The following is a 57,671-nucleotide window of genomic DNA, read 5'->3' on the forward strand; positions in this document are numbered from 1 at the left end:
AGGGTGGATTCCTTGCGCAGGCCGCCGACTTCGACGCCGAACTGTTCGGCATATCGCCGCGCGAAGCCCTCGCCCGGACCCCCGCTTTGACGCGACACCGCGCGGGGAGCGCCTGCGGCCCGCGGTTCAGGACGCGGTGATGTCCTGCTTGATGACGCGCTCGATGTTCCGCTCCGCCAGCGCGGTGATGGTCACGAAGGGGTTGACCCCGATGCTGCCGGGGATGAGCGAACCGTCCGTCACATAGAGGTTCTTGTAGCCCGAGACACGGCCGTAGTTGTCGGTCGCCTTGCCCAGGACGCAGCCGCCGAGCGGGTGGTAGCAGAAGTCGTCGGCGAAGTTCTTGGCCTTGCCGCCGAAGAGGTCGTACCGGTAGACGGTCGTGCACGCCTTGTTGATGCGGTCGAACAGCGACTTGGCGGCGTTGACCGCGGGGGTGTTCTGGTCGCGTGTCCAGCGGAGGTTCATCGCGTCGCGGGCGGCGTCGTAGACGAAGGTGCCGCGCTCGGGGTTCTTGGTGATGGCCAGGTAGAGGCTGACCCAGGTCTCCAGGCCGGCGGGCATGGGGGCGATCTCCGCGAAGACGGGGGCGTCGCGGTTGTCCCAGTCGTCGATGCCCATGGCGGGGATCGACGACTGGTGGGCGCCGGTGGGGTTCCACATGTGGTTGGCCCGTGCGGTCATGATGTTGCCGTTGGGGCCCCAGCCGGCGCCGACCGCGGGGGCGAGGTCGGGGAGGGCGCCGGTCTCCCGTGCGCGGAGCAGCAGTTCCGTGGTGCCGAGGCTGCCGGCGCCGAGGAAGAGGTGGCGGCAGCCGATCTCCTTGGTGGCCAGCAGACGGCCGTTCACGTCTTTCTGCTCCACCGTCAGGACATACCCGCCGCCCTTCTGCTGGCGGATGCTCTTGACCTGGTGCATCGTCTCGATGGTGACCTTGCCGGTGCCGAGGGCGGCCGCCAGGTAGGTCTTGTCGAGGCTCTGCTTCCCGTGGTTGTTGCCGTAGATGACCTCGGTGGCCAGCGCGGACTTCGGCACCTCACCGGCGGCCTCGCGCCGCATGTAGTCCCAGTCGTAGACGTTGGGGACGAAGACGGTGCCCAGACCGGCCTTGCCGGCCTGTTCCCGGGAGACGCGGGCGAACTTGTACCACTCGCTGTCCTCGAACCAGCCGTGGTCTATGTGGTTGACCCGGAGCGCGGTGTTGGCGCGCGGGAAGTAGCGGTCATACATCTCCGCCGCGTCGACCTGCGGCAGGACCTCCTCGAAGTACGAGCGCTTCGGCGTCACGGCCATGCCGCCGTTGACGAGGGAGCCGCCGCCGACGCCGCGTCCCACATAGACGGACATCTGGTCGAAGTTCACACGGTCCAGCACGCCCGCGTAGGGGTCGATGTCCTTGTTGATCACATCGAGCCAGAGGAAGCTGCCGAGCGGGGCCTCGGTGCGGTTCTTGAACCAGCTGGAGCGCTTGTCGGGGCTGAGCATCCCACTGAAGACGTTGCCGTCCGGGCCGGGCTGGTTCCACAGTTGGCCCATTTCCAGCATCAGCGTGGGGATTCCCGCCTCGCCGAGGCGCAGTGCGGAGACGGCCGCGCCGTAGCCGGTGCCGACCACGACGGCGGGGACGAACGTCCCGCCGTCGCCGCCGGTGCCGGCGGCGGCCGCACGGGGGGCGGCGGTGATCGTGCTCTGGCCGGCGAGCGCCGCGGCGCCCAGGGCCGCCAGGCCGAGCATGCGGCGGCGCGACAGATGCTGGTGTGCTGACACGCTGTGTATCTCCTGAACTTTCGGGGAGAGGAAGGCGGATCCGAGGGCCGGCGGAACGGCACGGCCGGCGAAGTGTCTCGCCACGATTCGGTCCGGAACGGACGCTATGGACACCGCGTCAGGACTGTCAACGCGATCCGGACCGGGCCGGGCTAACCCTGTGGTCACCGGGCCCGGGGGTTCGGTCGCCGGCGGTTCCGGGGGCTTCGGTTCGGTACGGTCACGGCACGGGCGGGAGCGGCCCGTGCCGTACGGCTCAGACGCCCTCCGGTCCGGGCAGCAGCGGTGCCAGCACGGCCAGTTCGGACCGTCCGGCGACGTGGAGCTTGCGGTAGGCGCTGGTGAGGTGTTTCTCCACGGCTCGGGAGCTCACTTCGAGCCGTTCGGCGATCTCCTTGTTGGGCGTGCCGTGGGCGGCGAGCCCGGCGACCCTGCGTTCGGCCCGGGTGAGTGCCGCCACCGGGTTCCGGGAACCGGCCGGGGCGGCGAGTTCCCGGTACGCCCGGTCGGCGATCCACGGCACGCCGCAGGAGAGGGCCCGGTCGCGGGCCCGGCGCAGCCGGACCTCGCCCTCGGCGAACCGGCCGGCGGCCAGCAGCCGCCGGCCGAGGAGCAGGTCGGTCCGCGCCGTTTCCATGGTGTTCACGGACCGCTCCAGGATGTCGGCGGACTCGCGGAGCAGTTCGATGCCCCGCTCCCCCGCCGTGATCGCGCCCCGGACCCGCTGGGCGCGGCCGATGGCGGTGGGGGTGCCCCAGGCCACGGACCGTTCGTACTCCTCGTCGGCGAGGTCGTGGGCCGGCTGGAGCCGGCCCAGCCGGTGCTGGAGCCCGGCCGCCCAGGCGCGCCAGGGGGCGAGGGCGGGGTTGCGCCAGTCGGCGCGTTCCGCCGAGCGGCCCCAGTCGAGGACGTACTCCAGGGCCGTTGCCGGGTCTCCCTTGGCCGCCGCGACGGCGCCTCTGAGGAGTTGGAGGGGGGAGGGCCGGAAATCGTGGTCGGCGGTCGCGTACCGGTGGGCGAGCAGGCGCCGGGTCAGTCCGGCGTCCCGGCTGTGGAGGGCGACCGTGACGACGGCGGTCAGGGAGGGCAGCGTGGCCCATTCGGTCACGCCGAGGGTGAGTGCCTCCTCGGCGTGGGCCCTGGCGTCCTGCAGCCGTCCCCGGGCCAGCAGGGTGTGGGCGAGCTCGACGGCGATCATCGCCTGGGGGACGGGAGTCGCGTCCCGGCGGGCGCGTTCCCGCGCGGTCGTCAGCCAGGGGCCGATGACCTCCAGCGATTCCGCGGCCGTCAGTACGGCGCACAGGAGGGTCAGCCCGGTGTGGACGTGGTCGGGGGCCGCGGGTTCGTGCTGGAGGATGCGGTTGGCCTGGACGGCGGCCTCCGTGGCGGTCATCCGCTGGGTCACGGTGGCGCCGTGCAGGAGCACGGCGGCCAGTTCGCGTTCGGCGGCGGTGCGCATCGGGGGCGTACTGCCGAGGGCCCGTAACCGCTCGGCGCAGCGGGCTATTTCGCCGGGACCGGCCACGGCGACATGGCGCAGCCGGGCCTCCAGCCGCAGGGCGGCCTGGCGTTCGACACCGGTGAGGCCGTCCGGGTCGCCCAGTTCGGCCGCCACCTTGGCGACGGTGTCGATGACCGGCGGGGGGCAGCCGCCGAGCAGGGAGGGCGTGGTACGGGCGGCGGCGAGCGCGCGCCCCGTGGGTGTGGGGAGCAGGAGGAGCGCCTGGGAGAGGAGGCGCAGGGCGGCGTGCGGGTCGACGTCGCGCTCCGATGCGGCCAGGTCGAGCAGCAGGGCCGCCCGGTCGGCGCCGGAAGACGAACTGCCGAGCAGGGCGCGGCGCAGGTAGCAGGCGGCTTGTGCGGGGGCTCCGCGCCGCCGTGCGGCGGTCGCGGCGGACCGCAGCACCTCGACGGTCCAGCCGTTGGTGCCCGAGGTGACGGCGAGGAGCTGGGCGGCGGCGCGTTCGGCCGGGTGGCCGTCGCTGTACAGCAGGTGGGCGGCGCGCAGGTGGATGTCCTCGTGTTCCGCGAGTGTCATCGACTCCTCGGCGGCTTCCCGTACGGACGGGTGGACGAAGCGCGGCGCGGGACCGTCGGTCAGCAGGCCGAGGCGGCGCAGGCAGCGGGCGGCCTCCTCGCTGCCCGCGGTGTCCAGTTCCGCGAGGCGGCCGGTCAGTTCGAGTCCGGTCTCCTCGTCGAGGACCGCCAGTGCCCGTGCGAGGCGGCGTACCGGTTCGGGCTGGGAGCGCAGGGCGACGGCGAGGCGCTCGCGCAGTGCCACGTACCGGGGTTCCGGCCCGTCGGGGGCGTGCCCGGCCTTCGGCCCGTCGGGGGTGAGGTCGGCCAGGGCCGCGGTGAGGAACAGGGGATTGCCGCCCGACGCCTTGTGGCGGGCGGCGATCTGCGCGGGGCGGCCCGGACGGCCCAGGCGGTCGGCGACGAGGGCGGCGACGGCCTCCACCGACAGCGGGGCCAGCCAGAGGCAGGAGGCGGCGTGTTCGATCAGTGCCTGTACGGGTGGCGCGTCCGCGCCCGGCTCGCCCTCCCGCACACTGACGACCACGGTGACGCGCAGGCCCGGCAGCCGTCTGGCGAGCCCGCCGAGCCAGCGCAGGGAGGCGGGGTCGGCCCACTGGAGGTCGTCCACGAGGATCAGTAGGGGCTTGTCCGCGCTGTACTCGACGACGTGGGAGAGGAAGTCGGCGGACCGGTCCGGGCCGAGGTCGAGGGACCGGCAGCCGGGAAGCGGGTCGAGGAGCCGGCTCACGACGCCCAGGGGGAAGTCCTGTTCCTGTGCAGCGCAGCCGACGGTCAGGGCGCGCAGCCCGCGAGATCCGGCGAGCGCGGGCAGCCGCCGCAGCAGGGCGGTCTTTCCGCTGCCGATGCCGCCGGCCACGGCCAGCAGACGGCCGTCGCCCCGGTGGGCGGACTCCATCGCAGCGGTGATCAGGTCGAGTTCGTGTTGCCGGCCGCGAAGGGGTGTCATGGTCTCGCTTTCGGTCGGTGTCCCAGCGCGGCGGCCAGTTCGGGCCGGCCCTGGATGCCCAGCTTGCGGTAGGTCTTGGTCAGGTGCAGTTCGACGGCGCGCGGGGTGACGGACAGCTCGGCCGCGATGGCCCGGTTGGGCAGGCCGTCGGCGGCCAGTACGGCCACCCGCCGTTCGGCGGCGGTCAGTTCCCGCCGGGGCGCCGACGCGGTGGCGGGCGGCCGGTCGTCGCGGGCCCGGGGGTGGGCGGTGCGGCGGCCGGACGGAGTGGTGGCGCGCGGGGCGGGGCCGGGGGGCCGTTCGCCATCCGCCGGGGCGCCGGGGGCGCCCCATGTGTGTACGAGGTGCTGTTCCTCGGCGAGCAGGGCGGCGGCCACGGGGTCGGCGGGCGAGGCGCAGGCCGAGGCGGCGGCCCGGCGCCAGGGCAGGAAGGCGGGGTTGGTCACCTGCCGGGCGAGCAGCCTGCGGCCGCACTCCAGCAGGTCGGCCAGGGCCTGTTCCCGGCGGTCGCGCGCCAGGTGGGTGCGGCCGCGGGTGTAGCACAGGAGGGCGCCGGTCAGTCCGGCTCCGGTGCGGTGCGGGCCGATCAGGGTGAGCAGCCGTTCGGCCTCGTCCGGCTCGCCCCGTTCCAGCCGCAGCAGGGCCGCGAGTGCGGTCAGCCCCGGGGTGGGGAACGGGGAGCCGCGGTGGCCGGGCACGGTCTCCCGGGCCCGGTCCAGCACGTCCGCGGCGGCGTCGGGCCGTCCCCTGCCCAGTTCGGCGAGACCGCTGACGAGCAGGGCCAGGCCGGCCACCGGCCGCACGTCCGCGTACCGGGCCTCCACCACCACGGTGTCGAGGGCGGTACGGGCCTCGTCGTGGTCGCCGCTGAGCACCAGCGCGTGGCAGGCCACCACCCGGAGGAGGAGCGGCGCGCCATGGCGGGCGTCCGGGGCGAGGGCGGTGCGGGCCAGTCGGCGGGCGCGGTCGATGTCCTGGCCGCGCAGGGCGGTGCGCCAGGCCGCGGCGGCGGCTTCCGCCGGTCCCGCGGGCTGTTGGGGCAGCGGCGGGACCGGGGCGCGGTCCAGCTCGTGGGCGGCTTCCGGTTCGCTCTGTTCGGCGAGCCAGTACAGGGCGCGCAGGGTGCTCGCGTCGCCGCCGTCCGGTGCGGCGCACCCGGCGGCCCAGGCGATCAGCGGCTGTGCGGCGGCCATGTCGCCGTGGGCCACCAGGAGTTCGGCGGTGCGGACGGAGGCGGGTCCGGCCGCGGTGCCGACGGACGCGAGCATGGCCTGCTGCAGGTGCCGGTCGGCCGCTTCGAGGTCGGAGGGCAGGACGGCGGCCGCGAGTTCGGTCAGCAGGTCGGCGCGCAGGTCGGGCGGCACCGGTTCGAGCAGGGCGCGCCGGAGCAGCCGGGCGGCGTCGGCCGGCCGGCCGACGGCGCGGTGGCGGGCGGCCTCGCCGCGCAGGAGTCCGGCGGCCCAGTCGGCGCCGCCGGGCCACGCGTTCAGCAGCATGCGGGCCACCGCGCTGTCGGGGGCGGCGGTCCGGTACGCCCACGCGGCGGCGCGGCTGTGGAGTTCCTCGCGGTTCCGGACGCTCAGGTCGGCCAGGACGGCTCCGGCCGCCGCCGGGTGCCGGAAGGCGGGCCGGTCGCCGGGGACCAGCAGGCCGGTCCCGGAGAGCAGGGCGAGTGCGTGGGGGGCGCGTGCCCCGGCGAGCGCGGTGATCATGGAGTGGGTGCAGTCGGGCCCGGCGGCCGCGACGACGCGCAGGACGTCGCGGAGTTCCTCGGGCAGTTCGGCGAGAAGGTACCGGGTGCGCTGCCGGACGGACTCCGCGGCGCAGTCGGCGAGCCGGTGCAGGTGATCGGCGGTCGGCTGCCAGTCGTGGCGTGCGAACCGGCTGACGACCGAGCGCAGCAGCGCGGGGTTTCCGTCGACGGCGCGTATCGCCGCCTCCCGGAACGCGGGGTCGGCCGGGGTGTGCCAGGCCCGGTCGAGGACCCGGCCGACGGCCGGGTCCGGCAGTGGGCCGAGGGGAAGAACGTACTGGTCGACGGTCCGGTCGCCGTCCAGCGGGCAGGGGGCGATGCGGTCGTCGGGGCCTGCGGGCGAGGCGTCGCTGCGGGCGGTGAGCAGCATCAGGGAGGTGTCCGCGAGGCGGCGGGCGAGGCTCTGCAGCCAGCGCAGCGACTCCGGGTCGGCCCACTGGACGTCGTCGACGACGAGGAGCAGCGGCTCGGTGCGGGCGGCGGCGAGGAACTCGGCGCAGAGGGCGGCCCGTTCGTCGTCCCGTGCGCCCGGCCGGGGCGGCGGTGCCGTGGCGTGGCCGCCGCGCGTCAGGGCGCCGCGCAGTTGCCGGGCGAGGCCGTAGGGCACGTCGGCGTCTTCCATGCCTGCCTGGGCGGTGACGGCCCGGACGCCGGTCCGTCCGGCCAGGACGACCGCGCGGTCCAGCAGTGCGCTGCGGCCGATGCCGGGCGGGCCGTGCACCTCGGCGAGCGCGGGCCGGCCCTGGCCGAGGCACAGCAGCGCGGCGGAGAGCAGGGCCTCTTCCTCCTCGCGTCCGGCGAGCGGCGAGGGTTCGCCTGAGCCGCCGCCGGGCGGCCGGCCGGAGGGCGGGGTCGTGTCCGTCGTCCTGGTCATCTGCCCGCCGCCAGCAGGTCGGCGGGGCGGAGGCCGCCGGGCAGTTCGGCGCGGCCGCGTACGTCGAGTTTGCGGTAGACGTTGGTCAGGTGCATCTCCACGGTGCGGGTGGTGATGAACAACGTCTCGGCGATCTTCTTGTTGCTCGCTCCGTCCTGGGCCAGGGCGGCCACGCGGCGCTCGCTGTGGGTGAGGGAGTCGAGCGGGTTGGCGGCGAGCTGCGGCATCCGTCCGCCCGCGCTGACCAGCAGTCGGCGGGCCGTGGCGGCGAGCAGGTGGTACCCGCTGTGCGTGGCTCTTTCGATGACGAGGCGCAGATGGCGGCGGGCGCCGTCGGCGTCGCCGTGGCGCAGCAGTTCGTGGCCGAGCTGGAATTCGGCCTTGGCGAGTTCCATACGGGCCGGGGAGGAGGACAGGGCGTCCACCGCGTCGCCGAGCAGCCGCAGCCGGGCGCGGCCCTCGGCGACGCAGGCGGCGGCGAGCAGGCCCTGGCCGATGGCCCGGGGGGTGCCCCAGCGCCGTACGGCCGGCTGGATCCGCTCGACGACCGCGGCGGCCTCGGCGGGCCGGCCGAGGCGGACGAGGGTGGTGACGGCGGGCAGCCACCAGGGGGCCATGACCGGGTTGGCCACGCCGGCTTCCTCCAGGCTGCGTCCGCACCGCTGCCACGCCGCCAGGGCGCCTTCCAGGTCGCCTTGTTCACGCAGGGCCCGGCCCCGGACGTAGAGGTAGTGGTGCCAATCGAAGATGCGGCGTTCGAGCACGGCGTCGGTGCGCACGACCTCGTCCAGTACCTGGCAGGCCTCGGCGGTGAAGCCCGCGGAGAGCAGGGAACCGCTCAGGGCGAGCCGGGGTGTGGGTGCGGGGTCGTCCGGCCAGGCCCGCTCGGCGAGCGCGACCGCGGCCCGCCCGTGGTGCAGGGCACCGCCGATGTCGCCGGTGTCGTGGAGGGTGAGGGACCGGACGGACAGCGCCCATACCCGTGCCCATGCGCCGTGGCGGTCGGGGTCGCCGGCCGAGAAGCGCTCCAGGCTGGCCAGTGCCTCGTCGGCGGCGTCCGCGTGGGCGAGGACGGTGGAGCAGCCGACGATCCACCAGCCGGCGCCGGTGGTCTCCTCGACCCGCAGGGCCCTGCGGGCGAGTGCGGCCGCTCCCTCGGCCGACCTGCCGTCCAGGCACGCCATGGTGCTCATGGCGGCCAGCAACTGGCGCTCGGCGGGGCTGTCGCCGCGCGGCGGTGTCCAGGTGCGGGCCCGTTCGCGGACCCAGGACATGGCCGCCTTGTCGTTGACGGCGGTGACCAGGAGCGCCGAGGCGATGGTGGTGCGCAGTTCGCGGTCGGCGGGCCCGGGGTCGGCGCCCAGGTCGGTGTCGAGGCCGTCCAGGACGAGCCCGAGGGTGCGCGCGGCGTCGGCCGCCTGGTGGGTTCCGACGGCCGAGAGGCCGTAGTCCATGGCGATGGCGGCCTTCTCCCGGGCGTCCGTGGCGGCGGCCAGCGCCTCGTGCAGGTGGGCCAGCCCGACGGCCGGGTCCGTCGGGGCGTAGGCCCTCGCCAACTCCCGGTGGATGTCCTTGCGTTCGGCCGCCGTCCGCCGTGCCGTCAGGGCGCGCCGCAGGCAGCCGAGGATGTCCCCGGTGGCGGCGTCGCCGCGCTCCGCGATGGCGTCGCGCAGCACGGCGAGCATCCAGGGTTCGTCGATGCGTTCCAGGAAGAGGAGTTGGCCGACGATGTCGCCGACCGGCCGGCCGGCGTCGTTGAGCAGCCGGGCGGCCCGGGCCCGCAGCTCCTGCAGGCCGTCGGCCGGCATGCCGGTGAGGACGGCCTCGCGGAGGGGGTCGCGCATGGCGGGCCCGCGTCCTCCGGGGACGACGACCTCGAACCGGCGCAGCACGCCCAGGGCGGCCTCCGCGCGCCGGCCGGAGACGCCCGCCAGCACGCTCAGCAGGTCGGGTTCGGCCTGGCCGAGGACGGCCAGGGCGGTGGCCACCTGCCGTACGGAGCGGGGCTGGAGGGCCAGGAAGTCCGGTATCAGCGAGGCGAGTACGCCGCCGTGGACCGTGTGCAGCAGGTGCCGGCTGTCGCGGTCGGGGCGGATCCCGGCCGTGCGCAGTCCGGCGAGCAGCCGCCCGAGCAGCAGTGGGTTGCCGCCGCAGATCTCCGCGCAGCGCCGGGCGAAGTCCGGGTCGACGGGCCCGCCCAGCGCCCGGTCGATCAGCCGTCCGGTGCCGGACTCGCTCATGGGCCCCAGCTCCAGCAGGGTGCACCGGTCCTGGGCCAGCAGTTCGGCCAGGACGGCGTCGCCGGAGCCGTCGCTCTCCGTGCGCTGGGCGAGAAGTACGAAGAGGGGGTGGGCGGTGACTCTGCGCAGGACGAAGTCCAGGCGGCGCAGGAGCTTTTCGTCGTACCCCTGGGCATCGTCGAGGACGAGGGCCAGCGGGCCGTCGGCCAGCAGGCGGAGGATGCGGCCGTGCAGCCGGCGGCACTCCGTGTACGGGTCGGGCGGTGCGGACGACGGTCCTTCGGGTTCCGTCGGTACGGGACCGCCGGGAAGGGCCGGCAGGTCGGGGCCCCGGCCGGGTCCGGTCCCGCCGCCGAGGGTGCGTACGGTGAAGCCGTCGGCCCGCAGGCGGGTGACGGCGGCGGCCAGCAGGCTGCTCCGGCCGATTCCGGCGGGGCCCTGGACCAGTACGGCCCGCGCGGTTCCCTCCCGGGCCGTGGCGGCCTGCCGCAGCACACTGTTCAGTTCGGCGGAGCGGCCGACAAGGTCCTGGGACGACTCATGACGTGTCTCGGTGCTGGCCGCCACAGCGTTCCTTTCGCGAGGCCGGCCGCGGCCCCGTTGACGATCGGCGCGCCGGCGGCCGGCCCCCGGGGGGAATCGGCCTGCATGATCCAGTCGACATGACACTAAGGAGAGGAACTGGACAATTCCACAGGGCTTTGAGTCAGAGCGGGGAGAGTTGGCCGGATCGGCGTCGTCGGGAGCGGGAGACGTCGTGCTCCGGCCCCCGTATCTCCTCAGTTCACGAAGCCTTCCTTTCGGACTTGACGAAGTCCTCCACGGCCTCGGGCGGCCAGGTGCCGACCTTGAGCACGCCCATGGAGTAGGCGCGGGAGACGAGCGCGGCGCGGTTGGGCACCTTCAACTTCCGCAGCAGACAGGTCACGTGGTATTCGACGCCGTGCGGGCTCAGATAGAGGCGTGAGGCCAGGGGGACGGTGGAAATGCCGGCGGCGATGCCCTCCAGGATGCGTGCGTCCATGACGGACAGCATCTTCTTCCGGTTGGTGACCACACGCGTCCCCTCGGCGTCCCCGACCGTGGGCATCATGACGAGGATCGCGTTGGTACCGGGCAGTCCGCCGCGCACCGCGACCGCGGTGAGGGGGACGGTGAAAGCGGACCCCTCGCCGGGGCGCACGGCGATGACGGGAGTGACGAAGCGCTGATGCCTGCCTTCGAGCAGGTTGGAGAACTGGCGCAACAGCGGCTGCTGGACGCTCGGGTGCACCACATCGCGGATGCTGCGGCCGCACAGCTCCTCCGAGGAGCCGTTGAACTGCCGGAAGAATTCCTGGTTCGCCTTCTGGATGGTCAGGGCCGCGTCGAGCCCCGCCACGCACATGCCCGCCTGGTCGGGCTGCTGGCGAACGGCCGCGCGGCCGTCCCGGTCCGACGCGTCGCCGTCTTCCTCGAACCGGGCCGAATCAATGAGCGTGGGCATTGCGTTCAACAAGGGAAGATCCCCTTCATGAAACTTCATGTGCCGGTGTGATTAATCGAAGGCTAGTTAGCCACCGGTGCAAGGGGCAACAACCGCCATTGCGAAGTCGCTTAAACCTGCGGCCCGACCGGAAAAGGTTCGGTCGCGATCCGTCACTTCGGTGCCCTTGTACGGCCGAAATCGCGCCAATAGCCGTCCTTTCACGCCACGACCGGGCCCGCCTCTCACTCTCCGTACATGTTCAATCACGGTCCGACTGCATGCGGGGGTTTCGGTTGCCGCGGCGGGCGGCGCGGCAACGGGCGCCGGGCCGTGACGGCGTGGCGAATGAGAACACCTGGCTGCCGCGTTTGAAGAACGTCTGGCTGCCGCGTTGAATTCACCGCCGGAATACACGGACGAGTACCCGCTACTCCTGATTGCCACGATCTCGACAAAAACGCGTCACGCGTCTTCCGGGACGCCCGGGAACTCGGACCGGGCCGACCGTCACCGGGGGACACGGCACCCGCCGCGCGGGCCGCCGGGGGGCGAGGGACCGGGCCGCGGGCGGCGGAGTCTAAGGATTTCCCGGCGACCGGCGTGAGATCAAAGGTGAGTACGGCCAGCCGACCCGCACGGGGGCGTGCTCGACGAGCCCCCGCCACCGCCGAAAGGGAACCCATGGACTCCGCCCGACGGCCGATCCTCTTCGTCAGTCTTCCGGAGAGCGGCCTGCTCAACCCGCTGCTCGTACTGGCGGGCGAGCTCTCCCGCCAGGGAGTGGAGGACCTCTGGTTCGCCACCGACGAGCCGCGGCGCGACGATGTGAAACGGATCGCGGAGCGCTCTCCGGTGGAGTTCGCCTCCCTGGGCGATGTCGTCTCCGAGCTGTCCGCGGTCACTTGGAGCGACGAGGTCTACCGCGAGGTCACCCAGAGCTCGCGCTTCAAGGCCCACCGCGCGGTCGTCAGGCAGTCCTTCAAGCCCGGTCTGCAGGACATGAAGTACCGCCGGCTCGCGGCCGTCGTCGACGAGGTGCGGCCGGCGCTGATGGTCATCGACTGCATCAGCGGCTTCGCGATCGACCTGGCCGTCGCCCGGGGGATCCCGTACGTGCTGAGCGTGCCGTTCCTGCCGAGCAATGTGCTGACGGCCTTCACCCCCTTCGGCAAGAGCTACACCCCGAGGGGCTTCCCCGTCCCGCACACCGGGCTGCCGGGCAGGATGAGCCTCGCCCAGCGCGTCAGCAACGAGCTGTTCAAGGTACGGGCCGTCACGATGTTCTGCACGCCCAGGATGAGCAGGGTCCTCATGACGGACCACCGGCGGCGCAAGTCGCTCGGCCTCCCGACGCTCACCCTCATGGCGAGGATCGAGCAGGCCGAGCTGGTCCTGTGCAACTCGATCGCGGAGCTGGACTACCCCTTCGACATCCCCGAGAAGATGCGGCTGGTCGGCGCGATGGTGCCGCCGCTGCCCGAGGCCCCGGACGACGTGGACCTCTCGGGGTGGCTGGACGCCCAGTCGTCCGTCGTCTACATAGGGCTCGGCACCATCACCCGGCTGACCCGGGCGGAGGTCGCCTCCGTCGTGGAGGTCGCCCGCCGGCTCGAAGGCCGGCACCAGGTGCTGTGGAAGCTGTCCGAGGAACAGCAGCGGCTGCTGCCGCCCGAGGAGTCGCTGCCGGCCAACCTGCGCATCGAGAGGTGGGTTCCCTCGCAGCTCGACGTCCTGGCCCATCCGAACGTGAAGGTGTTCTTCACGCACGGCGGCGGCAACGGCTTCAACGAAGGTGTGTACTTCGGCAAGCCGCTCGTGGTGCGGCCGTTGTGGGTGGACTGCTTCGACCAGGCCGCCCGCGGCCGGGACTTCGGCATCAGCCTGACCCTGGACCGGCCGCAGACCATCCACCCCGGCGACGTCGTCGACAAGATCGAGCGGGTGCTGGGCACCCCCTCCTTCCGCGGGAACGCGGAGCGGCTCGGGGTCCTGCAGCGCGCGGCGGGCGGCCGGGAGGCCGCGGCCGCCCGGATTCTCGGGCTCCCGGCCCTGACCTGAGCGCACACGAACACCCGCCGCACACCGCCACACACCGCCAACACACAAGGAGGAAGGAACCGACGATGTCGTTCACGTACCCGGTATCGAGGCCCGCCCTGGACGGCAGAGAGCTCGAATACGTCACCGCCACCGTCGAGGACGGCTGGATATCGTCCCAGGGGCCGATGGTCCAGCGCTTCGAGCGCGCCTTCGCGGACTACAACGCGGTCGCGCACGGTGTCGCCTGCTCCTCCGGGACGGCCGCCCTCACCCTGGCCCTGCGGGCCCTGGGCATCGGCCCGGGGGACGAGGTGATCGTCCCCGAGTTCACGATGATCGCCTGCGCGTGGGCGGTCACCTACACCGGCGCGACGCCCGTGTTCGTCGACTGCGGGGACGACCTGAACATCGACGTCACCCGCATCGAGGAGAAGATCACCGCGCGGACGAAGGCGATCATGCCCGTCCACATCTACGGCCGGCGCTGCGACATGGACGCGATCATGGGCATCGCGTACCAGTACAACCTGCGCGTGGTGGAGGACTGCGCCGAGGCCCACGGCGTCCGCCCGGTCGCGGACATCGCCTGTTACTCGCTCTTCGCCAACAAGATCATCACCTCGGGCGAAGGGGGTGTCTGCCTCACCGACGACCCCAGGCTGGCCGGGCAGCTGGAGCATCTGCGCGCCATGGCCTTCACCAAGGAACACAACTTCCTGCACAAGAAGGTCGCTTACAACTACCGGATGACCGCGATGCAGGCCGCCGTCGCCCTGGGCCAGGTCGAGCGGCTGGACGAGATCCTCGCGGCGCGCCGCACGATCGAGAAGCGCTACGACGAGGGCCTCGCCGACGTCCCCGGCATCACGCTGATGCCGCCCCGGGACGTGCTGTGGATGTACGACCTGCGGGCCGAACGCCGTGAGGAGCTGCGGGCGTTCCTGGCCGACCGGTCCATCGAGACCCGGCTCTTCTTCAAGCCGATGAGCCGGCAGCCCATGTACCTCCACCCCGACTGGCCCTCGCTCAAGGCGAACGACTTCGCCGAGGACGGGCTGTACCTGCCCACCCACACCGGGCTGACCGCCGCCGACCAGGACTTCGTGATCGGCGCGATCCGCACGTTCTACGGCGTCGGCCGGCCGGCCCGTCCGCGAGGGGATGTCCGCACATGACGCGATCCGCACCGCAGGTGGTCGAGTTCCCGCTGCGCGGTCCCGGCGTGCCCTTCCCGCCACCCGGTTACGCCGACTACCGCGGGCAGGAGGGGCTGGTCCCCTCGCGGCTGCCCAACGGCGAACGGGTCTGGCTGGTCACCCGGCACGAGGACGTACGCGCCGTACTGACCAACCCGAAGATCAGCTCCAACCCCGAGCACAAGGGCTTCCCGAACGTGGGCGAGAGCCTGGGGGTGCCCAAGCAGGCGCAGATCCCGGGCTGGTTCGTGGGGCTGGACTCCCCGGAGCACGACCGGTTCCGCAAGGCGCTCATCCCGGAGTTCACCGTCCGGCGGATCCGGGAGATGCGGCCGGCGATCGAACTCACGGTGGAGGCGCGCCTGGACGCCATGCTGGCCGCCGGCGATTCCGCCGACCTCGTCGCCGACTTCGCGCTGCCCATCCCGTCCCTGGTGATCTCGTCGCTGCTCGGCGTGCCGCCGACCGACCGCGAGTTCTTCGAGTCCAGGACGCGCACCCTGGTCGCCCTCCGCGCCTCGACCGACCAGCAGCGGCAGGCCGCCTCCAAGGACCTGCTGCGCTACATCGGCCGGCTGGTCGAGATCAAGGGGAAGTGGCCCGGCGACGACCTCGTCAGCCGGCTGCTGGCCACCGGTTCGATCGCCCCGCACGAGCTGTCGGGCGTGCTGATGCTGCTGCTCATCGCCGGCCACGAGACGACGGCCAACAACATCGCGCTCGGCGTGCTCACACTTCTGACGAACCCTCAGTGGATCGGTGACGACCGGGCCGTGGAGGAGACACTGCGCTTCCACTCGGTCGCCGACCTGGTGTCCCTGCGGGTGGCGGTCGAGGACGTGGAGATCTCCGGGCAGCTCGTCAGGGCGGGCGAGGGCATCGTGCCCCTGGTGGCCGCGGCCAACCACGACGAGACCAGCTTCGAGTGCCCCCACATGTTCGACCCCTCCAGGTCCGCCCGGCACCACGTGGCCTTCGGCTACGGCGTGCACCAGTGCCTGGGGCAGAACCTGGTGCGGGTCGAGATGGAGATCGCCTACCGGAAGCTCTTCGAGCGCATCCCCACCCTCGAACTCGCCGTGCCCGCCGAGGGGCTGGCCTACAAGCACGACGGCGTGGTGCACGGTCTGCACGAACTGCCGGTCCGCTGGTAGACGCCGCCCGGTCCCGCCCGCCGGACGCGCCGCAGGCCGCCCGGCGGGCCCGAATCCACCGCAGGAGAGACATCGACATGCGTTTCACCGCCGACAACGGCCGCTGTGTGGGAGCGGGCCAGTGCGTGCTGACCGCGCCGGAGGTCTTCGACCAGGACGAGGACGGGCTGGTCACCGTCCTCGCGGCCCCCGGCACCGGCCAGGAGGCCAAGGTCCGGCTGGCGGCCGGCCTCTGCCCGTCCCAGGCGATCACCGTGCAGGACGACTGACGCCCGCCCCGGGATGATCCGCCGACCGCGTTCCCCAACCGACGAAAGCGCTTGAGATCCGGGAGTGATGGTGCCCGTCCACACAGATGACCACGCGATCGATCCGCCCGCCGCGGGCGGCCGGAGGTTCGACGTCACCGAGGCCCAGGACCTGCCGTCCGGGCAGGCGGGAACCGACGACGGCGTTCCCCCGAACGGCACGGCGGACGCCGCCGAGCCCGTGGCCGTCATCGGCATGGCCTGCCGGCTGCCCGGCGGAGCCGATTCCCCCGAGGCCCTGTGGGAGTTGCTCTCCGGTGAGACCCACGCGATGTCCGGCTTCCCGCGGGACCGCGGCTGGGACCTCGACCGGCTCTTCGACGACGACCCCGACCGCCCCGGCACCACCTACGCGCGCGAAGGCGGCTTCCTGCACGACGCGGGCCACTTCGACGCGGGCTTCTTCGGCATGTCCGACCAGGAGGCGACGGCGACCGACCCGCAGCAGCGGCTGCTCCTCGAAGTCGCCTGGGAGGTCTTCGAGGAGGCGGGCATCGACCCGACGGCCCTGCAGGGAACCCGCACCGGCGTGTTCACCGGCGCGACGCACCGCGACTACGCCGCCAACTCCTCCGTCGGGCAGGGCGCGCTGGAGGGCATGCTCGGCGCCGGGACCGCCGGGAGCGCGGTCTCCGGACGCATCGCGTACACCTACGGGCTGGAGGGCCCCGCGCTGACGGTGGACACCGCCTCCTCGTCCTCCCTCGTCGCCCTGCACCTGGCCTGCCGGTCCCTGCGGTCGGGCGAGTCCTCCCTGGCGCTGGCCGGCGGCGTCACCGTCATGGCGTCACCGGCGCCGTTCACACATTTCTCCCGGCTGCGCGCGCTGTCCCGGGACTCCCGCTCGAAGGCCTACGCGGACGGCGCCGACGGCTCCGTCTGGTCCGAGGGGGCGGGGCTGCTCCTGCTGGAGCGGCTCGGCGACGCCCGGCGCAACGGGCACCGCGTCCTGGCGCTCGTACGGGGCTCCGCCGTGAACCAGGACGGCGCCTCCGACGGGCTCACCGCGCCGAGCGGGCTCGCGCAGCAGCGCGTGATCCGTCAGGCCCTGGCCGACGCGCGGCTGGCGCCGCAGGACGTCGACGCCGTGGAGGGCCACGGCACCGGCACACCGCTCGGCGACCCCGTCGAGGTCCAGGCCCTGCTCGCCACGTACGGCAGGGAGCGGCCCGAGGGACGCCCGCTGTGGCTGGGATCGGTGAAGTCGAACATCGGGCACACACAGGCCGCCGCCGGAGCCGTCGGGGTCATCAAGACGGTGCTCGCGATGCGCCACGGCCTGCTGCCCGAAACCCTGCACGTGGACGCGCCGACGTCCCGGGTGGACTGGTCCGCCGGCTCGGTACGCGTACTGACCGAGGCCCGGCCCTGGCCCCGGGAGAGCGGGCGGCCGCGCCGGGCCGGCGTGTCCTCGTTCGGGCTCACCGGCACCAACGCCCATGTGATCCTGGAGGAGGCGCCGGCCGAGGACGTCGCGGAAACCGGCACCGCGGAGATCCCGGAGCCGGACGGCGGGACGGCCGTGCCCTGGATCCTGTCCGCCCGCAGCCGGGCGGCGCTCCGTGCGCAGGCACAGCGGCTGGCCGAGCGCGTGCAGGCCGACCTCGGGCTGACCGCGCAGGACGTCGCCTACTCGCTGGCCACCACGCGCGCCCGGCACAGGCACCGGGTCGTCATCAGCGGTTCCGGACGGGCGGAACTGCTGTCCGCGGCGGCGGGGTTCGGGAACGGCGAGCGGGCCGCCGGGGTCACCGCCGAGGACTCCCCGCCGGGCGGGCTGGCCATCGTCTTCCCCGGACAGGGCGGCCAGCGGCCCGGCATGGGACGCGCCGCGGCCGGGGCGTTCCCCGTGTTCGAAGCCGCTCTGCACGAGGTGTGCGCCGCCATGGATCCGTTGCTGGACCGGCCGCTCACCTCGGTGATGTGGGCGGATCCGGACTCCGAGGAGGCGGTACTCCTCGACGACGCCACCTACGCGCAACCGGCGCTGTTCGCCGTCCAGGTCGCCCTGTACCGGCTTTTCGAATCCTGGGGCGTGATCCCGGACCGCCTGGTGGGGCACTCGGCCGGCGAGACCGCCGCCGTTCATGTGGCGGGCGGGCTCGACCTCAAGGACGCGTGCATCCTGTCGGCGGCCCGGGGCAGGCTGATGGACGCGCTGCCGCCCGGCGGGGCGATGGCGGCGGTCCGTATCTCGGAGAGCGAAGTGGCTCCGTGGCTCGCCGGGTTGCCGGACCCCGTGTCGATCGCCTCCGTGAACGGGCCGCACTCCCTCGTGCTCTCGGGCGCCGAGGCGCCCCTGGCCGCGCTCACGGACCGGCTCGACGCCGCCGGCCACAAGTCCCGGCGGGTCGCGGTGCGGGGTGCCGCCCACTCGCCGCTCATGGAGCCCCTGCTGGAGGAGCTCGGCGCGATCGCCCGCACCCTGTCCTATGCCGCGCCCGCCATTCCCGTCGTCTCGACCGTCACCGGCAGGCACATGACCGCCGAGGACGCCCACGATCCCGACTACTGGGTGCGGCACCTGCGGGATTCGGTGCGCTTCAAGGACGCGGTCGACCGGCTCCGGGACGAACGCGTCACCGGGTTCCTGGAGCTGGGCCCGCATCCGGCACTCACACCGATGATCGACGAGTGCCTGGAGTCCGCCGGTCCCGGCTACGGGGCCACCATCTCGCCGAGCCTGCGCGCCGGGGAGAGCGAGCCGCACTCCTTGCTCACGGCGGTCGCCCGGATGCACGCCCATGGCGTTCCCGTCGACTGGCGCGCGGTACTGCCCGGGGCGCGGCCCGTTCCCCTGCCGACCTACGCCTTCCGGCGACGGCGGTTCTGGCTGACGTCCGCTCCCGTGGACCCGGCGGCCGTCGCCGTCGTCACCGACGACGGACCGGGCGACGACGGGCCACCGGAACTCGCCACCCGGTTGACCGGCCTCGACGGGCCCGAACAGGACGCGCTCATAAGGGACTTGATCCTCACCGAGACCGCGGCGGTGCTCGGCGGGGAGGAGCCATCGGCCGAGGGGGGCAGGGCGGCGTTCAGGGACATGGGTATCGGCTCGGTCGGCGCGGTCGAGCTGCGCAACCGGCTCATCGCGGCCACGGGCGTGCGGCTTCCGGCCACGCTCGTGTACGACCACCCCACGCCGGACGCCGTCGTCCGGCTCGTACGCGACAGGCTCTCGCGCACCGCCGCCCCGGTGCGCGACGTGGACTCCGTCGTGGCCGAGCTGGAGTCCCTGCTCACGGAGGGTGCGGAGCTCTCCGCGGAGACGGTGGCGCGGCTCAGGGCGGTGACGGCGGGGCGGGGCGGCGGGACGGGCGGCTCCACCGGCGGCGTTCCCGACCTGGCAGCGGCCAGTGACGACGACCTGTTCCGCCTGCTGGACGCGACGAGTTGACCCGCGGGCGCGGGCCCCCTTCCGGGGGACCGCGCCCACTCCGTGGGCCTCCGCGTCCACGGCACACGCCGCCCGGAAATTCCCCGCGCGGCACTCGGAACACTCATCTGCGGGAGATCAGCCATGAGCGGGCTCGCTCGACCCACCGCCCGGACGGGCGAGGACATCATGATCGAGGCGGACGGCGTCAGCAAGGTCTTCGGTTCCCTGCGCGCGCTGGACTCGGTGAGCGTATCCGCGCGCCGGGGCACCGTACTCGCTCTGCTCGGACACAACGGAGCGGGCAAGACCACGCTCGTCAATGTCCTCACCGGCGCCCTGCCGCCCACTTCGGGAAAGGCCGCGGTGGCCGGTTTCGACGTCTCGCGCGACCCGCACGAGGTGCGCAAACGCGTGGGGCTGACCGGCCAGTTCGCCTCGGTCGACGCCCAGCTCTCGGGGCGGGACAACCTCGTCCTGCTGGCCCGGCTGCTCGGCGCGGACCGCAAGGCGGCCCGCGCCAGGGCCGACGAGCTGCTGGAGCTGTTCGGCCTCCAGGACTTCGCGGCGCGCCGGCCGGGCACGTACTCCGGCGGGCTGCGCCGGCGGCTCGACCTGGCCGCCTCCCTCGTCGGCCACCCGGACGTCGTCTTCCTCGACGAGCCGACCACGGGCCTGGACCCGTCGAGCCGGCTGAACCTGTGGGAGATCGTGGAGGACCTCGTCGCCGGGGGCACCACGGTCCTGCTCACGACCCAGTACCTCGACGAGGCGGACCGGCTCGCGGACTCCATCGCCGTGCTCTCCGCCGGCGCGGTGATCGCCAGCGGCACCGCCGCCGAGCTCAAGTCCAAGGTGGGCCAGCGCACCGTGACGGTGGCCCCGGAGGACGGGGCCGACCCGGCCGTGGCCTGCGAGGCCATACGGCGGGCGGGCCTGGAGCCGGTGGTGGACCGCGCGAACGGCACGATCGTCGTCGTCATCGAGGCCTCGAAGGACGCCGCGGTCGTGATCAGGGCCCTCGACGGGGCGGGGATCGAGATCACGGAGCTGTCCTTCGGGGAGCCGACCCTCGACGACGTCTACCTCACCCTGGCCGAGCGGCCCACCGGATTCACCTCGTGAACCGCCCGTGTACATCGCTCAACGCACAGATCGTGGAGACTCCATGACCACACAACAGATCCTCGGAAAACCCGACTCAGCGCCGCCGGTCCCGGAAGACACCCCGGGGCCGGCGATTGCGTGGGACGGCAGTTCGTTCCTCACCCAGGTCCGGATACTCACCGGCCGGTCGCTGCGGGCGCTGGTGACCGACCCCGGCGTGATCGTCTTCGGCCTGGCCCAGCCCGTGATCCTGCTGTTCATGCTCACCCAGGTGTTCAGCGGGATGGGCATGCCGCCGCACTTCCCCAAGGGGATCAGCTATCTCGACTTCGTGATGCCGGCGGTCCTGGTGGACAACGCGGTGCACTCCGCGATCCAGTCCGGGATCGGGGTGGTGGACGACCTCAAGAACGGCATGGTCGCCCGGCTGCGCTCCCTTCCCATCCACCCCAGTTCGCTGCTGATCGCCCGCAGCCTGGCGAACCTGGTCCGCGCCGCGGTGCAGATCGCGATCGTCATCGTGCTGGCCGTCACCGTTCTCGGCTACTCCCCCAAGGGCGGCGCGGGGAAGCTCCTCGCCTCGGCCGGGCTGGTGCTCTTCATCACCTGGACCCTGGGGTGGGCGTTCATCGCGGCCGCCGCGTGGCTGCGGCGGGCGGAGCCCATGCAGAACCTCGCGGTCATCGCGATCTTCCCGCTGTTGTTCGCCTCGAGCGCCTATGTCCCGGTCGCCGACCTGCCCACGTGGCTGGGCACGGTCGCCAAGGCCAACCCGCTGACGTACGCGATCGACACGACGCGCGCCCTCGCGCTCGACCTGCCCGGCGCCGGTGCCGTGCTGCCCGCGTTGCTCATCAGCGTCGGTATCGCCGTCGTGGGCGGCGTACTCGCGGCGGTGGGCTTCCGCCGTCCGCTCTGAGCCGACTGGTTTCCTTCAGCTCCGTCGACAGTGGCCCATGACGAAGCGGCCCGTACCGGGAGTTCCCGGTACGGGCCGCTTCATCGTGTCAGGACAGGCCGAGCTCGTTGTCGAGGAGGTCGAAGACCTCTTCGTCGGAGGCGGACTCGAAGTCGAAGTCCGTCTCGTCCGGGGACCCGTCGCGGCCGGTCCCCGCGGCGGCGTCCCGCAGGGCGCCCCACTTCGTCCTGAGGACCTCCAGGCGGCCCGCGATCTGCTCGTGGACCTCCTCCGTGACGTCGAGCCCGCCGAAGGCCTTCTCCAGCCTGTCGAGCTCGCCCAGGAGCGCCTCCGGGCCGGAGGGCGGCTCGGGCGCGATCAGGGTGTGGAGATACTCGACGAGCTCCACGGGCGTCGGGTAGTCGAAGAGCAGGGTCGCCGGCAGCCGGACCCCGGTGAGGGCACTCAGCCGGTTGCGGAGTTCGACCGCGGTCAGGGAGTCGAAGCCGAGGTCCTGGAAGGCCCGCTCCGGGGCGATCTCCGCGGCACCGTCGTGGCCCAGTACGACCGCGACCTGACCGCGTACGGCCTCCAGCACGACCTCGTGTCCCTCCGCCGTGGACAGCCCCGCCAGCCGCTGCGCGAAGCCGGCCGCGGCGCCCGCACCGGCCGCCGCGGTTCGCCGCCCCGGCGTCCGGATCAGGCCGCGCAGGAGCGGCAGGGGCTCGCCCTGTGCCCGCAGGGCGGTGAGGTCCAGACGGACGGGGAGCAGTACGGGCTCGTCGGTGCCGAGGGCGGTGTCGAAGAGCGCCACACCCTCCTCGGCCGACAGCTCGGGCATCCCGGAGCGGGCGATCCGCTGGAGGTCGGCCTCGGTGAGCGTGCCGGTCATGCCACTGTTCTGGGACCAGGGGCCCCACGCCAGCGAGACGGCCGGGAGCCCTTGCGTACGGCGGTGGTGGGCCAGAGCGTCCAGGAAGGCATTGCCAGCCGCGTAGTTGGCCTGGCCCGCACTGCCGAACGTACCCGCCACGGAGGAGAAGACCACGAACGCGTCAAGGTCCATGCCCCTGGTCGCTTCATGAAGGTTCCACGCCGCGTCCACCTTCGGCCGCAGCACGGCGGCGAGCCGCTCCGGAGTCAGGGAACCGATGACACCGTCGTCAAGAACACCGGCAGTGTGCACGACAGCACTGACCGGGTGCCGGGACACGAGATCGGCCACGGCCGCACCGTCGGTCACATCGCAGGCTTCCACGACAACATCCGCACCATGCCCCGCAAGCTCGGCCACAAGCTCCTCGGCGCCATCGGCCGCAAGGCCACTACGACTGACCAACAGCAGACTCCGCACCCCACGTTCAACCACCAGATGCCGGGCCAACGTCCGGCCCAGACCACCCGTACCACCAGTGATCAGGACCGTGCCGCTCAGGTCACGGATGACGTCCGCGGCGTCCTGCGTCTGCACGCGGGCGAGACGGACGGCGAGCACCTGACCGTCATTTAGCAGGAGTTGCGGCTCGTCCGTGGCGAGTGCCTTCGGCAACGCCGTCACATCGGCATCGCCTTCCAGATCCACCAGGACGAAACGCCCCGGGTTCTCCGACTGCGCGGAACGCACCAGACCCTGGACGGCGGCACCGGCGAGGTCGCCGCCGGCCGCCGCGTCACGCGTCACGAACACCAGGCGCGAGTCCGCGAACCGCTCGTCGGCCAGCCACGACTGCACCAGTTCCAACGCCCGTGCAGTAGCGGCATGGACCGACTCCACCGTTCCGCCGGACCCGGCGGTGAGCGGCAGGAGTACGGCGTCGGGGACGCCGGCCTCGGCCATGGCGTCCAGGTCCGCGAAGGACTGGAGCGTGAGGCCGTGCAAGATGCCCTCGGTGTCCTCGCCGAGTACGGCGAGCGACTCGACGGGCTCGTCCGTGAGCTGCACGCCGGTCCAGTCGAGGTGGAAAAGGGAGTCCCGGTCGCCGGTCCGCAGCTGGTCGGCGGAGATCGGACGCACGACCAGCGAGTCCACCGAAGCGACGGGCGAACCGGCGGAGTCGACGATCGCGAGCGATATCCCACCGTCGACGGTACGGATGCGGACGCGGACGTGCGAGGCGCCGGACGCGTGCAGCGAGACGCCCGTCCAGGAGAACGGAACGCCCCCCTCCCCGTCTCCCCCGCCGAACATCGACGCGTGCAGCGCGGCGTCGAAGAGTGCCGGGTGCAGACCATAGGCAGCGCCGTCGACGCCCTCGGGAAGCCGGACTTCCGCGTAGATCTCGGCACCGGACTTCCAGGCTGCCCGCAGGCCCTGGAATGCCGGGCCGTACAGGAACCCGGAATCCGCGAACTGCTCGTAGCAGTCCGTCACATCGAGAGGTTCGGCGTCCCGCGGGGGCCACACGGACGTATCGAAGACCGGTGCCTCGGTGCCTGTGGTGACGGATCCGTCGGCGTGCAGCGTCCACGGCTCCTCGCCTTCACGCGAGTGCACCGCAACCGACCGGCGACCCGAATCGTCCGGCTCACCGACCCACACCTGCACCTGCACACCGGCACCCGAATCCGGCAGCACCAACGGCGCGGCGAGCGTCAGCTCTTCGAGGACATCACAGCCGACCTCATCAGCCGCCCGCAACACCAGCTCCACCAACGCCGTCCCCGGCACCAGCACCGACCCCAGCACCACATGATCTGCAAGCCACGCATGCGACGACATCGACAGCCGGCCCGTGAACAACAACCCACCGGAACCCGCCAGCTCCACCGCAGCACCCAACAACGGATGCTCCACCGACCCCAGGCCCGCAAACCTCACATCACCCGCACGCATGGCCCCGCCCGACGGCCAGAACCGCTCGTGCTGGAACGCATATGTCGGCAGATCCACCTGCCGCGCGCCGGTTCCGGCGAACAACACCGGCCAGTCCACCCGCACGCCCTGGACGTACAACTGCGCCAGAGATCCGAGTACCGCTGTCTCCTCTTCCCTGTCCCTGCGCAGGGCGGGGACGAGGACGGTGGTTCCCTCGGGCAGTGACTCCTGCGCCATGGCCGACAGGACGCCGTCCGGACCGAGTTCCAGGAACCGCGTCACGCCTTCCGCGCTCAGAGCCTGGACACCGTCCGCGAAGCGCACCGCCTCACGCACATGACGAACCCAGTAATCAGCCGAAGCCAACTGGCCCGGCTCGGCGAGCCGACCGGTCAGATTGGACACCACCGGCACCGTCGGCGCACTGAACGACAGCCCCGCCACAACCGCGCGGAACTCCTCCAGCATCGGCTCCATCAACGGCGAGTGGAACGCATGCGAGACCCGCAGCCTGCTGGTCTTCCGCCCCTCGCCCTCGAAGTGGGACCGGATCGCCTCGACGGACGCCTCGACGCCGGAAACCACCACGGACGACGGTCCGTTGACCGCGGCGATCGACACACCGTCGGTCAGGTGCGGCAGCACCTCGTCCTCGGTGGCCCGGATCGCGGCCATCGCACCGCCCGCGGGCAGCGCCTGCATCAGCCGGCCACGAGCCGCCACCAGCGCGCAGGCGTCCGGCAGCGAGAACACGCCCGCCACATGCGCGGCGGCGATCTCACCGACCGAGTGCCCGGCCACGTACTCCGGCCGCACACCCCACGATTCCACCAGCCGGAACAGTGCCACCTCGACCGCGAACAGTGCGGCCTGGGCGTAGGCGGTCCGGTTCAGCAGCTCCGCATCGTCGCCCCAGACCGCGTCCCGCAGCGGGCGGTCCAAGTGCTCGTCCAGCCCCGCGCACACCGCGTCGAAAGCCTCCGCGAACACCGGGAACCGGCCGTGCAGTTCACGGCCCATGCCGAGGCGCTGCGAGCCCTGACCCGAGAAGAGGAATGCCGACTTCCCCACGGAAACCGAACCCTCGGACACACCCGGATCGGCCTCACCCACCACAAGCGCCGACAGAGCACGCATCACCGTATCCCGGTCCGCACCCCACACCACCGCACGATGCGCGAAACTCGACCGACCCGACGCCAACGAGTACGCCACGTCCGTGACCCTCGGCCCGGTCTCGGTGTTGAGGTGCGACAGCAGCCGTGCCGCCTGGGCCCGCAGCCCGGCCGTGGACTTGCCGGACACCACCAAGGGCAGCAGTCCGTCCGTCGCGCCCGCCGGTTCCATGGCCTCGGCCGACTCCGGCTGCGACTCCGGCTGCTCCAGGATCACGTGTGCGTTCGTACCGCTGATACCGAACGAGGAGACACCCGCACGACGCGGCCCGTCACCCTCAGGCCAGACGGTCCGCTCGGTCAGCAGTTCCACGGCACCGGCCGACCAGTCGACGTGTGACGACGGCGCATCGACATGCAAGGTGCGCGGAAGCTCACCGTGGCGCATCGCCATGACCATCTTGATCACACCGGCGACACCCGCCGCGGCCTGTGCGTGGCCGATATTGGACTTGATCGAGCCCAGCAGCAACGGCCGCTCCTCGGGTCGGTCCTGGCCGTACGTGGCCAGCAGGGCCTGCGCCTCGATCGGGTCACCCAACGTCGTACCCGTACCGTGCGCCTCCACCGCATCGACATCCACTGCCGACAGACCGGCACTGGCCAGTGCCTGCCGGATCACCCGCTGCTGGGAGGGACCGTTCGGCGCCGTGAGGCCGTTGGACGCACCGTCCTGGTTCACGGCGCTGCCCCGCACCGTCGCCAGCACCCGGTGCCCGTTACGGCGCGCGTCGGACAGCCGCTCCAGCACCAGCATGCCCACGCCCTCACCCCAGCCGACACCATCGGCACTGTCGGAGAACGCCTTGCACCGACCGTCCGCCGACAACCCCCGCTGCCGCGAGAACTCCACGAACACCGCCGGCGTCGACATCACCGTCACACCACCGGCCAACGCCAGCGAGCACTCACCCGACCGCAGCGACTGCGCCGCCCAGTGCAGGGCCACCAACGACGACGAGCACGCCGTGTCCACCGTGACCGCAGGCCCCTCGAAACCGAACGTGTACGACACCCGGCCCGAGGCCACACTGCCCGCGCTGCCACTGCCCTGATAGCCCTCGAACTCGGGCCCGGAGAGGAGCTGGGAGTAGTCGTTGTACATGACACCCGCGAAGACGCCCGTCTGGCTGCCCCGCAGCGACACCGGGTCGATACCGGCCCGCTCCAGCGCCTCCCAGCTCGTCTCCAGCAGCAACCGCTGCTGCGAGTCCGTCGACAGCGCCTCCCTAGGGCTCATCCCGAAGAACGCCGGATCGAACTCCGCCGCCTCGTGCAGGAACCCGCCCGCACGGGTGTAGCTCGTCCCCGTGTGCTCGGGATCGGGGTTGTAGAGGGACTCCACGTCCCAACCACGCTCGGCCGGGAAGTCCGAAACCGCGTCCACACCCTCCGACACCAGTCGCCACAGATCCTCGGGCGACGTGACACCACCCGGATAGCGGCAGCTCATCCCGACGATCACCACCGGATCATCAGCGACGACCGTCGACACCCCCGTCGGCACAACCACCTCCGTCCCCGTCTCCGCCTCCGCACCGAACATCTCGTCCAGCAGGAAACCGACAAGCGCGTCCGCGGTCGGGTAGTCGAAGACGGCCGTCGTCGGCAACCGGAGTTCGGTCACCGCGCCGAGGCGGTTGCGGAGTTCGACCGCGGTCAGGGAGTCGAATCCGAGGTCCTGGAAGGCCCGGGTCGGGTCGATCTCCGCGGATCCGGCATGTCCGAGAACCACTGCGATCTGCCCGCGTACGACATCGAGCAGCATCTCGTGCCGGTCCGCCGTGGACAGTCCGGTCAGGCGCTGGGCGATCCCGGAGGCCGCGGCGGTGGAGTCGGCTCGGCGGGTGCGCGTACGGATCAGCCCGCGCAGCAGCGGCGAGGGCTCACCCTGGGCGCGGAGAGCCGCGAGGTCCAGACGCACGGGGAGTACCGCGGGATCGGCGCCGCGCGATGCGGCGTCGAACAGCGTCAGCCCTTGTTCCGCGGTCAGTGGCGGCATCCCGGAGCGGGCGATCCGCTGGAGGTCGGCCTCGGTGAGCGTTCCGGTCATGCCACTGTTCTGGGACCAGGGGCCCCACGCCAGCGAGACGGCCGGGAGCCCTTGCGTACGGCGGTGGTGGGCCAGAGCGTCCAGGAAAGCGTTGCCGGCCGCGTAGTTGGCCTGGCCCGCACTGCCGAACGTACCCGCCACGGAGGAGAAGACCACGAACGCGTCCAACTCCAGGCCCTTCGTGGCCTCGTGCAGATTCCACGCCGCGTCCACCTTCGGACGCAACACCGCCGACAACCGCTCAACCGTCAACGACCCGATCACACCGTCATCGAGAACACCCGCGGTATGCACAACAGCACCGACCGGGTACCGGGACACCAGATCCGCCACAGCCTCCTGATCCGTCACATCGCACGCCTCGACGACCACATCCGCCCCGTGCTCCGCCAGCTCGGCCACGAGCTCCTCGGCGCCCTCGGCGGCCGGACCGCTACGGCTGACCAGCAGCAGACTCCGCACACCATGCTCAACCACCAAGTGCCGGGCGAGAACACGACCCAGACCACCCGTACCGCCGGTGACCAGAACCCTGCCGGACACACCCCAGGCCACATCGGCGGCGTCCTGTGTCTGCACCCGTGCAAGACGCGCGGCGAAGGCCTGGCCCTCGCATAGCAGCAGTTGGGGTTCGTCGCAGGCGAGCACCTGCGACGGCACGGCCTCGGCGGCGCCGTCCAGGTCCACCAGAACGAAGCGCCCCGGACTCTCCGACTGCGCGGAGCGCACCAGGCCCCAGACGGCGGCACCCGCGAGATCCGTGCCGTCCACCGCGCCCCGCGTCACGAACACCAGACGCGAATCCACGAACCGCTCGTCGTCCAGCCACGACTGCACCAGCTCCAACGCCCAGGCGGCCGCAGCGTGCACCGACTCCACGGTGTCAGCGGAACCGGTGGGCGGCGCGACCAGTACGGCCTCGGGAACATCCCCCTCGGCCAGGGGCTCCAGCTCCGCGTAGGTCCGGAACGGCCCGGCGAGTTCGACACTCTCGCCCGTCGGCGGAACAGGAATCCAGTCGAGTGCGAAGAGGGAGTCGCGGTCGCCGGTCCGCAAGTCCCCGGCAGAGATCGGACGGACCACCAGCGACTCCACCGAAGCCACCGGCGAACCAACCGAATCGGCTATCGCGATCGATATTCCGCTGTCGAGAGCGCGGATGCGCACCCGTATCTGTGAGGCACCGGACGCGTGCAGGGACACCCCGCTCCACGAGAACGGAACACCCTCCCCACCCCCGCCCAGCATCGCCGCATGCAGTGCCGCATCGAAGAGCGCGGGATGCAGACCGTAGCCGACACCGTCGACACCCTCGGGGAGCTGCACCTCCGCGTAGATGTCCTCCCCCGCCTTCCAGGCCGTCCGCAGGCCCTGGAACACCGGACCATATGCGAAGCCCGCATCCGCGAACTGCTCGTAGCAGCCGGTCACATCAAGGGGTACAGCATCCTTGGGCGGCCACACCGACGTATCGAACGCGGCCGCTTCAGCGCCATGGGTCACAGCACCGCTCGCATGCAGCGTCCATGGCCCCTCGTCCTCACGCGAGTGCACCGCAACCGACCGGCGACCCGAATCGTCCGGCTCACCGACCCACACCTGCACCTGCACACCGGCACCCGAATCCGGCAGCACCAACGGCGCGGCAAGCGTCAGCTCTTCGAGGACATCACAGCCGACCTCATCAGCCGCCCGCAACACCAACTCCACCAACGCCGTACCCGGCACCAACACCGACCCCAACACCACATGATCCACCAACCACGCATGCGACGACGACGAAAGCCGACCCGTGAACAACAACCCACCAGAACCGGCCAGCTCCACCGCAGCACCCAACAACGGATGCCCCGCCGAACCCAGACCCGCAAACCGCACATCACCGGAACGCGCCACCCCGCCCGACGGCCAGAACCGCTCACGCTGGAACGCGTACGTCGGCAGATCCACCCGCCGGGCACCACTGCCGGCGAAGACAGCGGCCCAGTCGACCGGCACACCGTGGACATGCAGCTGTGCCACAGCAGCGAGCAGCGCTGATTCCTCGGCACGGCCCTTGCGCAGCACAGGAGCCAGTACGGCCTCATCGCCCGCGGACTCCGCAGCCAGCGCGGAGAGAGCGCCATCAGGGCCGAGCTCCAGGAAGGCGGTAACCCCCTGCTCCCGCAGCGCGCGCACACCGTCGGCGAACCGTACGGCCTCACGAACGTGGCGGACCCAGTACTCCGCAGAGCACAGTTGTTCCGCGGACGCCGACTCGCCGGTGACGTTCGAGACGATCGGGATGCTCGGCACACCGAACGACAACCCCGCCACAACCTCCCGGAAACCGTCGAGCATCGGATCCATCAACGGCGAGTGGAAGGCATGCGAAACCCGCAGCCTGCTCGTCTTCCTGCCCTCACCCTCGAAGTGGGCCCGGATCGCCTCGACGGACGCCTCGGCACCGGAAACCACCACCGACGACGGACCGTTGACCGCCGCGATCGACACATCCCCGGCCAGATACGGCAGGACCTCCTCCTCCGTCGCCTGGACAGCCACCATCGCACCGCCCACGGGCAGCGCCTGCATCAGCCGCCCACGAGCCGCCACCAAGGCACACGCATCCGACAGTGAGAACACACCCGTCACATGCGCGGCAGCGATCTCACCGACCGAGTGTCCCAGCAGCTGATCCGGATGGATGCCCCACGATTCCACCAGCCGGAACAGGGCCACCTCGACCGCGAACAGTGCGGCCTGAGCGTAGGCGGTCCGGTTCAGCAGCTCCGCGTCATCACCCCAGACCACGTCCCGCAACGGACGGTCCAAGTGCTCGTCCAGCCCCGCGCACACCGCGTCGAAAGCCCCCGCGAACACCGGGAACCTGGCATACAGTTCACGGCCCATGCCCAGCCGTTGCGAACCCTGACCCGAGAACAAGAACGCCGACCTGCCCGAACGCGCCACACCCTCCGCCACAACATCCGCATCACCCCGCCCCTCCGCCAGAGCAGACAGAGAACGCAGCAGATCCTCCCGACCCGCCGCCAGCACCACCGCACGGTGCTGGAAGGCCGAGCGACTCGTCGCCAGCGAGTACGCGACGTCCAGGGTCCGGGGCCCGGCCTCGATGTCGAGGTGGGACAGCAGTTGGGCCGCCTGGGCCCGCAGAGCCGACTCGCTCTTCCCGGACACCAACGTGGGAACCAGCCCACCCAGGTCAACCACCTGAGGCCCGGCCTCGACAGACTCCGGCTGCTCCAGGATCACGTGCGCGTTCGTACCGCTGATACCGAACGAGGAGACACCCGCACGACGCGGCCCGTCACCCTCAGGCCAGACGGTCCGCTCGGTCAGCAGTTCCACCGCACCGGCCGACCAGTCGACGTGTGACGACGGCGCATCGACATGCAAGGTGCGCGGAAGCTCACCGCGGTGCATGGCCATGACCATCTTGATCACGCCCGCGACACCCGAGGCCGCCTGTGTGTGGCCGATGTTCGACTTGATCGAGCCCAGCAGCAACGGGCGGTCCTCGGGCCGGTGCCGACCGTACGTGGCCAGCAGGGCCTGCGCCTCGATCGGGTCACCCAGCGTCGTGCCGGTGCCGTGGGCTTCCACGACGTCGACGTCCGCCGCGGACAGCCCACCGCTGGCCAGTGCCTGCCGGATCACCCGCTGCTGCGACGGACCGTTCGGCGCCGTCAGACCATTGGACGCACCGTCCTGGTTCACGGCGGAACCACGCACGACAGCCAGGATCCGATGTCCGTTCCGCCGCGCGTCCGACAGCCGCTCCAGCACCAGCATGCCGGCGCCTTCGGACCAGCCGACACCGTCGGCGCTGTCGGAGAACGCCTTGCACCGACCGTCCGGCGAAAGCCCGCCCTGCCGGGAGAACTCCACGAACGTCAGCGGGGTCGCCATCACCGTCACGCCTCCGACGAGAGCGAGAGAGCTCTCGCCCGACCGCAGCGACTGCGCCGCCAGGTGCAGGGCCACCAGCGACGACGAGCACGCCGTGTCCACCGTGACCGCAGGACCTTCGAAGCCGAACGTGTACGACACCCGGCCCGAGGCCACACTGCCCGCGCTGCCGCTGCCCTGGTACCCCTCGAACTCGCGCCCGGTGAGGAGCTGGGAGTAGTCGTGGTACATCACGCCGGCGAAGACGCCCGTCCGGCTGCCGCGCAGCGTCGTCGGGTCGATGCCCGCCCGCTCGATCGCCTCCCAGGTCGTCTCCAGCAGCAACCGCTGCTGGGCGTCGGTGGTCAGGGCCTCCCGGGGGCTCATCCCGAAGAATCCGGGGTCGAACTCCCCCGCGTCATGGAGGAATCCGCCGGAGCGGGTGGCGATGGCGCCCTCGTGGTCGGGGTCGTAGGTGTCCGCGATCTCCCAGCCTCGATCGGTCGGGAAGCCGGAGACGGCGTCCACGCCGTCGGACACCAGTTGCCAGAGGTCCTCGGGTGAGGTGACGCCGCCGGGGAAGCGGCAGCTCATGCCGACGATGACGACCGGGTCGTCCGTCAGGGACGGAAGCGCTGCCACCGGGATCTGCTCTGCCGCGTCGGCGTCGAACAGCTCGTCGAGGAGGTGTCCTGCGAGGGCTTCGGTCGTCGGGTAGTCGAACACGACTGTCGCCGACAGCCGCAGACCGGTGGCCTTGCCCAGTCCGTTGCGGAGTTCGATCGCGGTCAGGGAGTCGAAGCCGAGGTCCTGGAAGGCCTTCGACGGATCGATCGTGTCCGGGCGGGCGTGGTCCAGAACCGCCGCGACCCGGTCGCGCACCAGGTCCAGCAGTGCCGCCCGCCGCTCGTTCCCGGAGAGTCCGGCCAGACGCCGCACGAGGCCGGCCGCCGTTGCCGAACCGCCTACAGCCGTACGCTGGTTGCGCGTGCGGATGAGGCTGCGCAGGAGTGGCAGGGGCTCGCCCTGTGCCCGCAGGGCGGTGAGGTCCAGGTGGACGGGGAGCAGTACGGGCTCGTCGGTGCCGAGGGCGGTGTCGAAGAGGGCGAGGCCCTCCTCGACGGTCAGTGGCGGCATCCCGGAGCGGGCGATGCGCTGGAGGTCGGCCTCGGTGAGCGTGCCGGTCATGCCGCCGTCCTGGGACCAGGGGCCCCACGCCAGTGAGACGGCCGGGAGCCCTTGCGTACGGCGGTGGTGGGCCAGAGCGTCCAGGAATGCATTGCCCGCCGCGTAGTTGGCCTGGCCCGCGCTGCCGAACGTACCCGCCACGGAGGAGAAGACCACGAACGCGTCAAGGTCCATGCCCCTGGTCGCTTCATGAAGGTTCCACGCCGCGTCCACCTTCGGCCGCAGCACGGCCGCGAGCCGCTCCGGAGTCAGGGAACCGATGACACCGTCGTCAAGAACACCCGCGGTGTGCACAACAGAGCCGACACGATGCCGGGACACCAGATCCGCCACGTCCTCCTGTTCCGCCACATCGCACGCCTCGACGACCACATCCGCCCCATGCTCCGCAAGCTCGACCACGAGCTCCTCGGCCCCCTCGGCCGCAAGGCCACTACGACTGACCAACAGCAGACTCCGCACACCGCGCTCAACCACCAGATGCCGGGCCAGAACCCGTCCCAGACCACCCGTACCACCAGTGATCAGAACCCTGCCGGACACGTCCCAGGCCACATCGGCCGTGTTCCGGGGCTGCGCGCGCACGAGGCGAGCGGCGAGGACCTGGCCCTCGGATAGCAGCAGTTGGGGTTCGTCGGAGGCGAGCGCCTGCGGCAGGACCGCCGCGTCGGCATCGCTCTTCAGGTCCACCAGAACGAAACGCCCCGGACTCTCGGACTGCGCCGAGCGCACCAGGCCCCAGACGGCGGCACCCACGAGATCCGTGCCGTCCACCGCGCCCCGCGTCACGAACACCAGACGCGAATCCACGAACCGCTCATCGCCCAGCCACGACTGGATCGACTCCAACACCCTTGCAGTCACGGCATGTACGGACTCCACGGTGCCGACGGCCTCGACGACCGGCTCGATCAGCACGGTCCCCGGGGCGTCGGCCCCGGTTGCGGACTCCAGGTCCGCGTAGGTCCGGAACGGCCCGGCAAGTTCGACGCTCTCGCCTGTCGGCGAGACGGGAATCCAGTCGAGTGCGAAGAGGGAGTCGCGGTCGCCGGTCCGCAAGTCCCCGGCAGAGATCGGGCGGACCACCAGCGACTCCACCGAAGCCACCGGCGAACCAACCGAATCGGCTATCGCGATCGATATTCCGCTGTCGAGAGCGCGGATGCGCACCCGTATCTGTGAAGCACCGGACGCGTGCAGGGACACCCCGCTCCACGAGAACGGAACACCCTCCCCGCTCACACCCAGCATCGCCGCATGCAGTGCCGCATCGAAAAGCGCGGGATGCAGACCGTAGCCGACACCGTCGACACCCTCAGGAAGGCCGACCTCGGCATAGACGTCCTCACCAAGCCTCCAGGCCGCCTGCAGACCCTGGAACACCGGACCATATGCGAAGCCCGCATCCGCGAACTGCTCATAGCAGCCCGCCACATCAAGGGACTCGGCACCCTCAGGCGGCCACACCGATGTATCGAACACGGCCGCTTCAGCACCGTTGCCCAGAGCACCGCTCGCATGCAGCGTCCACGGCTCCTCGCCTTCACGCGAGTGCACCGCAACCGACCGGCGACCCGAATCGTCCGGCTCACCGACCCACACCTGCACCTGCACACCGGCACCCGAATCCGGCAGCACCAACGGCGCGGCGAGCGTCAGCTCTTCGAGGACATCACAGCCGACCTCATCAGCCGCCCGCAACACCAGCTCCACCAACGCCGTCCCCGGCACCAGCACTGACCCCAGCACCACATGATCTGCAAGCCACGCATGCGACGACATCGACAGCCGACCGGTGAACAACAACCCACCGGAGCCCGCCAGCTCCACCGCAGCACCCAACAACGGATGCCCCGCCGAACCCAGACCCGCAAACCGCACATCACCGGAACGCGCCACCCCGCCCGACGGCCAGAACCGCTCACGCTGGAACGCATACGTCGGCAGATCCACCCGCCGGGGCTCGATCCCGGCAAACGACGCCACCCAGTCCACCCGCACGCCCTGGACGTGCAACTGCGCCAGAGCCGCGAGTACCGTCCTCTCCTCCGGACGGTCCTTGCGCAACGCGGGGACGAGCACGGTCCCGTCCGGCAGCGACTCCCCGGCCATGGCCGACAGCGTGCCGTCGGGGCCCAGCTCCAGGAACCGCGTCACACCCTCCGCCTGCAGGGCGCGTACCCCGTCGGCGAACCGCACCGCATCACGGACATGAGCCACCCAGTAATCAGCCGAAGTCAACTGGCCCGACTCGGCAAGCCGACCCGTCAGATTGGACACCACCGGCACCGCCGGCACGCCGAACGACAGCCCCGCCACAACCTCCCGGAATCCGTCAAGCATCGGCTCCATCAACGGCGAGTGGAAGGCGTGCGAGACCCGCAGCCTGCTGGTCTTCCTGCCCTCGCCCTCGAAGCGGGCCCGGATCGCCTCGACGGACACCTCGGCGCCGGAAACCACCACCGACGACGGACCGTTGACCGCCGCGATCGACACGTCCCCGGCCAGATACGGCAGGACCTCCTCCTCCGTCGCCTGGACAGCCACCATCGCACCACCGGCGGGCAGCGCCTGCATCAGCCGCCCACGAGCCGCCACCAAGGCACACGCATCCGCCAGCGAGAACACGCCCGCCACATGCGCGGCAGCGATCTCACCAATGGAATGCCCGGCAACAAAATCCGGCCGCACACCCCACGACTCCACCAACCGGAACAGCGCCACCTCCACCGCGAACAACGCCGCCTGGGCATACACGGTCCGGTTCAGCAACTCCGCGTCATCACCCCAGACGACCTCCCGCAACGGACAGTCCAAGTGCTCGTCCAGCCCCGCGCACACCGCGTCGAAAGCCTCCGCGAACACCGGGAACCGGGCATACAACTCACGCCCCATCCCCAGCCGCTGCGAACCCTGACCCGAGAACAAGAACGCCGACCTGCCCGAACGCGCCACACCCTCCGCCACGACGTCCGCGTCACCCCGGCCCTCCGCCAGAGCAGACAGGGAACGCAGCAGATCCTCCCGGTCCGCCGCCAGCACCACCGCACGGTGTTGGAACTCCGCACGGCCAGTCGCCAGCGAGTACGCGACGTCCACAAGCCGCGAGTCGGACTCACGATGAAGATGGGACAGCAACCGTGCCGCCTGGGCCCGCAGAGCCGACTCGCTCCTCCCGGACACCAGCGTGGGAACCAGCCCACCCGGATCGACCACATGAGGCCCGGCCTCAACAGGCTCCGACTCCAACTGCTCCAGGATCACGTGCGCGTTCGTACCGCTGATACCGAACGAGGAGACACCCGCACGGCGGCGCTCGGACGTCGGCCACTCGACCGGTTCGGTGAGCAACTCGACGGCGCCGGCGCTCCAGTCGACGTGGGTCGACCGGGTGTCGATGTGCAGCGTCTTCGGCAGGACACCGTGGCGCATCGCCATGACCATCTTGATCACACCGGCGACACCCGCCGCGGCCTGTGCGTGGCCGATGTTGGACTTGATCGAGCCCAGCAGCAACGGGCGGTCCTCGGGGCGGTCCTGGCCGTACGTGGCCAGCAGGGCCTGCGCCTCGATCGGGTCACCCAGCGTCGTACCCGTACCGTGCGCCTCCACCGCATCGACATCCGCAACCGACAACCCCGCACTCGCCAACGCCTGCCGGATCACCCGCTGCTGCGACGGGCCGTTCGGCGCCGTCAGACCATTGGACGCGCCATCCTGGTTCACGGCGGAGCCACGCACGACAGCCAGCACCCGGTGCCCGTTACGGCGCGCGTCGGACAGCCGCTCCAGCACCAGCATGCCCACGCCCTCACCCCAGCCGACACCATCGGCACTGTCGGAGAACGCCTTGCACCGACCGTCCGCCGACAACCCCCGCTGCCGCGAGAACTCCACGAACGGCGTCGGCGTCGACATCACCGTCACACCACCGGCGAGCGCCAGCGAGCACTCACCCGACCGCAGCGACTGCGCCGCCCAGTGCAGAGCCACCAGCGACGACGAGCACGCCGTATCGACCGTGACTGCAGGCCCTTCGAAGCCGAACGTGTACGACACCCGGCCGGACGCGATGCTGGCCGCGCTGCCGTTGCCCCGGTAGCCCTCGAACTGGTCGCCGACCAAGAGGTCGCTGTAGTCGGCGTAGATCACGCCGGCGAAGACGCCTGTCCGGCTGCCGCGCAGCGTCGTCGGGTCGATGCCCGCCCGCTCGATCGCCTCCCAGCTCGTCTCCAGCAGCAACCGCTGCTGCGAGTCCGTCGACAGCGCCTCCCTAGGGCTCATCCCGAAGAACGCCGGATCGAACTCCGCCGCCTCGTGCAGGAACCCGCCCGCACGGGTGTAGCTCGTCCCTGTGTGCTCGGGGTCGGGGTTGTAGAGGGACTCCACGTCCCAACCACGCTCGGCCGGGAAGTCCGAAACCGCGTCCACACCCTCCGACACCAGCCGCCACAAGTCCTCGGGCGACTCGACGCCACCGGGATAGCGGCAGCTCATCCCGACGATCACCACCGGATCGTCGGCGACGGCCGCCGACACCCCCGTCGGCACGACCGCCCCCGTCTCCGCCTCCGCGCCGAACATCTCGTCCAGCAGGAAGCCCACGATCGCGTCCGCGGTCGGGTAGTCGAAGACGGCGGTGGTCGAAAGTCGCAGGCCTGTCGCCTTGTTGAGCCGGTTGCGGAGTTCGACCGCGGTCAGGGAGTCGAAGCCGAGGTCCTGGAAGGCCCGGGTCGAGTCGACCGTCTCCGGGCTCGCGTGGCCCAGGACGCCCGCGATCTGGGCGCGTACCAGGTCCAGCAGCACCTCGCGCCGTTCCACCGCGCCCAGCCCGGACAGGCGTCCCATCAGGCCGGCCACCGCGGCCGAGCCGGCGACCGCCGAGCGCCGGGCGCGCGTGCGCACCAGTCCGCGCATCAACGGCGGTACGTCTCCCCGTTCCCGCAGTACAGCCAGGTCGAGGCGCACGGGGAGGACGTGTGCCTCGTCGGTGCCCAGCGCGGCGTCGAAGAGTGCGACGCCTTCCGCGGGGGCGAGTTCGGGCATGCCCGAGCGGGCGATCCGCTGGAGGTCGACGTCCGACAGCGTGCCGGTCATGCCGCCGCTCTGGGCCCAGGGGCCCCACGCGAGCGATGTGGCCGCGAGGCCCTGTGTGTGGCGGTGGTGGGCCAGGGCGTCGAGGAAGACGTTGCCCGCCGCGTAGTTGCCCTGCCCCGGAGTTCCCATGACGCCGGAAATGGACGAGAACAGCACGAACGCGGCCAGGTCGAGACCCTCGGTCGCCTCGTGCAGGTACCAGGCCGCGTCCACCTTCGGACGCAGTACACCCGACAGCCGCTCCGCCGTCAGCGACGTGACAATGCCGTCGTCGAGCACACCGGCCGTGTGGATCACAGCCGTCAGGGGGTGCCCGGACGGCACCCCTGTCACCAGTCCGGCGACCGCGTCCCGGTCGGCCACGTCACACGTCACGACGGTGGCTTCGGCGCCGTGCTCCGCCAGTTCGGCCCGCAGTTCGGCCGCACCCGGCGCGTCCATCCCGCTGCGGCTCGCCAGCAGCAGGTGCTTCACACCACGTTCGGTCACAAGGTGACGGGCCAGTTCACGGCCCAGGCCGCCCGTGCCGCCTGTGATCAGCACCGTGCCGTCCGGATCCCAGGCACGCGGCACGGTCAGGACGATCTTGCCGATGTGCCGGGCCCGGCTCATGTACCGGAACGCCTCGTCCGCCCGCCGCACGTCCCATGTGGCGACCGGCAGCGTCCGCAGCGCTCCCGCGGCGAACAGCTCCAGCAGCTCGCACAGCATCTCCTGGTTCCGCTCCGGGCTTGCTTCCGCGAGGTCGAAGGCGCGGTAGCGCACCCCGGCGGCCAGCTCCGGATCACGGATATCGGTCTTGCCCATCTCCAGGAACCGGCCGCCGGGAACCGTCAACCGCATGGAGGCGTCCACGAATTCACCGGCCAGGGCGTTGAGCACCACGTCCACGCCGCGGCCGCCCGTGACCTCCAGGAACCGCTGCTCGAAATCGGTGGTACGCGACGACGCGATGTGATCGTCCGGGACGCCGAGTCCGCGCAGGGTGTCCCACTTGCCCTCACTGGCCGTGGCGAACACCTCGGCACCGAGGTGCCGGGCCAGCTGGATGGCCGCCATGCCGACACCACCGGCACCGGCATGCACAAGGATCTTTTCACCGGGCTGCAGATCCGCGAGGTCCTTCAACGCGTAGAGGGCGGTGAGGAAGACCACCGGCACCGACGCGGCCCTCGCGAACGACCAGTCCTCCGGAATCCTGACCAGGAGCCGCTCGTCGCACACGGCCACCGGGCCGAAGCCGCCGAGCATCTTGCCCATCACGCGGTCGCCGGGGCGCAGTCCGCTCACCCCTGGCCCGGTGCCGGTCACCACACCGGCGCCCTCGGCACCGAGCAGGCCGGCCTCGCCCGGGTACATGCCCAGCGCGTTGAGCACATCGCGGAAGTTCACACCCGCCGCCCGGACCTCGATCCGGACCTGCCCCGGCCCGAGCGGTTCCAGCACCTCCGGGCACGGCGCGAGCAGCAGAGCGTCGAGGCTGCCCTTGGCCCCCGTGTCCAGCCGCCACGGCGCCGCGGCGGGCGGCAGCAGCCCCGCACCACTGGCCAGGGAGGCCAGCCGCCCCACCCGGACGGTGCCCTCGCGCACCACGAATCCGTCGTCCCCGGTGGCCGACAGGCCCGGCAGGACCGGGAGCAGGGGCTCGATGTCCCCGTCCTCGGTGTCCACCAGGACGAACCGGCCCGGGTTCTCCGACTGCGCCGACCGCACCAGGCCCCACACCGCCGCGCCGGCCAGATCCCGTACGGTCTCGCCGCCGCCGACCGAGACGGCACCGCAGGTGACGAACACCAGGCGCGAGTCCGTGAACCGCTCGTCGGCCAGCCACGACTGCACCGACTCCAGCACCCGCGCGGTCACGGCATGTACGGAATCGACCGTGCCGCCGGAGTCGGCGCCCACCGGCATCAGCACCGTGTCCGGCACCTGGCCGGACCGGACCAGGGCCGCCAGGTCCGGGTAGTCGACGGACGACGGGCCGGCGAGGGAGCCGATGGCCGCCACGGACCCCACGGCTTCGGCCTGGGGCATGCGTACGGGGGTCCACTGGACGCGGAAGAGGGCATCGCTTCCGGCCGGGCCCGTGCCGGCGCTCAGCTGGTCGGCGGCGACCGCCCGCAGATCCAGGGTCCCGATGGAGGCGACCGGCTCGCCCTCGGCGTCGGCGACGTCGACGGACAGTGTGTTACCGCCGTGCCGGACGACCCGGACCCGTACGGCCGAGGCGCCGGAGGCGTGGAGCGAGACGCCCTCCCAGGAGAAGGGGATGACGCCCCGGTCGACTCCGTTGAAGGCGCAGACGTGCAGGGCCGCGTCGAGCAGGGCCGGGTGCAGGCCGTACGCGGACGCGTCGCCCGCGGCGGCTTCGGGCAGGGCGACCTCGGCGAACACCTCGTCGCCTCGGCGCCACGCGGTCCGCAGGCCCTGGAAGTGCGGCCCGTAGTCGAGTCCGCTCTGTGCCAGGTCCGGGTAGAGGCCGGTCAGGTCGACGGCCTCGGCGCCGGCGGGCGGCCAGGACTCCGCGTGGAAGTCGTGGCCGGGAGCGGCCGGCCGCTCCCCCGTCGCGAGTACGCCGGTGGCGTGCCGGACCCAGGGCCGGTCGCCGTCGCCCTCCGGGCGGGAGTGGACGCTCAGGGCGCGGCTGCCGGACTCGTCGGCGGAGCCGACGTGCATCTGCAGTTGTACTCCGCCGTGCTCGGGCAGCACGAGCGGGGCGCCCAGGGTCAGTTCGTCGATCCGGTCGCAGCCCATTCCGTCGGCCGCGCGGACGGCGAGTTCGACGAATGCCGTTCCCGGCAGCAGGACCGAGCCCATCACCACGTGGTCGGCCAGCCACGGGTGGGACTGGAGGGACAGCCGTGTGGTGAACAGCAGGCCGTCGCTGTCGGACAGTTCCACGGCGGCGCTCAGCAGCGGGTGCCCGGCCGCTTCGAGGCCGGCGGCGCCGATGTCGCCGGTGCCGGTGAGGCCAGGGGTGGGCCAGAACCGCTGGTGCTGGAAGGCGTACGTCGGCAGGTCGGCGGCGTGCGCGTCCGTGCCGGCGAAGAGCGCGGCCCAGTCGATTTCGGCGCCCTGGACGTGCAGTTGTGCCAGGGCCGCGAGGAGGGTCGCCTCCTCCGGGCGGTCCTTGCGCAACGCGGGGACGAGCAGGGTCCCGTCCGGCAGCGACTCCCCGGCCATGGCCGACAGCGTGCCGTCGGGGCCCAGCTCCAGGAACCGCGTCACACCCTCCGCCTGCAGGGCGCGTACCCCGTCGGCGAACCGCACCGCATCACGGACATGGGTCACCCAGTACGCCGGGGTGCACAGCTGGTCCTGCGCGGCCGGGCTGCCGGTCACGTTCGAGACGACGGTGAGTTCCGGCACGCCGTAGGACAGATTCTCGGCGACCGCGCGGAATTCGGCCAGCATCGGCTCCATCAACGGCGAGTGGAAGGCATGCGAGACCCGCAGTCGGCTGGTCTTCCTGCCCTCGCCCTCGAAGTGCTCCCGGATCGCCTCGACAGCGGCCTCGGCACCGGAAATCACCACCGACGACGGGCCGTTGACCGCTGCGATCGACACACCGTCGGTCAGGTGCGGCAGGACCTCCTCCTCGGTGGCCCGGATCGCCGCCATCGCACCGCCCGCGGGCAGCGCCTGCATCAGCCGGCCGCGAGCCGCCACCAGGGCACACGCATCCGGGAGTGAGAACACACCGGCCACGTGCGCGGCAGTGATCTCGCCGACCGAGTGTCCGGCCACGAAGTCCGGCCGCGCACCCCTCGACTCCACCAGCCGGAACAGCGCCACCTCCACCGCGAACAGTGCGGCCTGGGCATACACGGTCCGGTTCAGCAGCTCCGCGTCATCACCCCAGACGACCTCCCGCAGCGGACGGTCCAGGTGCTCGTCCAGCCCCGCGCACACCGCGTCGAAAGCCTCCGCGAACACCGGGAACCGGGCATACAGCTCACGCCCCATCCCCAGCCGCTGCGAACCCTGGCCCGAGAAGAGCACGGCGTCCTTGCCCGCGTCCGCGGCGCCGGTGGTCAGGGCGGTGTCGGCCGTGTCCTCGGCCAGCGCGGTCAGGGCGCGTACCGCGGTGTCGTGGCTCTCGGCGTGGACGACCGCGCGGTGTGTGAAGGCCATGCGCGTCGCGAGCGTGTACGCGACGTCCACGAGCCGCGAGCCGGGCTCACCGTCGAGGTGGGACAGCAGCCGGGCCGCCTGGGCCCGCAGAGCCGGCTCGCTCCTCCCGGACACCAGCAGCGGCACCGGGGTCCCGGGGGCGGAGGCCGGTGCCTCGGGCTCGGGCTGCCCTGCCTCCTCCGCCTTCTCCGCCTCCTCCAGGATCACGTGCGCGTTGGTACCGCTGATCCCGAACGCGGAGACGGCGGCCCGCCTCGGCCGGTCCGTCCCGGTCCAGTCCACCGGCTCGGTGAGCAGTTCGACCGCGCCGGTGGTCCAGTCGACGTGCGGGGTGGGCTCGTCGACGTGCAGGGTCCGCGGCAGTACACCGTGCCGCATCGCCAGGACCATCTTCATCACGCCGGCCGCACCGGCGGCGGCCTGGGTGTGCCCGAGGTTGGACTTCACCGTGCCCAGCCGCAGCGGGCGGTCCTCGGGGCGGTCCTGGCCGTAGGTGGCGAGCAGGGCCTGGGCCTCGATCGGGTCGCCCAGGGTCGTGCCCGTGCCGTGCGCCTCGACGGCGTCGACGTCGGACGCCGCCACACCGGCGTTGGCGAGGGCCTGGCGGATGACACGTTGCTGTGAGGGGCCGTTGGGCGCGCTCAGGCCGTTCGAGGCACCGTCCTGGTTGACGGCCGAGCCGCGCACGACCGCGAGCACCTGGTGGCCGTTGCGCCGGGCGTCCGACAGCCGCTCCACGAGCAGCAGTCCGACGCCTTCGCTCCATCCGGTGCCGTCGGCGGCCGCCGCGAACGGCTTGCAGCGGCCGTCGGGCGCCAGCCCGCGCTGCCGGGAGAACTCCACGAACGGCGTCGGCGTCGCCATCACCGTCACACCGCCGGCCAGCGCCAGCGAGCACTCGCCCGACCGCAGCGACTGCACCGCCATGTGCAGGGCCACCAGCGACGACGAGCAGGCCGTGTCCACCGTGACCGCGGGGCCTTCGAAGCCGAAGGTGTACGACACCCGGCCGGAGACCACGCTCATCGAGTTGCCGATGAGGGCGTGGCCGGCGACCTCGTCCCGCGCCGCGTCCAGCACCACGCGGTAGTCCTGGGTGTTGGTGCCCGCGAAGACACCGGTGCTGCTGCCCCGCAGGGACTCGGGGGCGATGCCGGCCCGTTCGAGGACCTCCCAGCCGGTCTCCAGCAGCAGCCGCTGCTGCGGGTCCATGGCGAGGGCCTCGCGCGGCGAGATGCCGAAGAAGTCCGCGTCGAAGCCGGCCACGTCGTCGAGGAAGCCGCCCCCGCGGGCGTAGGTCGTGCCCTGGTGGTCGGGGTCGGGGTGGTAGAGCCGGCCGAGGTCCCAGCCGCGGTCGTCGGGGAGGCCGGAGATGACGTCCCCGCCCTCGGCCAGCAGCCGCCAGAGGGCCTCCGGCGAGTTCACTCCGCCGGGGAAGCGGCAGGCCATGCCCACGATCGCGACCGGCTCGTCGAGCACGGCGGCCGTCCGTTCCACGACGGTTCCGGGCCCGGCCGTGCCCAGGGCCTCGGAGCGCAGGTACCCGGCGACCGCGGTGGGGGTGGGGTGGTCGAACAGCAGGGTCGCGGGCAGCCGCAGGCCCGTCGCGGCGGACAGGCGGTTGCGCAGCTCGACGGCCATCAGCGAGTCGAAGCCCAGTACGCGGAAGGCCCGTTGGGCGTCGACGGTGTCCGGCGAGGCGTGTCCGAGGACCTTCGCGGCCTCCTCCCGGACCATGCGCAGCAGGGCTTGCTCCTGCTCGGCGGCGGGCAGTGCGCCGATGCGGTCGCGCAGCGGGGAGCGGTTCTCGCGCGGGCCGTCGGCGGCGGCGAGGGCGCGGCGCGCCTCGGGCAGGTCGGCGAGGAGGGGGCTGGGGCGTACGGCGGTCAGGGCGGGGGCGTACGCCGTCCAGTCCACGTCGGCCACCGTCAGGTTCGCCGCGCCCTGGGCCAGGGCCTGGCGGAGGGCGGCGAGTGCGGGGGGCGCGGCCATGAGGACCAGCCCGTCGCGGCTCGCCCGGTCGGCCAGGTCGCGGTCCGTCGCCATGCCGAGGTCCGCCCAGGGGCCCCAGGCCACCGAGGTGGCCGGCAGCCCTTGCCCGCGCCGGTGTTCGGCGAGGGCGTCGAGGAAGGCGTTGGCCGCGGCGTAGTTGGCCTGGCCGGCCTGGCCCACGGAGCCCGAGACCGAGGAGAACATCACGAACATCTCCAGGTCGAGGTCCCGGGTGAGCTCGTGCAGGTGCAGGGCGGCGGTGGTCTTGGGGCGCAGTACGGTCTCGAAGCGTTCGGGGGTGAGCGCTTCCAGCATGCCCGCGTCCAGGACACCGGCGGCGTGCACGACGCCGGTCAGGGGCAGGTCCGCCGGGATGTCCGCGAGGACGGCCGCCAGGGCGTCGCGGTCGGCGGTGTCGCAGGCGGCCACGGTGACCCGGACGCCCCGTGCGGTGAGTTCGGCCGCGAGTTCCTGGGCGCCGGGGGCCTGCGGGCCGCGGCGGCTGGTGAGCACCAGGTGCTCCGCCCCGGCGCCGGCGAGCCAGTGCGCGACCTGTCCGCCGAGCCCGCCGGTGCCTCCGGTGACCAGGATCGTGCCGTGTGTGGTCCAGTCGGCGCCGGTGTCGCCGCCGGGCACGATGCGTGCCAGGCGGCGGGCGAAGGTCCCGGCGGGCCGGATCGCGACCTGGTCCTCGGGCGCGGCGAGCACGCCCAGGAGCCGGGAGACGGCCCGTGCGTCCAGGGTCTCGGGGAGGTCGACGAGCCCGCCCCAGAGCTGCGGGTGCTCCAGCGCGATCACGCGTCCGAGGCCCCACGCGTGCGCCTGCACGGGGTTGGTGAGCATGTCGCGGTGGTCGACGGCCACGGCGCCGCGGGTCACGCACCACAGCGGGGCCCGGATGCCGGAGGTCTCCAGTGCGCGCAGCAGGGCGGTGGTGGCGGCCAGGCCGCGCGGCACGGAGGTCAGGCGGGGGTGCGGCTGTTCGTCGAGGGCCAGCAGGGAGAGCACACCGTCGACAGGGCCGTCGGGCCAGGTGACGGGCTCGCTCTGCTCGTCGGTCTCGGGCAGCACGAGCAGTTCGGTGCGCAGGCCCTGGTCGCGCAGGGTGTCGAGGAGCCGGGTGGTCCACGGGTCGGCGGCGGTGCGCTCGGACAGCGCGACGAGCCAGTTCCCGGTGGCGGTGAAGCCGGTGGGGGCGGTGAGGGGGGTCCAGTGCGCCCGGTAGCTCCAGTTGTCCGCCACCGCCTGCGTCCTGCGCTGCTTGCGCCATGACGAGAGCGTGGGCAGGAGGCTGCCGAGCGAGTCGGCCTCGGTGCCGTCGATGGCCAGGACGGCCGACAGCCCTTCCAGGTCCTCGCGTTCGACGGCCTCCCAGAATCCGGCTTCGCCGGCTTCGGTCGCGGCCGGTCCTCCGTCGGTCGACCCGGCCCCGTCCAGCCAGTACCACTGGCGCTGGAAGGCGTAGGTCGGCAGCTCGACGCGGGTGGCGCCGAACGTGCCGAGGCAGGCGGGCCAGTCGACGCGGGCGCCGTGCACGGAGGCGGTGGCGATGCCCTCGGCGAGGGCGTGCGCCTCGGGGCGGCCGGTGCGCAGGAGGCTGACGAGAACGGGCTGTTCGAGGGTGTTCAGGGAGTCCTGGACCATGGGGGTGAGCACGCCGCTGGGGCCGAGCTCCACGAATGTGGTGACGCCCTCGGCTTCGAGGGTGCGCACGGCGGCGCAGAAGCGGACGCTCTCGCGGACCTGCCGGACCCAGTACTCGGGCGAGCACAGTTCCTCGGCGGTGGCGAGCTCGCCGGTCACCGTGGACACCACGGGGATGCGGGGGGCGTGGAACTCCAGGTCCTCGGCGACGCGCCGGAAGTCCTCCAGCATGCCGTCCATGCGCGGGGAGTGGAAGGCGTGGCTCACCCGCAGCCGCTTGGTGCGGCGCCCTTGTGCCTCCCAGTGGGCGGCGATCAGGGAGACGGCCTCCTCGTCGCCCGAGACGACCGTGGAGTCGGGGCCGTTGACGGCGGCGAGGGAGGCGTGCTCCTCGTGGCCGGCGAGGGAGGCGCGGATCTCCTCCTCGGTGGCCTGGACGGCCACCATGGCGCCGCCTTCGGGCAGGGCCTGCATGAGGGTGCCGCGGGCGGCGACCAGCCGTGCGGCGTCCTGGAGGGAGAGGACGCCGGCCACGTGGGCGGCGGTGAGTTCGCCGATGGAGTGGCCGGCGACGAACTGCGGTGTCATGCCCCAGGACTCGACGAGCCGGAACAGCGCGGTCTCCAGGGCGAAGAGCGCGGCCTGGGTGGAGGCGGTCCGGTCGAGCAGGGCGGCCTCGGCCGTGCCCTCCTCGGCGAAGACGACGTCGCGGACGGGCTGTCGCAGGTGCGGGTCGAGTTCGGCGCACACCGCGTCGAAGGCCTTGGCGAACTCGGGGTGGGTGCGGTGCAGTTCGCGTCCCATGCCGAGGCGCTGGGAGCCCTGTCCGGTGAAGAGGAAGGCCAGGGGTGCCTCGGCGGCGGCGCCGGTCACCAGGCCGGCCGCGGTGCGGCCTTCGGCCAGGGCGTCCAGGCCGTCGAGGAACGTCTCGCGGTCCTCGGCGACGACGGCGGCGCGGTGTTCCATGAGGGGCCTGGTGGCCACGAGGGAGTGGGCGACATCGGCCGGTTCGAGGTCGGCGCGGGCGCGGACGTGCCGGCCGAGCCGGGCGGCCTGGGCCCGCAGGGCCTCGTCGGTGCGCGCGGTCAGGATCCAGGGCAGCGCGCCGGGGCGGGCGGCCGGGGCGGGCGCCTGATCGGCCTCGGCGGGGGGTGCCTGTTCCAGGATGACGTGGGCGTTGGTGCCGCTGATGCCGAAGGAGGAGACGGCCGCGCGGCGCACCCGGTCGGTCTCGGGCCAGGGCTCGGGCCGCGCGAGGAGCCTGGCGTTGCCCTCGCTCCAGTCGACGTGGGCGGTGGGCTCGTCCAGGTGCAGGGTCCCGGGCAGCTCTCCGTGCCGCATCGCCAGGACCATCTTGATGACGCCGGCGATACCGGCCGCCGACTGGGTGTGCCCGATGTTGGACTTCATCGAGCCGATCAGCACGGGCCGGTCCGCGGGCCGCTGGCCGTACGTGGCGAGGAGGGCCTGGGCCTCGATGGGGTCGCCGAGGGCGGTGCCGGTGCCGTGGGCCTCGACGGCGTCGACGTCGGCGGGGGCGAGGCCGGCGCCGGCCAGGGCCTGGCGGATGACGCGCTGCTGGGACGGGCCGTTGGGGGCGGCCAGGCCGTTGGAGGCGCCGTCCTGGTTGACGGCCGAGCCCTTGAGCACGGCGAGTACCTGGTGGCCGTTGCGCACGGCGTCGGAGAGCCGCTCGACCAGCACCAGTCCGACGCCCTCGCTCCATCCGGTGCCGTCGGCGGCCGCCGCGAACGGCTTGCAGCGGCCGTCGGGCGCCAGACCGCGCTGCCGGGAGAACTCCACGAACATGTGCGGGGTGGACATCACGGTCGCGCCGCCCACGAGGGCGAGGTTGCACTCGCCCCGCCGCAGTGACTGCGCCGCCAGGTGCAGGGCGACCAACGACGAGGAGCAGGCCGTGTCCACGGTCAGGGCGGGGCCTTCGAGGCCGAGGACGTAGGAGATCCGGCCGGAGGCGATGCTGATGAGGTTGCCGGTCAGCAGGTGCCCGCCGACCTCGTCCACCCGTCGGGCGCTTTCCGTGTCGTACCCGCCGTGGCCGGTGCCGACGAACACGCCGGTGCGGCTGCCCGCGAGGGATTCCGGGTCGATGCCGGCCCGTTCGACGGCCTCCCACGCGGTCTCCAGCAGCAGCCGCTGCTGGGGGTCCATGGCGAGGGCCTCGCGCGGGGAGATCCCGAAGAAGCCGGGGTCGAACTCGCCCGCCTCGTGGAGGAATCCGCCCTCACGGGCGTAGGAGGTGCCCTGGTGTGCCGGGTCGGGGTCGTAGAGCGTATCGAGGTCCCAGCCGCGGTTCCCTGGGAAGGCGGAGATCGCGTCGACGCCGTCCCGCAGCAGTTCCCAGAGCTCTTCCGGTGAGTGGACGCCACCGGGAAAGCGGCAGGCCATGGAGACGATCGCGATGGGCTCGCGCTGCTTCTGCTCCGTCTCGCCCAGCTGTTGGCGGGTCTCGTGGAGGTCCGCGATCGCCCGCTTGAGGTACTCGCGCAGCTTCGCCTCGTTCGACATCAGGACGCCAACTCCTCGTGGAATGCCGGTTCTGGGGCACAGAGCGTCGACACTCACGTCTGACCCGTTATCAAAGGCCATACTGCTCAAGACTGACTGCGGGTTTCCCTAAAGCACGTCGCCCGTACGCACGGCCTCGGTCGCGTGGCGGGCGCGAGGTGTGCGTACGGGCGACGTCCCGGACGGCGCGGTGAAGGCCGTCGCCGGGCAGAGGGCGGTCCGGTCTACCAGGCCACCGGCAGTTCGGTGAGGCCGCCGGAGAGCTGGCCGTCCAGCATCCGCAGCTCGTCCACCGGACGTACCAGGTGCAGGTCGGGCAGGCGGGTGAACAGCTTGGTGAAGACCGTGTTCAGCTCGATGCGCGCCAGGGGGGCGCCGATGCAGTGCCAGATGCCGTGGGCCAGGGTCATGTGCGGGTTGGGGGACCTGGTGATGTCGAACCGCTCCGGTTCGGTGTAGGCCCGCTCGTCGAAGTTGGAGAGGCTGAAGTCGAACAGGACCAGGTCCCCGGACCGGATGGTCACCCCGCCGATCTCGACGTCCTCGGAGGCGTAGCGCGGCAGGACCGATCCGCCGGCCTTGGCCGCCCGCAGCACTTCCTCCACGGCGAGCGTCATCAGGTCCGGGTCCGCCAGTGCCGCCGCGCGCTGCTCGGGGTGGGTGCTCAGGAGCACCACCCCGTCGTCCATGATCGTGACGACGCTGTCCAGCCCGGCGAACAGCAGGCCCACCGCCAGCGGTGCCACGCGCGCCTCGGGGAGCCCTCCTTCGGTCAGCCGGGTCATGATGTCGTCGCCGGGTGTGGTCCGCTTCTGCTCGACGAGTCCTTCGATGAACGCGAAGAGGCCGCGCTGTCCGCGCTCCACGCCCTCGCGGTCGTTCAGCAGGGCCATTTGGGACAGCAGCGTCGTCAGCTGTTCGCGGTTCTCCACGGGGATGCCGATGATGTCGCAGAGGACCGCCAGGGCGACCGGTGCGGAGACGCCGCCGTGCAGGTCGCCGGGCGACCCCTGGGCGATGAACCGGTCCAGTACGGCGTCCACGACCGCTGCCACCTGCGGCTGCATGTCGCGGACCCGCCGGGCGGAGAACATCGGTGTGAGCAGCCGGCGGTACTCGGTGTGCGTTTGGCGTCCGGCCTCGGCGTCGGTGTCGGTGATCATCAGGTCCAGGTAGGCGCTCCTGACGTACCGGGGCGCGTTCGCCGGGTCGGGGTGGGAGCGGCCGATCCGCTCGTCGTGCAGCAGTTGCTTGAGCTCGGCGTGGCGGGTCACCAGCCACCCCTCGTCCCCGGCGGGGGTGCGCACCCGGCAGACCGGCCCCTGTTCCTGGAGTTCGCGCAGGAGCGGGCTCACCGTCAACAAGGCAGGCGTCTCAAGACTGAGGGAGGGGAGGTCCTGGGGGGAAGCGGTCATGGAAGGTCTGCCTTTCACGCATGGGTCGGAACTGATCGCTCGGCGGTCGGTCATGGCGTGGGTCGTCGCGGTGCTGTCACGCTCCGCCGACGGAGCCGAGCCAGTCCTCCACGGTCTCCGCGGTCGGTGCGGCGTGCTCCTTGACGATGGAGAAGTGGTCGGCGTCGACCGTGCGGACGCAGGCCGACGGGATCAGGGCGGGCTTCTCCTCGCCGCCCGGACCGTCGGACCCGGCCGCGGCGGGCCCGAGACCGGCGACCGGCCTCCCCGCTCGGAGGGTCAGCACGGGAGCGGTCGTGTGCTGCACGTCGAGCCCCTTGAGCAGGCTCATCCACCAGCCCATCGCGGACAGCCTGGAGTTGGTCATCCGCACCGGGGAGACCTCGTCGACCGTGAAGAAGTGCTGTATCAGGCCGTGGTAGTCGTGGTCCTCGCTGTCCGCTGCGTTGTCGTGCCGGATGCTGAGGGTGTCCAGCAGCACCACGGCCGCGGGCTTGATGCCCCACGTGCTCTCCAGCAGGCACGCGGCCGCGTAGGCGAACGCTCCGGCGGAGGAGTGTCCGACCAGGACGAAGGGCTCGCCGTCGCTCGCGCGCAGCGCGCTTTCCGCGATGACCCTGGCCGCGCTCCCGGCCGTTGCGGGCAGCCGCTCCCCCGCGGCGAAGCCGATCAGCGGCAGGGCGCTGACGTGCCGCCTGCCCCGGAAGGACGCGGCGAACCTGGCGTACTCGTGGACGCCGCCGTTGGCGGTGGGCGTGCTGACGCAGATCAGCCGGGGCCTGCCGGGGCCCTCGGCGAGCGTGGTGGCCAGCGGCAGGTCCTCCAGCTCGGCCGTGCTCTCGAAGGTCGGGCGGATGCCGCCCAGGGCCTTCACCATGAGCCGGGCCTCCAGGATCCTGCCGTTCTCCACGGCGTCGAGGAACATCCGCTCCAGCGAGTCCACTTCCTGCCCGGCGGCCGGGCCTCCGGGCGCCGCGCCGGACGGGGAGCCGTCCGGGCCCGGCCGTGCGGCGAGTTCGCTGCGCAGCCACGTGGCGAGGTTCTCGGGGGTCCGGTTGTCGAAGACCACGGTGGCGGGCAGTTGCAGCCCGGTGGCCGCGGCGATCCTGTTGCGGAGCTCGACCGCGGTCAGGGAGTCGAAGCCCAGCTCGAAGAAGTCCCGGTGGACCTCGATGCCCCGGTCCGACGCGTGCCCCAGCACGGCCGCGGCCTCGCTCCGTACCAAGTCGTTCACGAGACGGGCGCGTTCGCCCTCGCCCAGTTCCGCGAGCTGCCGGGTGAATTGCTGCGCCGTGCCGGCACCGGTGGCCGCGGCGGCGGCGCGGCGGCCGGATTTGACCAGGCCGCGCAGTACGGGCGGTACGGGACCGGCGGCCCGTACCGGCCCGGAGGCGCGGCCGAGCGCGACGAGGTGGGCCGCGTCGCACGCCCCCGCCGCGTCGAGCAGGGCCAGCCCCTGCTCGACGGAGAGGGGCGACGCCCCGTACGAGGCGATGCGCTGCATGTCCGCCTTGGTCAGCGCGGCCGTCATTCCGCTGCCCTGTGCCCACGCGCCCCACGCCAGGGACTGGGCGGGCAGGCCCTGTGCGTGGCGGTGGTGGGCCAGGGCGTCGAGGAAGACGTTGCCCGCCGCGTAGTTGCCCTGTCCCGGAGTTCCCATGACGCCGGAGATGGACGAGAACAGCACGAACGCGGCCAGGTCGAGGTCCTTGGTGGCCTCGTGCAGATGCCACGCGCCGTCCGCCTTCGGACGCAGCACACCCGACATCCGCTCGGCGTTCAGCGAGGTCACCACGCCGTCGTCGAGGACACCGGCGGTGTGGATCACCGCGGTCAGCGGGTGCTCGGCCGGGACCGAGGCCACGAGCCCCGCCACCGCCTCACGGTCCGTCACATCGCACGCGATGACACGGACTTCGGCACCACGGTCGGCCAACTCGTCGCGCAGCTCGGAGGCGCCCGGCGCCTCCGGGCCGCTCCGGCTCACCAGCAACAGGTGTTTCACGCCACGTTCGGTCACAAGGTGACGGGCCAGCTCACGGCCCAGACCGCCCGTGCCTCCGGTGATCAGGACGGTGCCGTCCGCGGCCCACGTGCGCGGCATGGTCAGCACGATCTTGCCGATGTGCTGGGCCCGGCTCATGTGGCGGAACGCCTCGGGAGCCCGCCGCACGTCCCACGTCGCGACCGGCAGCAGGCGCAGGACACCGGCGGCGAACAGTTCCAGCAGCTCGGACAGCAGCTCCTGGGTCCGCTCGGGGCCGGCCTCGCCGAGGTCGAAGGCGCGGTAGCGGACGGCGGCGACCGCCTCCGGGTCGCGGATGTCGGTCTTGCCCATCTCCAGGAAGCGACCGCCGGGAGCGGTCAACCGCAGTGAGGCGTCCACGAATTCACCGGCGAGGGCGTTGAGCACCACGTCGACGCCACGGCCGTCCGTGACCTCCAGGAACCGCTGCTCGAAATCGGTGGTGCGGGACGACGCGATGTGATCGTCCGGGACGCCGAGTCCGCGCAGGGTGTCCCATTTGCCCTCGCTCGCCGTGGCGAACACCTCGGCACCGAGGTGACGGGCCAGCTGGATGGCCGCCATGCCGACGCCACCCGCACCGGCGTGAACGAGGATCCGCTCGCCGGGCTTCAGGGCCGCGAGGTCCTTCAGGGCGTACAGGGCGGTCAGGAAGACCAGCGGCACCGACGCGGCCTGAGCGGGCGACCAGCCGTCGGGAATCCTGGCGAGGAGCCGCTCGTCGCACACGGCCACGGGGCCGAAGCCGCCGAACATCATGCCCAGCACCCGGTCGCCCACGCGCAGTCCACGCACTCCGGGGCCGGTCCCGGTCACCACGCCGGCGCCCTCGGCGCCCAGCCGCCCGGCCTCGCCCGGATACATGCCGAGGGCGTTGAGCACATCGCGGAAGTTCATGCCCGCGGCCTGGACCTCGATCCGTACCTGCCCCGGCCCGAGCGGCTCCAGGACCTCCAGGCACGGTGCGAGCAACAGCTTGTCCAGGCTCCCCTTGGCACCGGAGTCCAGCCGCCACGGCACCCCGGCGGGCGGCAGCAGCCCCGCACCGACGCCCAGAGCGCCCAGCCGTGCCACCCGCACGGCACCGTCGCGCGCCACGAACTCCTCTTCGCCGGAAGCCAGCAGGCCCGGCAGGAGCGGGAGCGTGGCCGAAAGGTCGTCCTTCTCGGTGTCCAGCAGCACGAACCGGCCCGGATTCTCCGACTGCGCCGACCGCACCAGGCCCCACACCGCGCCCGCGGCCAGGTCACGTACGGTCTCGCCCTCATCGGCGGCGACAGCGCCGCAGGTGACGAACACCAGACGCGAGTCCGCGAACCGCCCGTCGGCCGACCAGGACTGGACCAGGTCCAGGACCCGGGCCGTCAGCTCGTGGGTGGCGGCGGGCACGTCGTCGCCCGTGCCGGACACGGGAACCAGCACCAGGTCCTCGTGGCCCGTGAGGTCCGCCAGGGAGGCGACCGACGCGCCCGCGCCGAGCCCGTCGGCGCCCAGGACCACGCACCGGGCCCCGGTGGACGGCACCTCGGGGGCGGGCACCCAGTCCAGCGACAGCAGCATGTCGTACTCCGCGCCGCGTGGCGCGGACGCCGGGGCCACCGGTCCCGATGTGCCGCGCAGAATCAGGGCCTCCGCCGACAGCACGGGCGCGCCCTCGACGTCGACGGCCGCGAGGGACACGCGGTCGTCGCCGGTCCTCGTGACCCGGGCCCGGACGGTCGAGGCACCGCCCGCGTGCAGCGACACGCCCTGCCACGCGAACGGCATGAGGAGCTGGCCCTCGTCGCCGACACCGGCCATGCGGTGGGACTGGATCACCGCGTCCAGCAGCGCCGGGTGGAGCCCGAACGACGCGGCCTCACCGGCGGCGTCGAGCGGCAGCGCGGCTTCGAGGAAGACCTCGTTCCCGCGCTGCCAGACCGAGCGCAGGCCCTGGAACGCGGGGCCGTAGCCGGTCCCCTCGTAGAAGCCCTCCAGATCCACGGCCACCGCGTCCGGCGGCGGCCAGGTCTGCGAACCGAAGTCCTCGATCCGCTCCCCGCCGGTCAGTGTGCCGTTGGCGTGCTGGATCCACGGTCCGTCGGGCGCGCCGTCGGCGCACGAGTGCACGGAGATCGTGCGGACGCCCGCCTCGTCGGGGGCACCGATCAGCACCTGGACCAGTGCGGCGCCCTCCTCCGGCAGTACGAGGGGGGTGAGGAGGACGAACTCCTCGACCCTGTCGCACCCGACCTGGTCACCGGCGCGCATGGCCAGTTCCAGGAAGCCGGTGGCCGGGAAGAGGACGTTCCCGCCGATGGCGTGGTCGGTGAGCCACGGGTGGGTCTGGAGCGACAGCCTGCCCGTGAACACCACCTCGCCGGAGTCCGCGAGAGCGAGCATCGCGCCCAGCAGCGGGTGTTCGGCGGGCAGCAGACCCGCGCCGGTCACGTCCCCGGTGAGCGCGGCGGGCCTGGGCCAGAAGCGCTCGTGCTGGAAGGGGTAGGTGGGCAGGTCGGTACGGCGGGCGCCGGTGCCGGCGAAGAGCCCGGCCCAGTCCACCTCGACACCCGCGACGTGGAGCCGCGCGAGGGCGGTGAGGAGGGCCGTCTCCTCGGGGCGGTCCTTGCGCAGCGCGGACACCGCCACCGGGCCGTCGTCCAGGCTGTGCTGGGCCATCGCCGTCAGCACACCGTCCGGACCCAACTCCAGGAAGACCACAGCGCCTTCGGACGCCAGAGCACGTACACCGTCGGCGAAACGGACGGTCTCCCGCACATGCCGGACCCAGTACTCCGCCGAGCACACGAGCCCTTCGTCAGCGAGCTCGCCGGTCACATTCGACACCATCGGAAGCTGCGGAGCCTGGAACGAAATACCCTCGGCGACCCGCCGGAATTCATCCAGCATCGGATCCATCAACGGCGAGTGGAAAGCGTGGCTCACCGACAGCCGCTGCGTCTTACGACCCTCGGCGGCCAACTTCTCTGCAACACCCAGCACTTCGGCCTCAACACCGGCGATGACAACCGACTCCGGGCCATTGACCGCCGCTATCGACACACCCTCCACCAGCCGCGCGGCAACGTCCCCTTCCCCGGCCTGAACGGCGACCATCGCACCACCCGCGGGAAGCGCGTTCATCAACCGCGCACGAGCAGCCACCAGCCGACAGGCATCCCCCAACGAGAACACCCCCGCCACATGCGCCGCAGCAATCTCACCGATCGAATGCCCCGCGACAAAGTCCGGGCGAACACCCCACGACTCCACCAACCGGAACAACGCCACCTCAACAGCAAACAGAGCAGGCTGAGCAAACCCCGTCCCGTTCAACCGCTCCGCATCACAGAACATCACCTCACGCACATCACCACCGAAATACCCCAGCACCGCGTCCAAAGCCTCCGCGAACACCGGGAAACGGCCGTACAACTCCCGCCCCATCCCCACCCGCTGCGCACCCTGCCCCGAGAACAGCACCGCGAGATTCCCGGACCTGTCCTCGGCCGATCCGCGCGCGACCTCGACGGTCCCGTCGTCCTCGGCCAGCAGGACCACGCGGTGTTCGAGGTGGGCGCGGGAGGTCGCCAGCGAGAAGCCGACGTCGAGCGGGGAAGGGCCCGTCAGCGTGGAGATCCGCTCCAGCTGGGCGGCCAGGGCCTCCTCGGACTTCGCCGAGACGGGCCACGGCACGGCCGACAGCGAGGTCTTCGGTCCGTCCTCGTCCCCGGCGCCGGGCTCCTCGGGGGCCGGGGCCTGCTCGATGATGGCGTGGGCGTTGGTGCCGCTGATCCCGAACGCCGAGACACCCGCGCGCCGCGGCCGGTCGGTCTCCGGCCACTTCTGAGGATCCGTCAGCAGCTCCACCGCGCCGGCAGACCAGTCCACGTGCGAGGACGGCGCGTCCACGTGCAGAGTCTTCGGCAGGACGCCGTGCCGCATCGCCAGGATCACCTTGATGATGCCCGCGACGCCGGCCGCCGCCTGTGTGTGACCGATGTTCGACTTGATCGACCCGAGCCACAGCGGCCGCTCGGGGTCCCGGTCCCGGCCGTACGTGGCGAGCAGCGCCTGCGCCTCGATCGGGTCGCCGAGTGTGGTGCCCGTGCCGTGCGCCTCGACCGCGTCCACCTCGGACGCCGACAGCCCCGCGCTCGCCAGCGCCTGCTGGATCACCCGCTGCTGGGAAGGGCCGTTGGGGGCGGTCAGGCCGTTGGAGGCGCCGTCCTGGTTGACCGCGGAGCCACGGACGACCGCCAGGATCTCGTGGCCGTTGCGGCGGGCGTCGGAGAGGCGCTCCAGGACGAGGACGCCCACGCCCTCGGACCAGCTGGTGCCGTCGGCGGAGTCCGCGAACGCCTTGCAGCGGCCGTCCGCCGCCAGGCCGCCCTGCCGGCTGAATCCGGCGAAGCTCATCGGGGTCGAAAGGACCGTCACACCGCCGGCCAGCGCGAGCGAGCACTCGCCGTTGCGCAGCGCGTGGGCCGCCAGGTGCAGCGAGACGAGCGAGGACGAGCACGCGGTGTCGACGGTGACCGCCGGGCCCTCCAGGCCGAAGCTGTACGAGAGCCGGCCGGAGAGGACGCTGCCCGCGAGTCCGGTGCTGCCGTGCGCCTCGACGTCCTCGCGGGAGTTCATCACGACGCCGACGTAGTCGACGCCGTTCGTGCCGATGAAGACGCCGGTCTCGCTGCCCCGCAGGGACACGGGGTCGATGCCGGCGCCCTCCAGTGCCTCCCAGGAGCTCTCCAGCAGCAGCCGTTGCTGGGGGTCCGTCGCCACGGCCTCGCGCGGGGAGATGCCGAAGAAGTCGGCGTCGAAGGCGGTGGCGTCGACGAAGCCGCCCGCGGCCGGCGCGCCGCCGCTTCCGTCCCCGTCGAGGAGGCCGAGGTTCCAGCCCCGGTCCGTGGGGAACGCCGAGATGCCGTCCCGTCCGTCGTCCAGCAACTGCCAGAGCTCTTCCGGCGACCGCACCCCGCCCGGCAGCCGGCAGGACATCCCCACGACGGCAATGGGTTCCTGCTTGCCGGACTCGGCCTCCAGCAGCCGTTGGCGGGTCTGGTGCAGATCGGCCGTGACCCACTTCAGGTAGTCAACGAGCTTTTTGTCGTTCGACATGACGAGAGAAACCTTCCCTGTGAATATGGAGGCCGGATTCAGCGATCGCTGTGACGGCCGAGCTCGTTGTCGATGAAGGCGAAGATCTCATCGGTGCTGGCGGCTTCGATCCGCTCGGCGACTTCGGCGCCGGCGTCCTCCGCTTCGGTCCCCCGCCACTTCTCCAGCATCTGGAACAGACGGCTGGAGACGGCGGCCCGGGTGCGGGCATCCGGCTCGTCCGCGGCGAGGACGGAGTCGATCCGTTCGAGTTCCGCGAGGAGTGCGGGGCCCGCGTCGGCCGCGGCCTCGTCCACGAGCTGCGAGGCGAGGTGTCCGGCGAGTGCGGTGGGGTTGGGGTAGTCGAAGACGAGGGTCGCGGACAGCCGCAGACCCGTGACCGCGGTCAGCCGGTTGCGCAGCTCGACGGCGGTCAGCGAGTCGAACCCCAGGTCCCGGAATTCCTTCCGCGCGTCGACGGCCTTCGTCGACGCGTGCCCCAGCACGGCGGCCACCTCCGTCCGCACCAGATCCACCACGAGGCGCACGCGCTCGTCGGGCCGCGCCTCCCGCAGTCGGCGGCCGAGCGCCGCGGCCGCTTCGGCACCGCCCGCGGAGCTCGCGGCCGTGCGGCGGGCGCCCTTGACGAGGCCCCGCAGCAGCGGCGGTACCTCGCCGCGGACCCGGGTACCCGGGGCGACCGGGCCGATCGGGACGACGTACGCCTCGTCCGACGCGGTGGCGGCGTCGAACAGCGCCAGGCCCTGCTCGACCGACAGCGGCGGCACGCCGGACGCCGCGATGCGCTGCATGTCCGCCTCGGACAGGGCGCCCGTCATGCCGTCGGCCTGCGCCCACGCTCCCCAGGCCAGCGACTGCGCGGGCAGGCCCAGCGCCGCGCGGTGCCGGGCGAGCGCGTCGAGGAAGACGTTGCCGGCGGCGTAGTTGCCCTGGCCTGCGCCGCCCATGACGCCCGAGGCCGACGAGAAGACGACGAACGCGCCGAGGTCCGTCTCCCGGGTGAGCTCGTGCAGGTGCCAGGCGGCGTCGGCCTTCGGCCGCAGCACGCCCGACAGCCGCTCGGCGGACAGCGACGTGACCACGCCGTCGTCCAGCACACCGGCCGCGTGGACGACCGCGGCCAGCGGGCGCTCCAGGGCGGCCAACAGCCGTGCGGCCGCGGCGCGGTCGGCGACGTCGCACGCCTCGACCACCACATCGGCGCCGAGGGCGGTCAGCTCGTCGCGCAGCTCCGCCGCGCCCGGGGCCGCCGCGCCCCGGCGGCTCACCAGCGTCAGGTGCCGCACGCCGCGCTCGGCCACCAGATGCCGGGCCAGCACACCGCCCAGGCCACCCGTACCGCCCGTGATCAGCACCGTGCCGTCCGCGTTCCACCCGGGGGCGGCGGCCTGCGCGTCGGCCCGCTCGGGCAGCCGGGCCAGCCGGGCCACGCACACGGCGCC

The 57,671-nt window shown here is 72.2% G+C and carries 16 protein-coding genes (1 of these 16 running past the window's edge); 7 read left to right on the forward strand and 9 right to left on the reverse strand.

Annotation, left to right across the window (positions count from 1 at the left end):
• Positions 1-126: 126 nt before the first annotated feature.
• The 5 genes from ACWD4A_RS00005 to ACWD4A_RS00025 all read right to left on the reverse strand — a co-directional run bounded on the left by ACWD4A_RS00005 (position 127) and on the right by ACWD4A_RS00025 (position 11,115).
• Positions 127-1,734 (reverse strand): GMC oxidoreductase, encoded by a 1,608-nt coding sequence (locus ACWD4A_RS00005; protein WP_451187540.1) that lies wholly within the window; start codon positions 1,732-1,734, stop codon positions 127-129.
• Positions 1,735-2,023: 289 nt separating this feature from the next.
• On the reverse strand, positions 2,024-4,753 hold the full coding sequence (locus ACWD4A_RS00010; protein WP_451187240.1) for an AAA family ATPase: 2,730 nt from the start codon (positions 4,751-4,753) through the stop codon (positions 2,024-2,026).
• Positions 4,750-7,380: an AAA family ATPase gene (locus tag ACWD4A_RS00015; RefSeq protein ID WP_451187241.1), complete on the reverse strand. Its 2,631-nt coding sequence runs from the start codon at positions 7,378-7,380 to the stop codon at positions 4,750-4,752. The genes ACWD4A_RS00010 and ACWD4A_RS00015 overlap by 4 nt, the downstream gene beginning before the upstream one ends.
• Positions 7,377-10,187 carry a LuxR C-terminal-related transcriptional regulator gene (locus ACWD4A_RS00020; protein ID WP_451187242.1) on the reverse strand — a complete coding sequence of 937 codons (2,811 nt, stop codon included), beginning with the start codon at positions 10,185-10,187 and terminating at the stop codon, positions 7,377-7,379. The genes ACWD4A_RS00015 and ACWD4A_RS00020 overlap by 4 nt, the downstream gene beginning before the upstream one ends.
• A 217-nt stretch (positions 10,188-10,404) precedes the next feature.
• Positions 10,405-11,115: a LuxR C-terminal-related transcriptional regulator gene (locus ACWD4A_RS00025; RefSeq protein WP_451187243.1), complete on the reverse strand. Its 711-nt coding sequence runs from the start codon at positions 11,113-11,115 to the stop codon at positions 10,405-10,407.
• A 654-nt stretch (positions 11,116-11,769) separates the two neighbouring features.
• Here ACWD4A_RS00025 and ACWD4A_RS00030 point away from each other — a divergent pair.
• From ACWD4A_RS00030 to ACWD4A_RS00060, 7 genes are all read left to right on the forward strand, one after another.
• The gene (locus ACWD4A_RS00030; protein WP_451187244.1) at positions 11,770-13,146 is read left to right on the forward strand and encodes a glycosyltransferase; all 1,377 of its coding nucleotides are present in this window, start codon (positions 11,770-11,772) and stop codon (positions 13,144-13,146) included.
• 65 nt (positions 13,147-13,211) lie between these two features.
• Entirely contained in the window at positions 13,212-14,303 is a 1,092-nt protein-coding gene (locus ACWD4A_RS00035) for a DegT/DnrJ/EryC1/StrS family aminotransferase (protein ID WP_451187246.1), read from the forward strand.
• Positions 14,300-15,478 carry a cytochrome P450 gene (locus tag ACWD4A_RS00040; protein WP_451187247.1) on the forward strand — a complete coding sequence of 393 codons (1,179 nt, stop codon included), beginning with the start codon at positions 14,300-14,302 and terminating at the stop codon, positions 15,476-15,478. The genes ACWD4A_RS00035 and ACWD4A_RS00040 overlap by 4 nt, the downstream gene beginning before the upstream one ends.
• 77 nt (positions 15,479-15,555) lie before the next feature.
• The gene (locus tag ACWD4A_RS00045) at positions 15,556-15,747 is read left to right on the forward strand and encodes a ferredoxin (protein WP_451187248.1); all 192 of its coding nucleotides are present in this window, start codon (positions 15,556-15,558) and stop codon (positions 15,745-15,747) included.
• A 70-nt stretch (positions 15,748-15,817) separates the two neighbouring features.
• Entirely contained in the window at positions 15,818-19,186 is a 3,369-nt protein-coding gene (locus ACWD4A_RS00050; protein ID WP_451187250.1) for a type I polyketide synthase, read from the forward strand.
• A gap of 123 nt (positions 19,187-19,309) precedes the next feature.
• Positions 19,310-20,290 (forward strand): ATP-binding cassette domain-containing protein, encoded by a 981-nt coding sequence (locus ACWD4A_RS00055; protein WP_451187252.1) that lies wholly within the window; start codon positions 19,310-19,312, stop codon positions 20,288-20,290.
• 43 nt (positions 20,291-20,333) lie between these two features.
• Positions 20,334-21,191 carry an ABC transporter permease gene (locus tag ACWD4A_RS00060; protein ID WP_451187254.1) on the forward strand — a complete coding sequence of 286 codons (858 nt, stop codon included), beginning with the start codon at positions 20,334-20,336 and terminating at the stop codon, positions 21,189-21,191.
• Between the two features lie 88 nt (positions 21,192-21,279).
• Here the strand turns inward: ACWD4A_RS00060 and ACWD4A_RS00065 are convergent, their stop codons facing one another.
• The 4 genes from ACWD4A_RS00065 to ACWD4A_RS00080 all read right to left on the reverse strand — a co-directional run.
• Complete coding sequence (locus ACWD4A_RS00065; RefSeq protein ID WP_451187256.1) at positions 21,280-47,688, reverse strand: type I polyketide synthase; 26,409 nt, start codon at positions 47,686-47,688, stop codon at positions 21,280-21,282.
• A gap of 224 nt (positions 47,689-47,912) precedes the next feature.
• Entirely contained in the window at positions 47,913-49,103 is a 1,191-nt protein-coding gene (locus ACWD4A_RS00070) for a cytochrome P450 (RefSeq protein WP_451187258.1), read from the reverse strand.
• 76 nt (positions 49,104-49,179) lie between these two features.
• A complete protein-coding gene (locus ACWD4A_RS00075) occupies positions 49,180-56,229 on the reverse strand; it encodes an SDR family NAD(P)-dependent oxidoreductase (protein ID WP_451187259.1) in 7,050 nt (2,349 codons plus the stop codon).
• A gap of 38 nt (positions 56,230-56,267) precedes the next feature.
• Positions 56,268-57,671: the final stretch of an SDR family NAD(P)-dependent oxidoreductase gene (locus tag ACWD4A_RS00080; RefSeq protein ID WP_451187543.1), read on the reverse strand. The gene runs 3,981 nt beyond the window's last position; the window shows 1,404 of its 5,385 coding nt (coding positions 3,982-5,385); its start codon lies beyond the right edge, outside the window — the gene reads right to left on this strand; it ends in the stop codon at positions 56,268-56,270.

Source organism: Streptomyces sp. NPDC002537 (genome assembly GCF_053594975.1).

Bases quoted from the DNA above. Each gene is read 5' to 3' on its own strand.
- ACWD4A_RS00005 (WP_451187540.1), bottom strand. From the start codon at position 1,734: ATGCTCGGCCTGGCGGCCCTGGGCGCCGCGGCGCTCGCCGGCCAGAGC.
- ACWD4A_RS00010 (WP_451187240.1), bottom strand. From the start codon at position 4,753: ATGACACCCCTTCGCGGCCGGCAACACGAACTCGACCTGATCACCGCT.
- ACWD4A_RS00015 (WP_451187241.1), bottom strand. From the start codon at position 7,380: ATGACCAGGACGACGGACACGACCCCGCCCTCCGGCCGGCCGCCCGGC.
- ACWD4A_RS00030 (WP_451187244.1), top strand. From the start codon at position 11,770: ATGGACTCCGCCCGACGGCCGATCCTCTTCGTCAGTCTTCCGGAGAGC.
- ACWD4A_RS00035 (WP_451187246.1), top strand. From the start codon at position 13,212: ATGTCGTTCACGTACCCGGTATCGAGGCCCGCCCTGGACGGCAGAGAG.
- ACWD4A_RS00040 (WP_451187247.1), top strand. From the start codon at position 14,300: ATGACGCGATCCGCACCGCAGGTGGTCGAGTTCCCGCTGCGCGGTCCC.
- ACWD4A_RS00045 (WP_451187248.1), top strand. From the start codon at position 15,556: ATGCGTTTCACCGCCGACAACGGCCGCTGTGTGGGAGCGGGCCAGTGC.
- ACWD4A_RS00055 (WP_451187252.1), top strand. From the start codon at position 19,310: ATGAGCGGGCTCGCTCGACCCACCGCCCGGACGGGCGAGGACATCATG.
- ACWD4A_RS00060 (WP_451187254.1), top strand. From the start codon at position 20,334: ATGACCACACAACAGATCCTCGGAAAACCCGACTCAGCGCCGCCGGTC.
- ACWD4A_RS00065 (WP_451187256.1), bottom strand. From the start codon at position 47,688: ATGTCGAACGAGGCGAAGCTGCGCGAGTACCTCAAGCGGGCGATCGCG.
- ACWD4A_RS00070 (WP_451187258.1), bottom strand. From the start codon at position 49,103: ATGACCGCTTCCCCCCAGGACCTCCCCTCCCTCAGTCTTGAGACGCCT.
- ACWD4A_RS00075 (WP_451187259.1), bottom strand. From the start codon at position 56,229: ATGTCGAACGACAAAAAGCTCGTTGACTACCTGAAGTGGGTCACGGCC.